53 protein-coding genes and 3 tRNA genes (2 of these 56 running past the window's edge) are annotated in these 57,671 nt (G+C 50.2%); 36 read left to right on the top strand and 20 right to left on the bottom strand.

The window, feature by feature from the left end; translation table 11 throughout:
• From ABD028_RS04515 to ABD028_RS04505, 3 genes are all read left to right on the top strand, one after another.
• On the top strand, window positions 1-252 hold the 3' portion of the coding sequence (locus ABD028_RS04515; RefSeq protein ID WP_102796910.1) for a CBS domain-containing protein. 168 nt of this gene lie to the left of the window's left edge; only the last 252 of its 420 coding nucleotides appear in the window; its start codon lies off the left edge, out of view; the stop codon is at window positions 250-252.
• Window positions 253-330: 78 nt separating this feature from the next.
• Entirely contained in the window at window positions 331-4,191 is a 3,861-nt protein-coding gene (gene hrpA, locus ABD028_RS04510; RefSeq protein WP_425542082.1) for an ATP-dependent RNA helicase HrpA, read from the top strand.
• A gap of 78 nt (window positions 4,192-4,269) precedes the next feature.
• Entirely contained in the window at window positions 4,270-4,569 is a 300-nt protein-coding gene (locus ABD028_RS04505; RefSeq protein WP_102796908.1) for a PilZ domain-containing protein, read from the top strand.
• Between the two features lie 29 nt (window positions 4,570-4,598).
• On the opposite strand, the gene ABD028_RS04500 is transcribed toward ABD028_RS04505, so the two are convergent.
• Window positions 4,599-5,786 (bottom strand): class I SAM-dependent rRNA methyltransferase, encoded by a 1,188-nt coding sequence (locus tag ABD028_RS04500; RefSeq protein WP_343842276.1) that lies wholly within the window; start codon window positions 5,784-5,786, stop codon window positions 4,599-4,601.
• 42 nt (window positions 5,787-5,828) lie between these two features.
• Between ABD028_RS04500 and ABD028_RS04495 the strand changes: the two genes are divergently transcribed.
• Both ABD028_RS04495 and ABD028_RS04490 read left to right on the top strand, forming a co-directional pair.
• A complete protein-coding gene (locus ABD028_RS04495) occupies window positions 5,829-6,131 on the top strand; it encodes an acylphosphatase (RefSeq protein ID WP_343842274.1) in 303 nt (100 codons plus the stop codon).
• Entirely contained in the window at window positions 6,128-7,102 is a 975-nt protein-coding gene (locus ABD028_RS04490; protein WP_343842271.1) for an NAD(P)H-quinone oxidoreductase, read from the top strand. The genes ABD028_RS04495 and ABD028_RS04490 overlap by 4 nt, the downstream gene beginning before the upstream one ends.
• On the opposite strand, the gene rnhA is transcribed toward ABD028_RS04490, so the two are convergent.
• Window positions 7,090-7,554: a ribonuclease HI gene (gene rnhA / locus ABD028_RS04485; protein WP_343842268.1), complete on the bottom strand. Its 465-nt coding sequence runs from the start codon at window positions 7,552-7,554 to the stop codon at window positions 7,090-7,092. The genes ABD028_RS04490 and rnhA overlap by 13 nt on opposite strands.
• Before the next feature lie 113 nt (window positions 7,555-7,667).
• Between rnhA and dnaQ the strand changes: the two genes are divergently transcribed.
• The 5 genes from dnaQ to ABD028_RS04460 all read left to right on the top strand — a co-directional run bounded on the left by dnaQ (window position 7,668) and on the right by ABD028_RS04460 (window position 10,245).
• Entirely contained in the window at window positions 7,668-8,378 is a 711-nt protein-coding gene (dnaQ, locus tag ABD028_RS04480) for a DNA polymerase III subunit epsilon (protein ID WP_102796903.1), read from the top strand.
• A 1-nt stretch (window position 8,379) separates the two neighbouring features.
• Window positions 8,380-9,744: a TIGR03503 family protein gene (locus ABD028_RS04475; protein ID WP_102796902.1), complete on the top strand. Its 1,365-nt coding sequence runs from the start codon at window positions 8,380-8,382 to the stop codon at window positions 9,742-9,744.
• Window positions 9,745-9,935: 191 nt separating this feature from the next.
• Window positions 9,936-10,012 (top strand) — tRNA-Asp (locus tag ABD028_RS04470).
• A 29-nt stretch (window positions 10,013-10,041) separates the two neighbouring features.
• A tRNA-Asp gene (locus tag ABD028_RS04465) sits at window positions 10,042-10,118 on the top strand.
• A gap of 50 nt (window positions 10,119-10,168) precedes the next feature.
• Window positions 10,169-10,245: transfer RNA gene (locus ABD028_RS04460), tRNA-Asp, on the top strand.
• A gap of 249 nt (window positions 10,246-10,494) precedes the next feature.
• Here the strand turns inward: ABD028_RS04460 and fadE are convergent.
• The 4 genes from fadE to purM form a co-directional block, all read right to left on the bottom strand.
• Complete coding sequence (gene fadE, locus ABD028_RS04455) at window positions 10,495-12,957, bottom strand: acyl-CoA dehydrogenase FadE (protein ID WP_343842263.1); 2,463 nt, start codon at window positions 12,955-12,957, stop codon at window positions 10,495-10,497.
• A gap of 211 nt (window positions 12,958-13,168) precedes the next feature.
• The gene (locus ABD028_RS04450) at window positions 13,169-13,879 is read right to left on the bottom strand and encodes a DUF3108 domain-containing protein (RefSeq protein WP_343842261.1); all 711 of its coding nucleotides are present in this window, start codon (window positions 13,877-13,879) and stop codon (window positions 13,169-13,171) included.
• Window positions 13,839-14,477, bottom strand: a complete 639-nt coding sequence (purN, locus tag ABD028_RS04445) for a phosphoribosylglycinamide formyltransferase (RefSeq protein WP_343842259.1) — start codon at window positions 14,475-14,477, stop codon at window positions 13,839-13,841. The genes ABD028_RS04450 and purN overlap by 41 nt, the downstream gene beginning before the upstream one ends.
• A gap of 3 nt (window positions 14,478-14,480) precedes the next feature.
• Window positions 14,481-15,518: a phosphoribosylformylglycinamidine cyclo-ligase gene (gene purM, locus ABD028_RS04440; RefSeq protein ID WP_102796898.1), complete on the bottom strand. Its 1,038-nt coding sequence runs from the start codon at window positions 15,516-15,518 to the stop codon at window positions 14,481-14,483.
• A gap of 174 nt (window positions 15,519-15,692) precedes the next feature.
• On the opposite strand from purM, the gene ABD028_RS04435 reads away from it, so the two are divergent.
• The gene (locus tag ABD028_RS04435) at window positions 15,693-16,796 is read left to right on the top strand and encodes a DUF2066 domain-containing protein (RefSeq protein ID WP_343842256.1); all 1,104 of its coding nucleotides are present in this window, start codon (window positions 15,693-15,695) and stop codon (window positions 16,794-16,796) included.
• The gene (hda, locus tag ABD028_RS04430) at window positions 16,796-17,497 is read left to right on the top strand and encodes a DnaA regulatory inactivator Hda (RefSeq protein ID WP_343842253.1); all 702 of its coding nucleotides are present in this window, start codon (window positions 16,796-16,798) and stop codon (window positions 17,495-17,497) included. Before ABD028_RS04435 ends, hda begins: the two co-directional genes overlap by 1 nt.
• A 14-nt stretch (window positions 17,498-17,511) precedes the next feature.
• Here hda and ABD028_RS04425 read toward each other — a convergent pair whose 3' ends face one another.
• From ABD028_RS04425 to arsC, 4 genes are read right to left on the bottom strand one after another with little or no spacing between them, the layout of a single operon-like run.
• Complete coding sequence (locus tag ABD028_RS04425) at window positions 17,512-19,362, bottom strand: hypothetical protein (RefSeq protein ID WP_343842250.1); 1,851 nt, start codon at window positions 19,360-19,362, stop codon at window positions 17,512-17,514.
• Window positions 19,363-19,364: 2 nt separating this feature from the next.
• Window positions 19,365-19,760: a DUF2069 domain-containing protein gene (locus ABD028_RS04420; protein ID WP_343842245.1), complete on the bottom strand. Its 396-nt coding sequence runs from the start codon at window positions 19,758-19,760 to the stop codon at window positions 19,365-19,367.
• Window positions 19,761-19,762: 2 nt separating this feature from the next.
• On the bottom strand, window positions 19,763-20,359 hold the full coding sequence (gene wrbA / locus ABD028_RS04415) for an NAD(P)H:quinone oxidoreductase (protein ID WP_343842242.1): 597 nt from the start codon (window positions 20,357-20,359) through the stop codon (window positions 19,763-19,765).
• Between the two features lie 4 nt (window positions 20,360-20,363).
• The gene (gene arsC / locus ABD028_RS04410) at window positions 20,364-20,717 is read right to left on the bottom strand and encodes an arsenate reductase (glutaredoxin) (RefSeq protein WP_343842240.1); all 354 of its coding nucleotides are present in this window, start codon (window positions 20,715-20,717) and stop codon (window positions 20,364-20,366) included.
• 66 nt (window positions 20,718-20,783) lie between these two features.
• On the opposite strand from arsC, the gene ABD028_RS04405 reads away from it, so the two are divergent.
• Complete coding sequence (locus tag ABD028_RS04405) at window positions 20,784-21,263, top strand: TlpA family protein disulfide reductase (protein WP_343842235.1); 480 nt, start codon at window positions 20,784-20,786, stop codon at window positions 21,261-21,263.
• Between the two features lie 40 nt (window positions 21,264-21,303).
• Here ABD028_RS04405 and bepA read toward each other — a convergent pair whose 3' ends face one another.
• Window positions 21,304-22,752: a beta-barrel assembly-enhancing protease gene (bepA, locus tag ABD028_RS04400; RefSeq protein WP_343842232.1), complete on the bottom strand. Its 1,449-nt coding sequence runs from the start codon at window positions 22,750-22,752 to the stop codon at window positions 21,304-21,306.
• A 324-nt stretch (window positions 22,753-23,076) separates the two neighbouring features.
• Between bepA and ABD028_RS04395 the strand changes: the two genes are divergently transcribed.
• The gene (locus tag ABD028_RS04395; protein WP_343842229.1) at window positions 23,077-24,156 is read left to right on the top strand and encodes an AI-2E family transporter; all 1,080 of its coding nucleotides are present in this window, start codon (window positions 23,077-23,079) and stop codon (window positions 24,154-24,156) included.
• 82 nt (window positions 24,157-24,238) lie between these two features.
• Here the strand turns inward: ABD028_RS04395 and bcp are convergent, their stop codons facing one another.
• Both bcp and ABD028_RS04385 read right to left on the bottom strand, forming a co-directional pair.
• Window positions 24,239-24,700: a thioredoxin-dependent thiol peroxidase gene (gene bcp / locus ABD028_RS04390; RefSeq protein WP_343842227.1), complete on the bottom strand. Its 462-nt coding sequence runs from the start codon at window positions 24,698-24,700 to the stop codon at window positions 24,239-24,241.
• 7 nt (window positions 24,701-24,707) lie between these two features.
• Window positions 24,708-25,232, bottom strand: coding sequence for a glycine cleavage system transcriptional repressor (locus tag ABD028_RS04385; RefSeq protein ID WP_102796888.1), 525 nt, complete (start codon window positions 25,230-25,232; stop codon window positions 24,708-24,710).
• A gap of 154 nt (window positions 25,233-25,386) precedes the next feature.
• On the opposite strand from ABD028_RS04385, the gene dapA reads away from it, so the two are divergent.
• Genes dapA through purC form a run of 3 tightly spaced genes read left to right on the top strand, consistent with a single transcriptional unit; the run spans window position 25,387 to window position 28,113 of the window.
• On the top strand, window positions 25,387-26,268 hold the full coding sequence (dapA, locus tag ABD028_RS04380) for a 4-hydroxy-tetrahydrodipicolinate synthase (protein WP_343842224.1): 882 nt from the start codon (window positions 25,387-25,389) through the stop codon (window positions 26,266-26,268).
• 9 nt (window positions 26,269-26,277) lie between these two features.
• Complete coding sequence (gene bamC, locus ABD028_RS04375) at window positions 26,278-27,384, top strand: NlpB/DapX family lipoprotein (RefSeq protein ID WP_343842222.1); 1,107 nt, start codon at window positions 26,278-26,280, stop codon at window positions 27,382-27,384.
• Between the two features lie 18 nt (window positions 27,385-27,402).
• Window positions 27,403-28,113, top strand: coding sequence for a phosphoribosylaminoimidazolesuccinocarboxamide synthase (purC, locus tag ABD028_RS04370; protein WP_343842219.1), 711 nt, complete (start codon window positions 27,403-27,405; stop codon window positions 28,111-28,113).
• Between the two features lie 97 nt (window positions 28,114-28,210).
• On the opposite strand, the gene ABD028_RS04365 is transcribed toward purC, so the two are convergent.
• Window positions 28,211-32,005 carry a S8 family serine peptidase gene (locus tag ABD028_RS04365; protein WP_343842217.1) on the bottom strand — a complete coding sequence of 1,265 codons (3,795 nt, stop codon included), beginning with the start codon at window positions 32,003-32,005 and terminating at the stop codon, window positions 28,211-28,213.
• Between the two features lie 368 nt (window positions 32,006-32,373).
• Here ABD028_RS04365 and ABD028_RS04360 point away from each other — a divergent pair, with 368 nt between their 5' ends.
• The 4 genes from ABD028_RS04360 (at window position 32,374) to ABD028_RS04345 (ending at window position 36,741) form a co-directional block, all read left to right on the top strand.
• Complete coding sequence (locus ABD028_RS04360; RefSeq protein WP_343842214.1) at window positions 32,374-33,558, top strand: thiamine pyrophosphate-dependent dehydrogenase E1 component subunit alpha; 1,185 nt, start codon at window positions 32,374-32,376, stop codon at window positions 33,556-33,558.
• A gap of 2 nt (window positions 33,559-33,560) precedes the next feature.
• The gene (locus ABD028_RS04355) at window positions 33,561-34,538 is read left to right on the top strand and encodes an alpha-ketoacid dehydrogenase subunit beta (protein WP_343842212.1); all 978 of its coding nucleotides are present in this window, start codon (window positions 33,561-33,563) and stop codon (window positions 34,536-34,538) included.
• 10 nt (window positions 34,539-34,548) lie between these two features.
• Window positions 34,549-36,144 (top strand): dihydrolipoyllysine-residue acetyltransferase, encoded by a 1,596-nt coding sequence (locus ABD028_RS04350; RefSeq protein ID WP_343842209.1) that lies wholly within the window; start codon window positions 34,549-34,551, stop codon window positions 36,142-36,144.
• Between the two features lie 126 nt (window positions 36,145-36,270).
• Window positions 36,271-36,741 (top strand): hypothetical protein, encoded by a 471-nt coding sequence (locus ABD028_RS04345; protein ID WP_343842206.1) that lies wholly within the window; start codon window positions 36,271-36,273, stop codon window positions 36,739-36,741.
• Between the two features lie 101 nt (window positions 36,742-36,842).
• On the opposite strand, the gene ABD028_RS04340 is transcribed toward ABD028_RS04345, so the two are convergent.
• Window positions 36,843-37,280 (bottom strand): hypothetical protein, encoded by a 438-nt coding sequence (locus ABD028_RS04340; RefSeq protein ID WP_343842205.1) that lies wholly within the window; start codon window positions 37,278-37,280, stop codon window positions 36,843-36,845.
• A gap of 174 nt (window positions 37,281-37,454) precedes the next feature.
• Between ABD028_RS04340 and ABD028_RS04335 the strand changes: the two genes are divergently transcribed.
• From ABD028_RS04335 to ABD028_RS04320, 4 genes are read left to right on the top strand one after another with little or no spacing between them, the layout of a single operon-like run.
• A complete protein-coding gene (locus ABD028_RS04335; RefSeq protein WP_343842202.1) occupies window positions 37,455-38,297 on the top strand; it encodes a 23S rRNA (adenine(2030)-N(6))-methyltransferase RlmJ in 843 nt (280 codons plus the stop codon).
• A 9-nt stretch (window positions 38,298-38,306) separates the two neighbouring features.
• The gene (locus ABD028_RS04330) at window positions 38,307-40,130 is read left to right on the top strand and encodes a serine/threonine protein kinase (protein ID WP_425542081.1); all 1,824 of its coding nucleotides are present in this window, start codon (window positions 38,307-38,309) and stop codon (window positions 40,128-40,130) included.
• Window positions 40,131-40,140: 10 nt separating this feature from the next.
• Entirely contained in the window at window positions 40,141-41,001 is an 861-nt protein-coding gene (gene tesB, locus ABD028_RS04325; RefSeq protein ID WP_343842196.1) for an acyl-CoA thioesterase II, read from the top strand.
• Window position 41,002: 1 nt separating this feature from the next.
• A complete protein-coding gene (locus tag ABD028_RS04320; RefSeq protein WP_102796874.1) occupies window positions 41,003-41,527 on the top strand; it encodes a gamma carbonic anhydrase family protein in 525 nt (174 codons plus the stop codon).
• Between the two features lie 315 nt (window positions 41,528-41,842).
• Here the strand turns inward: ABD028_RS04320 and rsmF are convergent, their stop codons facing one another.
• Window positions 41,843-43,261: a 16S rRNA (cytosine(1407)-C(5))-methyltransferase RsmF gene (gene rsmF / locus ABD028_RS04315; protein ID WP_343842192.1), complete on the bottom strand. Its 1,419-nt coding sequence runs from the start codon at window positions 43,259-43,261 to the stop codon at window positions 41,843-41,845.
• Between the two features lie 174 nt (window positions 43,262-43,435).
• Between rsmF and add the strand changes: the two genes are divergently transcribed.
• Complete coding sequence (add, locus tag ABD028_RS04310; RefSeq protein ID WP_343844017.1) at window positions 43,436-44,434, top strand: adenosine deaminase; 999 nt, start codon at window positions 43,436-43,438, stop codon at window positions 44,432-44,434.
• 7 nt (window positions 44,435-44,441) lie between these two features.
• Here the strand turns inward: add and ABD028_RS04305 are convergent, their stop codons facing one another.
• Window positions 44,442-45,377, bottom strand: a complete 936-nt coding sequence (locus tag ABD028_RS04305; RefSeq protein ID WP_343842189.1) for an alpha/beta hydrolase family protein — start codon at window positions 45,375-45,377, stop codon at window positions 44,442-44,444.
• A 96-nt stretch (window positions 45,378-45,473) separates the two neighbouring features.
• Here ABD028_RS04305 and ABD028_RS04300 point away from each other — a divergent pair, with 96 nt between their 5' ends.
• The 4 genes from ABD028_RS04300 (at window position 45,474) to ABD028_RS04285 (ending at window position 49,254) form a co-directional block, all read left to right on the top strand.
• Window positions 45,474-46,061 carry a TetR/AcrR family transcriptional regulator gene (locus tag ABD028_RS04300; RefSeq protein WP_343842186.1) on the top strand — a complete coding sequence of 196 codons (588 nt, stop codon included), beginning with the start codon at window positions 45,474-45,476 and terminating at the stop codon, window positions 46,059-46,061.
• A gap of 94 nt (window positions 46,062-46,155) precedes the next feature.
• Window positions 46,156-46,644 (top strand): MarR family winged helix-turn-helix transcriptional regulator, encoded by a 489-nt coding sequence (locus ABD028_RS04295; RefSeq protein WP_343842183.1) that lies wholly within the window; start codon window positions 46,156-46,158, stop codon window positions 46,642-46,644.
• Window positions 46,634-47,116, top strand: a complete 483-nt coding sequence (locus tag ABD028_RS04290) for a GNAT family N-acetyltransferase (protein ID WP_343842182.1) — start codon at window positions 46,634-46,636, stop codon at window positions 47,114-47,116. Before ABD028_RS04295 ends, ABD028_RS04290 begins: the two co-directional genes overlap by 11 nt.
• A 527-nt stretch (window positions 47,117-47,643) precedes the next feature.
• Window positions 47,644-49,254 carry a methyl-accepting chemotaxis protein gene (locus ABD028_RS04285; protein WP_343842179.1) on the top strand — a complete coding sequence of 537 codons (1,611 nt, stop codon included), beginning with the start codon at window positions 47,644-47,646 and terminating at the stop codon, window positions 49,252-49,254.
• Between the two features lie 29 nt (window positions 49,255-49,283).
• Here the strand turns inward: ABD028_RS04285 and ABD028_RS04280 are convergent, their stop codons facing one another.
• Window positions 49,284-51,446, bottom strand: a complete 2,163-nt coding sequence (locus ABD028_RS04280) for a S9 family peptidase (RefSeq protein ID WP_343842176.1) — start codon at window positions 51,444-51,446, stop codon at window positions 49,284-49,286.
• A 148-nt stretch (window positions 51,447-51,594) separates the two neighbouring features.
• On the opposite strand from ABD028_RS04280, the gene ABD028_RS04275 reads away from it, so the two are divergent.
• The 3 genes from ABD028_RS04275 to ABD028_RS04265 are packed head-to-tail and all read left to right on the top strand — an operon-like array spanning window position 51,595 to window position 53,566.
• The gene (locus tag ABD028_RS04275) at window positions 51,595-52,167 is read left to right on the top strand and encodes a DUF6151 family protein (RefSeq protein WP_343842173.1); all 573 of its coding nucleotides are present in this window, start codon (window positions 51,595-51,597) and stop codon (window positions 52,165-52,167) included.
• 23 nt (window positions 52,168-52,190) lie between these two features.
• Window positions 52,191-52,667 (top strand): HAD family hydrolase, encoded by a 477-nt coding sequence (locus tag ABD028_RS04270; protein ID WP_343842170.1) that lies wholly within the window; start codon window positions 52,191-52,193, stop codon window positions 52,665-52,667.
• A gap of 32 nt (window positions 52,668-52,699) precedes the next feature.
• Window positions 52,700-53,566, top strand: coding sequence for an alpha/beta hydrolase (locus ABD028_RS04265; RefSeq protein WP_343842168.1), 867 nt, complete (start codon window positions 52,700-52,702; stop codon window positions 53,564-53,566).
• Here the strand turns inward: ABD028_RS04265 and ABD028_RS04260 are convergent.
• Window positions 53,556-54,467 (bottom strand): LysR family transcriptional regulator, encoded by a 912-nt coding sequence (locus ABD028_RS04260; protein ID WP_343842165.1) that lies wholly within the window; start codon window positions 54,465-54,467, stop codon window positions 53,556-53,558. The two genes, ABD028_RS04265 and ABD028_RS04260, sit on opposite strands and share 11 nt — an antisense overlap.
• 100 nt (window positions 54,468-54,567) lie before the next feature.
• Here ABD028_RS04260 and ABD028_RS04255 point away from each other — a divergent pair, with 100 nt between their 5' ends.
• Window positions 54,568-55,203 carry an NAD(P)-dependent oxidoreductase gene (locus tag ABD028_RS04255; protein ID WP_343842162.1) on the top strand — a complete coding sequence of 212 codons (636 nt, stop codon included), beginning with the start codon at window positions 54,568-54,570 and terminating at the stop codon, window positions 55,201-55,203.
• A 44-nt stretch (window positions 55,204-55,247) separates the two neighbouring features.
• Here the strand turns inward: ABD028_RS04255 and ABD028_RS04250 are convergent, their stop codons facing one another.
• Window positions 55,248-56,471, bottom strand: a complete 1,224-nt coding sequence (locus ABD028_RS04250) for an MFS transporter (protein ID WP_343842160.1) — start codon at window positions 56,469-56,471, stop codon at window positions 55,248-55,250.
• 114 nt (window positions 56,472-56,585) lie between these two features.
• On the opposite strand from ABD028_RS04250, the gene ABD028_RS04245 reads away from it, so the two are divergent.
• Entirely contained in the window at window positions 56,586-57,098 is a 513-nt protein-coding gene (locus ABD028_RS04245) for a MarR family winged helix-turn-helix transcriptional regulator (RefSeq protein ID WP_343842157.1), read from the top strand.
• Window positions 57,099-57,197: 99 nt separating this feature from the next.
• On the top strand, window positions 57,198-57,671 hold the 5' portion of the coding sequence (locus ABD028_RS04240) for an RNA polymerase sigma factor (RefSeq protein WP_102796862.1). It continues 78 nt past the right edge of the window; the window shows 474 of its 552 coding nt (coding positions 1-474); the start codon lies at window positions 57,198-57,200; its stop codon lies beyond the right edge, outside the window.

Here is a 57,671-nt window from a genome sequence, read left to right as displayed (position 1 = left end):
CTGGCCAGAATGCTTGAATCGAGTTTTTATCGTGAACAAGTCGCCAGGGTGTCAGACATTATGCGCCAAGAAGTATTGTCTATTAAGCCTTATATGTCGATTATCGAACTTGCACAAAAAATGCTGGGTGAAAAGCCCAAGGTTTACCCGGTGGTGGATGATGACGGGCTTCTGATGGGAGCCATTACCCGCGCCGATGTGTTGCATGCCATAGATATACAACTGCAGGCTGGTTATAAACGGGCGGTGTAGCAGGAATTACACGACTGACCTGCATAAGGTCTGGAAATCTATGCGTCCTTCTTCTAGGATCTGCGCCCACTGTTGCACGTGCGGATCCCTTTACCTTTGTCTATTGCCAATCTAAAAGCGCTAATTAATCAATCCATGCAAGTGGACAGGCATCGATTCTGGCGACGCCTGCAGAAACTGTCTTCTGAACCTCAGGCGTTAGCGGCACTCACCGATGAGGTGTTGCAATCGGTACAACGTAGTCAGTTGCGCAAAGAGGGTGTGCCGAAAATTGATTATCCTGATCTGCCGGTCAGTGAGCACCGGGATGAGATTGCCAAAGCCATTGCCGAACATCAGGTGGTTATTGTGGCTGGTGAAACCGGCTCTGGGAAAACCACTCAATTACCAAAAATTTGTCTGGAACTGGGCCGGGGTGTACGCGGCCTGATCGGACATACCCAGCCCAGACGGCTGGCGGCTCGCAGTGTGGCGAACCGTATTGCAGAGGAACTGCAAAGCCAAATGGGGCAGGCGGTTGGCTATAAAGTGCGGTTTACCGATCAGGTGAGTGAGCAGACCTACGTTAAACTGATGACCGACGGTATTCTGCTGGCCGAGATCCAGCAGGACAGGTTTTTAAATCAGTATGACACCATCATTATTGACGAGGCCCACGAGCGAAGCCTGAATATTGATTTTATTCTGGGCTATCTGAAACAACTGTTGCCGCGGCGCCCCGATCTTAAACTGATTATTACCAGTGCCACTATCGATCCGGAACGTTTTTCCCGTCACTTTAATCATGCCCCGGTAATACAGGTCAGCGGTCGCACCTACCCGGTAGAAGTGCGCTACCGACCGCTGGATGAGGGTGAGGAAGATCGCGATCAAATTCAGGGTATATTGGATGCCGTAAACGAATTGGGCCGGGAAAGCAGCGGCGATATATTGGTATTCTTAAGTGGTGAACGGGAAATTCGTGATACCGCAGACGCATTGCAAAAAGCTCAGTTACGCGCCACTGAAATCTTGCCGTTGTATGCCAGATTGTCGGCGGCTGAGCAGAATCGTATTTTTGCGCCCCATGGCGGCAGACGTATTGTGCTGGCCACCAATGTGGCAGAAACCTCACTGACGGTGCCAGGAATTAAGTATGTCATTGACCCTGGCTTTGCCCGTTTGTCTCGATACAGTGCCCGCAGTAAAGTGCAGCGGCTGCCCATTGAAGCCATATCTCAGGCTTCAGCGAACCAGCGTGCCGGGCGCTGTGGCCGGGTTAGTGAAGGGATTTGCATTCGACTATACAGCGAGCAGGACTATCTGGGCCGTCCTGAATTTACCGATCCTGAGATTCTGCGCACCAACCTGGCTTCAGTAATTCTGCAAATGTTGGCGTTGGGCCTTGGCAATATCGACGCCTTTCCCTTTGTTCAGGCGCCGGATTCACGCAATGTGAATGACGGTTTCAGGCTGTTACAGGAACTGGGAGCCATTCAGGATGCCAAGGGTGAGCAACGGGCCAGACTGACGGAATTGGGGCGACAGATAGCCAGGCTGCCGGTAGATCCCCGTTACGCCCGCATGCTGGTGGAGGCGGCAAGCTTAGGGGCGTTACAGGAAGTGATGGTGATTGCCGCCGCCCTGAGTATTCAGGATCCCAGGGAACGCCCTCAGGATAAACGTCAAGCTGCCGATCAGGCGCACAGCGTGTTTCACAACAAAGAGTCGGATTTTCTTTCCTACTACCAACTGTGGCAGGCATTTCGCCAGCAGCAAAAAGCGCTTACCAACAATCAATTGCGCAAATGGTGTCGCGAACATTTTCTGAATTATCTGCGCATGCGGGAATGGCAGGATATTGTCAGTCAGCTTAAGCAGGCGATTGTCGACCTGGGCTTTCGCCTTAACAGTCAGGCGGCTGAATATGAACCTATCCATCAGGCTATCGCCAGTGGACTGCTTTCGCATATCGGCTTTAAAGATAAGGAGCGGGAATATCTGGGGGCCAGAAGCAGCCGTTTTATGATTTTTCCTGGCTCTGGTGTGGCTAAGGCGGCGCCTAAGTGGGTAATGGCTGCCGAGCTGGTTGAAACGTCACGTTTGTTTGCCCGCGATGTGGCTAAAATTGATCCTGCCTGGCTGGAGTCACTGTCCGGTCATTTGGCCAAATCCCATTATAGTGAACCTTACTGGTCGAAGAAGCAGGGCGCGGTGATGGCGTCATTGCGTATCAGTTTATTTGGCCTGGACATTGTGCGGGACAGGCGGGTGATTTACAGCAAGATTGACCCTGCTGCCTGCCGCGAGCTTTTTATTCGCGAAGCTCTGGTTAATCTGGATACCAAACTGGATTACGCCTTTCTTAAGCATAATCAGGCGCTGGTGGAACAAATCGAAGAATTGGAAGCCAAGTCCCGTCGCCGCGACATATTGGTGGATGAAGAAGATCTAGTCGCTTTTTATCAGCGTTTACTGCCAGCGGCTATCTGCACCGAAGCACAGTTACGTAAATGGTGGGGCAAACAGCAGGATAAAACACTGCTGAATTTTGATATTGAGCAGTTAATGCGCCAGGACGCCAGCCATGTCAGCGAGCTGGATTACCCGGCCAATTGGCATCAGGGTAACCTTAGCCTGGCCCTTGATTACCACTTTGAGCCAAAAGATATTGATGATGGTGTCAGCGTGCTAATCCCTCTGCCGTTATTGAATCAAGTCCAACCAACAGGGTTTGACTGGTTGGTACCTGGTCTTCGTGAAGAGCTGGTGGTGAGCCTGATCAAATCCTTGCCTAAGCGCCTGAGACGCAATTTTGTGCCGGCCCCTGATTATGCCAGGGCTTGTGTGGCCGATTTAAGCCAGAATGAGCAGCCTTTTCTGCAGGCCTTATCAAACAAGCTACGCAAGATGACCGGGGTCGAGGTGGATGAAGAAGAATGGCAACTGCAGGAACTGCCGAATCACCTTCGCATCAATTTTAAGGTACTGGACCCAGATGGAAAGTTGATTGCACAAGGGCGGGATTTGCCGGAATTGCAGGCAAAACTGCAGGGTAAGCTGAGCAAAACATTGCAAAAAGCGGCCACCCCGGAAGTGGAACAGCAGGACCTGACCAACTGGTCCTTTGGCACATTAAGTGAAGTGTTTGTCAATAAGCAAGCCAGTTTTCAGGTTAAGGCTTACCCGGCGCTGGTGGACAATAAACAAAGTGTGGCGATTAAACTCTTTGATCAGCCGCATGTGGCGAATGACGCGCACAGAAGCGGATTAAGGCGGTTGTTGCTATTAAACTTGCCATCGCCGATCAAGTACCTGCAGGATAAGTTACCCAACAAGGCCAAACTGGGTTTGTATTTTAACCCATTCGGGCAGATTAAGGCGCTGATTGACGACTGCATCAGTGCTGCCATTGACCAGTTGATGGGGAATAATCCTGAGCAAATCCGGGAGCCGCAGCAATTTGAGCAGTTGCATGAAATTATACGCGGGGAACTGAACGACACTGTGCTGGCCATTGCCATCAAAGTGGAGAAAGGCCTGACTCTGGCGCATGAAATACATAAGAAGCTCAAGGGCAATGTGCCCCTGAATATGATCAACGCTGTGGGGGATATCAAAGCGAATCTGGATGCATTGGTGTATGCTGGCTTTGTTACCGACATAGGCACTGCCAGGCTGGATGACTGGAACCGCTATTTGCAAGCTATTGCTAAACGTCTGGAGAAATTGCCGGTAGATCCCAGTCGTGACCGACAGCAGCAGCTTATCGTGAGCAGGGTGGAGGAGCAATGGCAGGCTAAGTTGAACAAGCTCCCCAAGGGGCAACCAGCGAGCCAGGGGCTGCTTGAAGTGAAATGGATGATCCAGGAATTGCGGGTATCACTGTTTGCTCAACAATTGGGTACTGCGTATCCAATATCGGAAAAACGCATCCTCAATCATTTGGATCAGCTATAGTTTTGTCAGCCGAGATTGACAAGGCTCAAACGGCACAATATAAAGAATTGAGTTAATTGATAACCTGAGGGGATGGTGATGCTGGGCTACGACGATAAGCGCGATTTCTTTCGTATGATGGTCAATACCGCCTGCGAATTAAAACTGACGGACGATGAGTCCAGTCGTTCTTTATCTGCGATTTGCAAGGATCTCAGTGCAACAGGTATGTCGTTCGAGGTGGAAGAGTCCATTGAGCCCGGCACTATGGTGCAGGCGTTACTGGAATCAAGTAACAGCCAGATCCCCTCCCTGAATGCCAAAGCCAGAGTGGTGCGCTGTACCGCCAGTTCTGACAGCAGCTATATGGTGGGTGTAGAGATTATTGAGATGAGCTGATAAGGGGCGGTTTAAACACCCCTTCGCGGTCAGATAACCCGGCAAACCAGGCCTTTTAGGTAGAATCCTTCGGGATAGGTGCTGGCAACCGGGTGGTCGGCGGCCTGTCCCAGCCTCTCCAGAAATTGTACCTGTCGGCCCGCGTCCAGCGCGGCATCTGCCACCACCTTATGGAACAAGTCCGTAGGCATCAGGCCTGAACAGGAAAATGTGCAAAGGATACCGCCCGGTCGGATAATCTGCATAGCATGCATATTGATGTCCTTGTAGCCACGACAGGCCCGATTCAGGCTGGCTTTGCTGTCAACAAACTTGGGGGGATCCAGAATAATCTGGTCAAACTGCTTTCCCTGTTGTACGTAATCCCGCAGCGCCTGAAATACATCGACCTGAATAAAGTCGCATTTGGCTAGATCCAGGTCGTTGATTTGGACATTGCGCCGGGCCAGGGCCAGGGCCGGTTCAGAGACATCCAGATTGGTGACATGTCTGGCTCCGGCGGCTAGCGCATAGCTGCCGAAAGTTCCGGTATAACTAAAGCAGTTCAGTACGTCCTTATCTTTGGCATAGCGTCCTGCAATGGCGCGGTTGTCACGTTGATCCAGATAAAAACCGGTTTTGTGTCCGGTAAAGGGATTGACCAGAATCTTGACGCCATTTTCTTCAATCACGACTTCCTCTGGTACCTCACCGGACAGCACCTGAACCAGCGGCTCCAGTCCTTCTTTGTTTCTGACCGCCACATCAGAGCGCTCCAATATGGCGTCTTCGGGAAAACACTTTTGTAATGCCCAGACAATCTTGTCCCGATGTTTATCAGCACCTGCGCTAAGGAGTTGGCACACCAGCACATTGTCGTACTTATCTATGGTAACGCCGGGCAGACCGTCTGACTCGGCGGCAATCAGACGAAATCCGCTGAGTCCCTGACGGTTGATCAGTTCCTGACGCCCCTGCAGGGCAGTTTGAATGCGGCGCAGAAAAAATGCGTTATCAATGACTTCATGCTGATCAAAAGTCCAGACCCTGGCCTGGATCTGAGACTGTGGTGACCAGGCTGCGCGCGCCAGCCACTTGCCATCATGGTTGAGCACATCAACGGTATCGCCTGGACGCATGCGACCTCTTTGTGACTTGATAGCACTGGCGAAAATCCAGGGGTGGCGTCTGAGCAGGGATTTGTCCCGCTCCGGATGCAAAATTAAGGTGGATGACATAGCATAATCCATAAATTCAACGGCGGCGGGTTACCGCCAATTTTGCCGGCATTGTACAGAAGGAATCCGCACTTGGCGAAGCTATGCATAAGAATACAAGTTGAGGGCAAAGTTCAGGGGGTATTTTTTCGTAAAAATACCCAGAAGCGGGCGCTTGAACTGGGACTGACGGGTTTTGCTAGGAATCTACCCGACGGTTCTGTGGAAGTGCTGGCTTGTGGCGAACATAAAGCCGTTATGTCTCTATGTGATTTTGTGCAAGGTGGGCCTCCCGGCAGTGAGGTAACCCACACAAATCAAACTGAGGTGGCGTGCCAATCTGTGACAGGATTTGAGGTTCTATGATGCTGCAGATTACGCACGAGACTCCGGAGCACACCTTGTGTATTGAATCGGCGGAGATACCACAGATAGCCCCCCATCAGGTGCTGGTTAAAGTGCATGCCTTTGGCCTTAACCGGGCCGATACCCTGCAGCGACAAGGCAAATATCCACCTCCCAAGGGAGAAAGCCTGGTATTAGGCCTGGAAATCTCAGGCGAGGTGGTTAAATCGGGCAGTGCGACAAGTAGATGGCAACCTGGTGATAAAGTCTTTGGTTTGGTGGCAGGTGGTGGCTATGCCCAATATGTGGCAGTGCATGCCGAACATTTGATGGCTGTGCCAGCGACAATGGATATGTATCAGGCTGCCGGCTGTGCTGAGGTGTTTTTGACTGCCTACCAGGCTCTGTTCACATTAGGCCGATTAAAGGCCGGAGAAAAGGTACTGATTCATGCCGGCGCCAGTGGCGTGGGCAGTGCCGCCATTCAGCTTGCCAGCCATGCTGGCGCCAGGGTGGCTGTCACTGCATCCGATGAAATAAAGCTTAGTTTTTGCCAGGCACTGGGCGCGGAGCTGTTAGTCAATTACCGCACTGAAGTGTTTACTGATACTGTAAAGGCAAGCTGGCAAGGCGTGGATCTGATTGTCGATGTCGTGGCTGGCGATTACCTCAATGCCAATGTTAGGTGTCTTAATATGGATGGGCGTATCGTGCAGCTTGCCCTGCTGGGGGGACGCTACACGGAAAGGTTCGATATGGCGATGATGCTGGCGAAACGAGCGAGCTTGATGGCATCAACGCTGCGTAATCGCAGCGATGCTTATAAGTCAGAGTTAATCCAGAGCTTCTGGAGCACGTTTTCAGATGCTTTGGCAACAGGGCAGCTTAAAGTCTGCGTAGACACTGTGTATGCCGCTCGTGAGCTCAATACTGCCCACCAACGACTGGAGCAGAATCTGAATATGGGAAAACTCATCGGCTACTGGGACTGAAACCCCTTGTCTTCCAGCAGCTTTTTGCCTTGCGCGGCATGACGGGCCAGTTCATCACAGCGTTCATTTTCGGGGTGACCGGCATGGCCTTTAACCCAATGCCATTGGATCTTGTGCTTGCTGGCCTGTTCATCCAGCGCCTGCCACAGGTCGACATTTTTGACCGGTTTCTTGTCAGCGGTACGCCAGCCGTTTTTTTTCCAGTTTTTTATCCATTGCGTGATGCCCTGACGCAGATATTGGCTATCTGTGGTCAGTTCTACCTCACACCGCTCTTTAAGAATGCGCAGGGCAGCAACCGCGGCCAGCATTTCCATTCTGTTGTTGGTCGTGAGCTGGTAACCGGCACTGAGCTCTTTTAAATGGCTGCCATAGCGCATAACCGCGCCATAGCCGCCCGGGCCTGGGTTACCCAGGCATGAACCGTCGGTAAAAATCTGTACTTTCTTCATGTTCGTCCATCCGCCCATGGGAAGATGTCTTCAGCAAGATTTGCCGAGACAGGGCAAAAGGGAGCAGTATAATAAGCCCAATCTGTAATGCATAGTGTTAACGGCCATCGCCCATGAGACAAATAGTACTGGATACGGAAACTACCGGCATCGATCCCAAGCAGGGACATCGAATCATTGAAATTGGCTGTGTAGAAGTGATCAATAGACGCCTGACCGGCAATCACTTCCATGTGTATATCAATCCGCAGCGTGAAGTGGAGCAGGAAGCCATTGAGGTCCACGGCATTACCAATGAAATGCTGGCAGACAAGCCGCTGTACCGGGACATTGCTCAGGAATTTGAAGACTTTATTCGTGGTGCTCAGTTGGTGATTCACAATGCCGCGTTTGACGTAGGCTTTATGGATCACGAATATGCCATGCTGGGCAAACCCGCTGGTTTTACCCACAGCATCTGCTCAGTGCTGGATACGCTGCAACTGGCCAGGCAATTACACCCCGGGCAGAAAAACAACCTGGACGCCCTGTGCCGCCGCTACGGCATAGACAACTCCCATCGAACCCTGCACGGCGCTTTGTTGGATGCGGAGATTCTGGCCGACGTCTATTTGCTTATGACAGGTGGGCAAACAAATTTAAATCTTAGTGGTAATAGCGGCGGCAGTGACAACCAGGGAGAAGTGATGCGCTTGTTAAGTGCAGATAGAAAGCCGCTAAAGGTTCTGCGCGCTTCGGCCGATGAACTGGAAGAACACGAGCGCCGTTTGGATCTGATTGAAGCCAAGGGCGGCGCTTGCTTGTGGCGTCAACCTGCGGACTAATATGCTAAAAAACAGTATTCTGCTGCTCTGTCTGGCCTGTGCACCTGTATGGGCCCAACAATCCCCGGCTATTGAGCCCGCTAAACCTTCCCCGCTGACGATGTTGGGGAATGAGTATCTTAATAGTATCCAGTTGCTGCAAAACCGCTTTCGCATTGACTATCAGGTGGATGAAATCACCATGATCTTCTTCCGCGAATACGGTACTGCACCTATCGTGCTGGTCAGGCCGGATGGCAGCAAAATATTCCAGGGTGATGAACATCCCGACAGTATTGAGTGGTATGACGATGCCACCTATGACATGGTCAGGATCAAGCAGCCGATGCCCGGCCCCTGGCAGGCCGTTGGACAGATGTTGCCAGACAGTCGCGTAATGGTTGTCAGTGATATTCAGCTTCAGGCAGATCCTTTACCCAGCCTGTTGTTTTCCGGCGAAATCATCAAACTCAAAGCGCATCTAACCAATGGCGGTAAGCCCATTGAGTACAAAGAGTTTCGTGATGTGGTGGAATTAACAGTGGAGTTTATTAGTACCAATAACCCCAATTTCACCAACTTTGGTGCCGACGCCCAGTTGGTGGCCCGCTACGAAGATAATGGCATGGGCATGGATGAATACCCTATGGATGGCATATTCACGGGGCAATTTAATCTGAATATTACCGAAGGGCAGTGGAAGCCCATTTATCGGGTCAGCACGCCAATGTTTACCCGCGAAGAGGTCAAAGAGCCACTGGTTTTGCATCCTAATCCTGTCAGGATGGCAGTGGAGAAAGATCAAGGGGATGGGCGACACCGACTGTCAATTGACGTTGACCGGGAATTGGTGGACATCCGCAGTTTGCTGGTGGATGGTAAGATTCGTTATCCAAATGGTGACGTGCAGAGTTTTTCTATTACTGATAGCTCTGAACAGGCCAGAATGCATGAAATTCTGAATATCGAATATGGTGTATTCAGGGTCAAAATTACAGCCTACGGTAATACCACCGATGGGCGCGACTTTATTCTGGATGTACCTGAGTTCAGTTTCTTGTCTGAAGAACCCGAATTAGCTGCCCTGGACACGAGTGTTGTGCCGGGAGAGGGGGCGGCAGAGTTACAACCTGTACCGGCTGACGAACAACCTATTACAAATACACCCATTGATGATCTGGGTGTCGACCAACAAAGTCAAAGTAATATATGGGCAACCATCATCGTGGCTAATGTGCTGTTGCTGATAGTTGGTGGTCTGGCAATTTGGCTGACTCTGGGGCGAAAAAAAGGCGGTTCTAAATCGCCGGTAAAGTTTAAGCTCAGAATGCCGTCGGTAAAGCTTCCAAAACGCAAACCCAAAGCGGAAACGCCACCTAAAGCCTGAAATCTGCACGCTGCTGTTGGCTATTTATGCAGTTTGCTTAAATAAGCTGCAAACGGCATGGGGAAAGGCTTTTTTGTCATAAAAAGTGCGAAAAAGCGGTTGACTCACCCAAGGGGAACCCGTAATATCTGCGCCCAGTTGAGCACGGGAGCAAACGCCAGTGTTTAACTGATTGATTTTAAAAAGGAAGTGGAGCGGTAGTTCAGTTGGTTAGAATACCGGCCTGTCACGCCGGGGGTCGCGGGTTCGAGTCCCGTCCGCTCCGCCAACTCTTTAAAATCGATATCCCAAGTTGCTGGAGCGGTAGTTCAGTTGGTTAGAATACCGGCCTGTCACGCCGGGGGTCGCGGGTTCGAGTCCCGTCCGCTCCGCCAGCAACATCACCTTGCCAAGGGTGAGAGCATCAAGCTCAGATTACTATCGTGGAGCGGTAGTTCAGTTGGTTAGAATACCGGCCTGTCACGCCGGGGGTCGCGGGTTCGAGTCCCGTCCGCTCCGCCACTTTCCTGTTATTCCTCTCAAACTAAATTCTTAAGTACTGGTAGTTATACAGCCGGGTTCGTGGTCATAATCTGATTGCTGCGTCATGCAGATGGCGTGTGTAAACAGACGAGCTGTCGTGAATGGTCTGTACAGCCATTTGACTTATCGCGCTTGTCACAGAATGCAGCGCGCTTTGCATCTTATTCTTATAGCGATTGCAAAAAAAAAGCCCCGCATCAAAGCGGGGCCTGGCAATGCTTGTGCAGTTTACGCTGCTCTGGACGATTTCTTTTTGTCGGTTTGCAGCAGACTTTTATCTGCCATTAGTTCAACACTGTCAAAATCATCTACATTGATAGTGCGCAGACGCTCTGCTTCAGCACGTTTTAACAGCTCAGCTTCCTGCTCGGTCAATACACCCAGTTCCAGACCTCGTTCAGCCACTTTATCCAGCTGCATAAAGGGCAGACGCTCCTTGGCCGCTTTACACACTTTATCGTAAAGCGGTTCAGACGCCAGGATGTCATCCAGGGCTTGCTCCAGCAGGCCCGCAGGGTTACCTTCCTCGCGACTCAGGAACTGGCCTTTGCCTAACCGGTCACGGCTGTCACAGGGGGTTTGCAGGATCTGGGCAATCTGATGATCCAGCTTGTCAGATGGTCTGGCGTATTTTTTACCAAATGGCATCACCACCAGTCGCAGGGCCTTGCCGAGCCATTTAGACGGGAAGTTATCCAGTAATTCATCAATGGCCACTTCGGTCTGATACAGACTGTCCTGCATCGCCCAATGTACCAGTGGCAAATCCGCCTTCTGACGGCCCTCATCGTCGTAACGTTTGAGTACCGCGGTGGCCAGATATAAGTAGCTGAGTATATCGCCTAAGCGCGCTGACAGGCGCTCACGGCGTTTTAACTCACCACCCAAGACTCCCATGGCAACATCTGACAAGAACGCCAGGTTAGTGGCATAACGTTCAATGGATTGGTAGTAACCTTTGGTTTCATCGCTGAAAGGTGCACTGGCCAATCTGGCCCCCGTCAGAGCAAACCAAAAGCTGCGCACTTTGTTGCTGATGGTAAAGCCGATATGACCGAACAGAGCTTCGTCAAACTCTTCCAAAGCCTGTTGTTGGTCATCATTGGCGGCAGCGTACAATTCCTTCAGCACGTAAGGGTGACAGCGCATTGCGCCCTGACCAAAGATCATCATGTTGCGGGTCAGGATATTGGCACCTTCTACCGTAATAGCAATGGGAGCACCCTGATAACCGCGACCAATATAGTTATTGGGGCCAAGAATAATGCCTTTGCCACCATGTACGTCCATTGCGTCGTTCACTACCTGACGCATTTTCTCGGTCAGGTGATACTTACAGATAGCGGAGATAACCGAAGGTTTCTCACCCATATCCAATGCTTTTGTGGTCATGCTGGTGACGGCATCCATCAGATAGGCATTACCACCAATGCGACCAAGCATTTCTTCAACGCCTTCCATTTTACCCACCGGCAGCTTGAACTGGCGGCGAATGCGCGCATAGGCTCCGGTGGCCAGTGCCACAGATTTGGTGCCGCCTGCCGAGTTTGAGGGCAGGGTGATACAACGACCAACCGACAAGCATTCCACCAGCATGCGCCAGCCCTGGCCAGCCATTTTTGGCCCACCGATTATGAAATCCAGTGGCACAAACAAGTCTTTGCCGCGCACCGGTCCGTTCTGAAACGGAATATTCAATGGGAAATGACGACGACCAATATCCAAGCCTTCCAGATCAGAAGGGATCAGCGCACAGGTGATACCCAAATCTTTTTCTTTACCCAGTAAACCTTCAGGGTCCTGCAGTTTGAATGCCAGGCCGACAATAGTCGCAACAGGTGCCAGGGTGATATAGCGCTTATTGAAGGTGAGCTTCATGCCCAGTACTTCTTCACCTTGCCATATACCTTTACAAACGATACCCACATCTGGAATAGCACCTGCGTCAGAGCCGGCTTCCGGGCTGGTCAGGGCAAAACAGGGAATGTCCTCACCTTTGGCCAGGCGAGGCAGATAGTGATCTTTCTGTTCCTGTGTACCATAGTGTTGCAGCAGTTCACCCGGGCCTAAAGAATTAGGCACGCCTACTGTTGAGGCCAATACGATGCCGGAACCAGACAGTTTCTGCAGTACCCTGGACTGGGCATAGGCTGAAAATTGCAGACCACCGTATTCCTTTTTGATGATCATGGCGAAAAACTTATTGTCTTTCAGGAACTGCCAGAGCTCCGGCGGCAGGTCGGCTCGTTTATGGTTAATTTCCCACTCATCGGCCATTCGGCAGGCTTCTTCCACCGGACCATCCAAAAAGGCCTGTTCCTCGGCTGACAATCTGGCGGCCGGAATGGCATGTAGTTTTTGCCAGTCAGGTTTGCCACTGAATATTTCACCATCCCACCATACCGTACCAGCATCAATGGCCTCCTGCTCAGTACGTGACATCTCAGGCATAATCTTACGGTAGATCTTTAAAAATGGGGCGCTGATATATTGCTTACGTACGGTACTGATATTCAACGGCAGGGCGATCAGTAAAAACAGGATCCAGCTAAGCTGACCAACCTGGCCGGCGATACTGCCTGCCGCCAGCACAGCCGCCACCAATAAGGTGGCAATATTGAGTTTTAATCGCCAGTAGCTGGCTGCGCCCAGGGCCGCAATCACCAGCACCAGCCAGAATAGACTTTGCATGATAACTCCAAATGTAAGAGGTCTGACCAGATGTAACGAGAAAATAGGCTCAATAGCGCAAAAAATCAAGTGGGATTAGGCTGATTTTAGAACATGCTGATCTTTTGAGTATGATTTTTCAACAGTTTGTCGGCCCTTTATATAGGGCTGAGGGAAGGTTTGTGCAAAGTCTGAATTGAGCGGGGAAGAGCTGACAAATTTACACCACTGGCTAACGGCTGAATTTCGTTAACTGTATATCAGCTTGTTCATCGCCCTCTTTAAATTGCTGCAGACGTACCATCTGGTAATCGAGACTGGGAGCGAACCAAATAAAGGTTTCCCTGGGACTGTCTTCGCGGACTTTTTCCAGTTTGATACAAGCCAGTTCACCATAGGGTAACGTTAACGTTTCTTTACCAACCACCCGGAATTTCTGTTGACGCAGCTCGCCCCGATCATTGATGGTCTGGTAGGCAAATTCTTGTTCGCCTTTGGCCAGTCCGCTGCGTACATCCAACTGATATAGCTGGTTATCTATTTCACCTTGCCAGGGTAAAGTATCGTCAGCATTGACCTGAATCTGCTGACGACGTGCATCAAATACCAGACTGATGGCTTTATCTTTACCCGTGCCGGAGCGACTGAAATGGTACTTGTACGGCACCAGTTTGCCATCCACCAGGCTAAATAAGCTTTCTTCTGTACGCTTATCACTTAAAAACAGAAAAGAGGCTTCGGAATGATAAGCAAATTTATACTGATTACGTCCCAGATGGGTAAGAGTTTGACTGGCTTTACCCAGGTTCATGCCACTGCGGCTTGCCTGGTAATGCGCCTCAAAAGGGGTTAGCTCAAGCGCCAACAGGGACTGCGGAATCAGCAGTCCCAACAGTAAAACATTAATCCGCAGCGTAGCCTTCGGCAGGTACAGGTTTATCATCGAGCAGAACTTGACCATCATTCATCCTTAATCTGTCCTGACAGAACCACTTTACGACCAGTGGATAGAGCTGGAGTTCCTGTTCCCGCACCCGAAGTGACAGCTCTTCCTCACTATCTGTGGCAAAAACCGGCACCTTGGACTGAATAATCACCGGGCCACCATCCAGTTCAGGCGTCACAAAATGCACTGTGGCACCATGCTCAGCATCGTTGGCTTCAATAGCGCGCCTATGTGTATGTAAGCCTTTGTATTTAGGCAGCAAAGAGGGGTGTATGTTTAGCATGCGGCCCAGATAATGCTGCACAAAGTGTTCACTGAGAATGCGCATAAAGCCAGCTAATACCACCAGATCAGGTTGATACTGGTCAATCTGGGCCATCAGAGCCTGATCATAGCTTTCTCTGTCTGCGTAGTCTTTATGGCTTAACACTAAAGCCGGTACATCAGCCTGACGAGCACGCTCCAGTCCATAAGCGTCTGCCTGGTTGGAAATGACCGCTGTGACGCGGCCGTGAATACGGCCGGCCTCTATGTTGTCCAAAATAGCTTGCAGGTTAGTACCGCTGCCGGAAATCAATACAACAATGGATTTCATGGCTTAGCGGATCTCAACCTGATTGGCATCCTGAGTGTTTTCTACCTTACCCAGTAACCAGGCATTTTCACCCTCTGCATTTAACAGCGAGACCGCTTCTGCGGCTTTGTCAGCAGGTACCGCGATGACCAGACCTACGCCGCAGTTGAAGGTACGGTACATCTCATGCTGGGTGACATTGCCTTGCTCTTGCAGCCAACTAAAAATAACCGGCCATTGCCAGCTGCTGCCGTCAATAACCGCTTTGGTGTTTTCTGGCAATACGCGCGGAATGTTCTCCCAGAAACCACCACCAGTGATATGTGAAATAGCATGCACAGGAAGTGCGTCAATCAGTTTCAGCACAGGCTTGACATAAATGCGGGTTGGCTCAAGCAAATGATCGATAATGGCTTTGCCTTGCAGATCATCTGCAGGATTAGCCTGGCTGACTTCCAGGATTTTCCGTACCAGGGAGAACCCATTGGAATGCGGGCCAGATGATGCGACGGCAATCAGGGCATCGCCTGCCTGCACTTTGCTGCCATCAATCAGGTTTTCTTCCTCAACCACGCCAACACAGAATCCGGCGATATCATAGTCATCGCCATGGTACATACCCGGCATTTCTGCGGTTTCACCACCAATCAGCGCACAACCAGACAGCTCGCAGCCCTTACCAATGCCCGTGACCACGTCTGCGGCGGTATCGACATTGAGTTTGCCTGTTGCATAGTAGTCAAGGAAAAACAGGGGTTCAGCACCTTGTACTATCAGGTCGTTGACGCACATGGCGACCAGGTCAATTCCCACTCCGTCATGACGGTTATGGTCCATGGCCAGACGCAGCTTAGTGCCGACACCGTCAGTACCTGATACCAGCAGGGGCTTTTTGTATTTTTGCGGAATTGCGCAAAGTGCGCCGAATCCACCTAGTCCACCGCGCACTTCAGGACGCTGGGTTTTCTTGGTAACGCTTTTGATGCGTTCTACCAATTGGTTACCAGCATCAATATCTACACCAGCGTCTTTATAACTCAGGGAGGGTTTGGACTCGCTCACAATGGACCTCAAAATAGTTGGCGGGAAAAATTTGCAGCGGATTTTAGCAGTTTAGCAACGCTTTGGGTATCGGCTTTGTGGTATGAACAGCCAGCACAGCTATGGCAAAGAAAAGATGAAATTTGTTGCTTTTTCAATGACAATAGCGCCTTTATGGAATGGAGACATCAAGGCATGAAGAAGGTTTGGTTGCTTTGCATTGGTTGTTTGTACTGGGTGGCGTTGACGCTCCAGGCGGCCATGGTGCCAAATCTGTATGATGCCAGGGTGCCAATAGCTCAACAATCCCCCAAAGCTCAGCAACAGGCCAGTCGTGATGCGATGCGGCAGGTGCTGGTTAAAGTGCGCGGCAATCGCGATATTCTTGACAGTCAAATCATCCGCAACAAAGTGGATGATGCGCAGAGTTTTATCCGTCAATATCGTTTTGATAACCGTGAAGGGCAAAGTTACTTCGTGGCAACCTTTGATAACGAACGTATAGATGAACTCGTGCGTTCTGCAGGATTTCCGGTATGGGGAAGTCGCCGCCCCTCCAGTTTGCTGTGGCTGGCGGTGGAAAATCCTCAGAATGGGGAGCGCAGTTTGTTGTCTGAACAATCCAGCTCTGACCATCGTAAGCAAATACTTGATACAGTGCAGATGCGTGGCATTGCGGTTCACTTACCTATTCTTGACCTTGACGATCTATCAAAGATTGGTGTGTACGATGTCTGGGGGCGATTTATAGACTCTGTGGTAGATGCCAGCAGCAGATATCAGGTTGAAGCTGTTTTGTTGGCCCGTTTGTATGTCAACAGGGGCAATCCTGAGGCCGAGAATGCGCAAGTGGACTCTGCAGCGAATAGCGGACAGACAATGACCTGGCAACTGGATTGGAATTTTGCGCTTGGTCAGGACAGGGATGCAGGGAGCTTAACCGCTGATAACACGGAGCAGCTGTTGACCGCGTTAATGGACTTGCATGCAGATAAGCTTGCTTTGCGTTATGCCATTAACAACGAGGGAGCCGTGCAAGGCAATGTCGTCCATCTGCAGTTTAACAACATTAACGATCTGAGCTTGTACGTTGAGGTCAGCAAATTGTTATCCAGTTTATCTGTGGTATCGCAGGTTAATCTGGTTAAGCAGCAAGATGCTATCAGCACATTTGCCGTGCGGTTACTTGGCAGTGAACAGGATTTACTTAACGCCATTAGTCTGGAACGGCACTTCCAGCGGCAAACCGACCAATTCGGTCAACCCGTTGATACTCTGCAGTATAACTGGGTTCCCTGATGAACAAGCAGCTGTTTCTGCCATTGCAGTTACCCGATGATGAAACCTTGGATAGTTTTATTGCCGGTGATAATCAACAGGTGGTGAGTCACCTGCAACAATGGTTAGAGCAACCGCAGCCCACTCCTTTTATCACTTATATCAGCGGTGACTCAGGTACAGGTAAAAGCCACCTGCATTACAGTGTTTGCAGTATTGCCGCAAGTAACAACCTGTCTTGTGCCTACATTGGTTTTAAAAATCTGGCTGAGCTGCACCCGGATTTACTGGCGGATTTGGAAAATGTGGCGCTGATTTGTCTGGATGATATTCACCTGCTCAACGCACAATCCGCCTGGCAAGCGGCGGTATTTGACCTGATCAATAGGGTACGGGAGCGGGGCGAGGGGCGCATTCTGGTAAGTGGCCTGCAAGGGCCCACCCACTTGCCTCTGGCACTGGCTGATTTGCGTTCTCGTTTAAGTTGGGGACTGAGTTTTCATTTGCGCCCGCTTGATGATGAATCACGAATGGAGGCACTGCGCAGCCGGGCGCATCGTCGTGGCATGACGATGCCCAAAGAGGTGGCACGATTTCTGTTAACGCATTGTCATCGTGATATGCCGGCATTGTTAGCAGTATTGGACAAGTTAGATGCCACCAGCCTGCAGGAAAAACACAGACTGACCATCCCTTTTGTAAAAAAAGTACTGGGACTGTAACGCTCCCAGATCACCTAATGTTGATAAGGGACGGGGCGGTCGGCTGGTGTCCTGACAGTTTTCTTGATATGCCCATCTAGCGCAGATATGTTCTCGGCGCTGCCATCCAGATCAACCGTCTCTCTCCAGGCTACGCCCTCTGGCAGCAGTCTTGCCGCTGGCATATTTTGTCGTGCCTGGGCGATATTCAGCTGTGGCAGAATGTTTTGTACGGCAAAATCGACTCTGGGCTGAATGGCGGGAAGATTCTGACGATTACGCTGACCCCAGCTAACCAGATCCTGTGGATTATCCCTTGTACCTACCACCCCGGTATCTGCTTGTACACCCAAGCGATAAGACATCATAAACATCTCAAATGCATTGGCGAAATCTTCTCGTTCTGTGGAGTAGCTGTAGTAGGCAACCGCCCGATCCGGGGCGAAGAAACTGACCACATCGTCTGGTAAATAAGCCCTTTGGGTGGCATTGGCTGTCTGCCCAGCAAAACTGACTTGTGCCAATCCTTTCATTTGTGCCGACAGCAGTGGATAGCGTTGGCTGAAGGTTGCGGAGGAGGGGCCGTGTTCATTGCTATAGGCAAGAGGACTATCACCCGCTGCCAGGGCACTCCAGCTATGATAAGGGAAAAAATCATTGGCATGGGCCAATTCATGGTAAAGCAACCAGGTGAGGCTGGCCTGCATATCGGCAAAGCGCCGATGCTGGCGTGGTGATTTGGCATAACTGCTCAGATAATACTGATTGTCCTTAACGTAGCGCCACGGCATATAGAAGCGCAGATCATTGCCAAAATCACTGCGATAATCAGGCTGATCGTTGAGGCTGTCGCGTTGTTCTGGGCTAAGCCATAAATTGGCTGCATCCAGATAAATTGCCCCCGTTGCCGTCCAATAGAAGGAGGGGCGGATATCATAACCTATGACCACGGCGGTGGTGGCGCGCAGCAGTTTAAGCATATCTGCTGTGACTTCAGGATCCGACTCTTCCAGGTAGCGCTTAAAGTTATCCCCCATCCAGTCATGGGTGACCACAAGACGTTCAAGTACCTGCTGAATGGCTGGATCCTGATGTTCTGTGCCCAGCATGGGCAGGCGTGAAAATTGGCATGAACTGGCAATCTGGTTGTTATAAGTACAATCCACCAAATGGTCTGCGTAGGGCGAATCAGGCAGGTAGGCATGGGCTTCGCTACTGACGGTATTTCTGTAGTTTGGGAAGAACCCCTGGGAATTGGCGTTAACGTTTTTAACCATTACCCAGGCATCATCCGTATCAGTGCTACCATCGACTAATGTGACGGTAGCCTGCCAGTGCATCAGTGTATCCTGGTTAACTTGTGGCGCAGAATAGAACAGGTACTGACCATTCGTACTCAGCTCTGTTGTTACATTGGGACCGGACAACAGCTGCCAGGTAACCGATTTTACCTCCTGACTGGCGTCAGCATGCAGAGATACATTGGCGCCTTCTGCGGCCAGATGATCCAATCTTACATTGGTTGTAGGCTCATCAGAGGGGGCGGCACTGAATTGCCAGTCAAGAGAGCGGCGGCCCTGATTGGTATCAAAACTGACCGTGAATGCATAATCGCCCGCTTCCGGCACGTCAAAAGCCAGCACCTGACTCTGACCTGAGACAAGGGACACATCCGGACCGGCCGTTTGCTGCCAACTAACTCGGCCCGGCATCCCCTCGGCTAACAACAGAAGGGCCACCGACTCACCCGCGCGGGCGCTTTGTGGTCCATTAATACTGGCGCTGTTATTATCAACTGGCGGCGGAGCAGGCGGTGCCGAGTTATTACTGCCACCACCGCAAGCCGTCAATATCCCTATGCAAGACAAACACAGCCAGTATTTCATCCTCATTCCTTACTGTTGTTTTCCTTTAGCTTTTTCAAGCCAAGGCCAAGCTCCCGCCCTCGTAATCTGGCAAAGAAACTACAGCCAATAAAAGCCAGTGATGCCAATAAGACTTCGATGGCGGCATACCAATACTCCTGCTGCAAAGCATATATGCCCGTCAGGCCATGCAGAAGATAAAACATCAAAATAAAGTTAGCCCAGGCATGAGTATAAGGTTTGCCTTGCAAAATACCACGCAGTGGCAAAAGCAAGGGAAGTACCCACATTAAAAACAAAAATAGCAGGGAATATTGTCCTTCAGTGGTAAGAACAAAATGCCACAATATGCAAAATAGCAATAAACTTAAGTAGGAACTCAGGGCAAGAATACGGAAAAAGCGGGTTTTCGGGTTCAATCTTAATCTCTCAATTTCAGTGCCAGTGCAGCCAGACGATTACCCTGGGCTACGCAAATAGCCTGTTCTTGGGGCGTTAAATCAATGCTGTTATTTAAACCTGCATAATGACTGGGTCCGTAAGGTGTTCCGCCACTTTGGGTGCTGTTTAATTCTGACACGGAGTAGGGCGTGCCCATTATAAACATACCGTGATGCAGCAGTGGTAACATCATTGTCAGTAAGGTGGACTCCTGTCCGCCATGCAGGCTGCCACTGGAGGTAAATACACAGGCAGGTTTACCAGCCAGCTCAGCACTCAGCCATAAGCTGGATGTGCTGTCCCAAAAATACTTCATGGCGCTGGCCATATTACCAAACCGGGTGGGGCTACCTAGCGCCAAAGCGCTGCATTGGCGTAAATCCTCAAGACTGACATAGGGGTCGCCGCTGCTGGGTACGCTGTCTCTTTTTTCCAGACCGTTACTAACCGGGGCCACCGTGCGAAGCCGTGCCTCCAGTCCCATCTGTTCTATGCCCTGGGCAATTTTATACGCCAGATTTCTGGTACTGCCGCCAACACTATAATAAAGCACTAACGCGTAATGATCGTCGACCATTGGCTTATATTAATTCCAGTACGAGTTCAGGTGGACGACCAATACGCGCCTGATTACCCAAAATGGCGATAGGGCGCTCCAGTAATATTGGATGCTCAGCGATAGCGGCGTGCAATTGCTCATTGGTCATGGCTGAATCGTTTAAACCCAATTCCTTATATATATCTTCTTTGCTGCGCATCATGTCCCTGACATCCTGCAGCCCAAGTTTTTTTTGTAATTCGGCAAGTTGTGCTGGGGACAGAGGAGCCTTCAGGTATTCAACGACGTCGACCTGCAGATTGTTTTCCTGGATTAGTTGCAGTGCCTGGCGGCTTTTAGAGCATCTTGGATTATGTAATAGTGTAATTTTTGACATCTGGCTTGACGGATTAGCAATGAATATCGGACATTCTACCCAGACAACTTCGAGGAGGACAGCCGTTTGCCGCAAAAAGCCCTGATCCTGGTCCTGGCAGTGCTTGCCATGCTGACAGGCTTCTCCAGCTATATCTGGTTAAAGCCGGATTTTTACACTCTGGATGGTGAGGCACATCAATGGCGGGAGCTTCGTGGACAATATGTTGTAATCAACTATTTTGCCGAATGGTGCGCACCTTGCTTAAGAGAACTGCCTGAGCTGAACCGCTTCAATGAGTTGGTCAACAACCAGCAAATCCAGTTGTTTGGGGTAAGTTTTGATCAATTAGAGCATAGTGAGCTTGCCAGCCTTAAGGACAAATACGCCATTGCTTTCCCTCTGATACAAACAGAGCCGCCTCCCTCACTGCCACTTCAGCGCCCACAAAGTTTGCCTGCTACTTATATTATCGGGCCTGACGGCAAACTGATAAAGCAGTTAATGGGGGAGCAACATGCAGATACCCTATTGGCGTTAATCCAGGCTTTGCAATCCCGCAGCTAATATCCACTGTGCAACTGGGGGTAAGCCGGTTGATATGTGATTACAAATTGCGCAGCCGGGTGTCGGCATCGCGCATCTGCTCAATTCTGGCTCGGATGCGCTGCTTCTCCAGCGTTGAGTCCGCGGTAAAGTTGTACGCAGTTTGCAACTCGTCAATGGCCCTGGGGTAGGCCGCAATTAATGCGTAGACCTCGGCTTTGGCCTGATGCATCTCCAGCATCTGACGGTTTTCACCATAGGCCTCACTGAGGAGCTGATAGGAAAGCAGATGTTCAGGGTTAACCAGTAGATAATCTTTGATGATTCTTACCGCTTCTTTGTTCTGTCCGCTTTTGATCATGGCATTGGCCAGATTCAAAGCCAGTACGCGGTTTCTGGGTTGTTTGCGGCTATGCTCTGACAGCAGCGTGACAGCGTCTTGTGGGCGCTTTTGTGCCAGGGCAATGTCGGTATAAGTGTCCAAATAAAACAGATTTTCGGGGTCATCTTTGAGCAGGTCTGAAATAATCGGCTCTGCTTTGTCTGCTTCATCGTTGTCCAGCAAGGTCAGGGCCAAACCGTAGCGAGCTGCTTTTTTCAGTACAGGGTGGTTGGTGTTATCCAGCATGGCCCGAAAGTAACTGGCGTCATAAGTGCGGATGCCGGTATATCTTGCCTGGATCCTGGCTTTAATCAGATGAAAGTGCAGGCTGGGTGGCAAATTGATATCAGGGTAGGCAGCTTGTCTGGCTCTGGCATCTGCAATACGGCTTTCGGGTAATGGGTGAGTAAGTAAAAATGCCGGAGGCTTGGATTGATGACGGTATTTGGCGGCCAGCTTGCCGAAAAAAGCGGCGGCGGCCCCGGCATCATAACCGGCGCGGGAAAGCACCTCGATGCCCACCCTGTCTGCTTCTTTTTCGTTACTACGGGTGTAGTTAATCGAGGCTTGCGCCCCTGCAGCCTGGCTGGCGCTAATGGCGGCAATCCCCGCTTCGGGATCGGCCATCGCTAAAAGCACGCCTCCCAGCATCGACACTAACTGCAAAGGCGAGGTTTTCTGTCTGGCTTCGATGCTGCGGGCCAAATGACGTTGTGTCACGTGTGCAATCTCGTGGGCCATTACAGAGGCGAGTTCACTTTCACTGTCTGCTTCGACAATCAGCCCGGTATGAATACCAATGTGCCCGCCATAAAAGGCAAAGGCGTTAATGTCATTGTTACCAATAGGGAAAAACTTAAACGGGAATTTTGCATTGTCTGCCTGGGCCACCAGACGGTTACCCAGATCTTGCACGTATTCTTCTAGTAAAGGATCATTGATGATGGGCGCACGGCCACGTAGCTGACGCATCAATGCCTCACCCACCAACAGCTCTTTGTCGATACTGATGGCGTTGGAGGCTACCACACCTATTTCGGGCAACTCATTCTTGTCGTTGTTGAGTCGGACCTGGGCAGACAACAAAACAGGTAACAGACTCAGACACAGAACGATACTTCTTCGCATAGTTTCCAATACTCTCAGGAACCGGGATGGATTCGATTAGGGATACCTTACTTTAGTTCCCCACCTCGGGCGTCATTGCCCAATACCTAACTATAACCGTATTCTTAAGTATCTGACCATGGATATCGGTTGATGTTACATAAACAAGGGATAAAGATTGGTCCATGGTCGTATGGCCGCCAACGTGATAACAGGTTAGCATCAAACGCTGATTAACAGATAAATACCAGGTTAGCCCATTGATCCTTTCACCCTATGCAGAGGATAATCAGTTGGGTATACACCAATCTCATTTCCAGCGTCATTTCCCTGCAAGGATTTTGCATGTTAGAGCAGTTAAACCTCTGGTATAAAAGAAAATTTTCTGACCCGGCCAGCGCCACGTTGTTGGTGATGGTTGTGCTGGCCTTTGCTGTACTGATTTTTTGGGGGGCTATGCTGGCCCCGGTACTGGTTGCCGTGGTGGTTGCCTATTTGCTTGAGTGGCCGGTAAACAAGCTGGATAAACTAGGCATGGGCAGAACCTGGGCGGTAAGTTTGGTACTGACATTGTTCATCAGCCTGAGCGTGCTGTTCATGGTGGCTCTGGTGCCAGTAATTTGGCAACAGGGGGTAAATTTATTAACGGAAATGCCATTGTTCTGGTCTAAAACCCAGACATGGTTGCTGACACTGCCCGATGCCTACCCTGGCTTGTTGTCCAAGCAGGATATAGATATGGCCCTGGTAGGGGTGAATGAGAGGGTGGTGAGCCTGGGCAAGGATATTCTTTCTGCTTCTTTAAGCTCTATTGTCAGTCTGGTGGCACTGATGATCTACTTTATTCTGGTGCCTTTGATGGTGTTTTTTATCCTTAAAGATCGGGGTGAGCTACTGGGCAATCTTGCCGGTATTATGCCCAAAGACAGACGTTTGCTTAAGCAAGTGGGGCGGGAGATGAATACGCAGATCGTCAACTATATTCGTGGCAAAGTCATCGAAATTCTGATTGTGGGCACAGTGTCGGCCATCACTTTTGCCCTGATGGACTTGCGTTACTCCCTGCTGCTTGGTGTGTTGGTCGGTTTTTCAGTGCTGATTCCCTATATTGGCGCAGCGGTGGTCACTTTTCCGGTGGCCATTGTAGCCTTGTTCCAATGGGGATTAACCGCCGATTTTTGGTATCTGATGATCGCATACGGAATTATTCAGGCGTTGGATGGCAACCTGTTGGTGCCGTTGCTGTTCTCTGAAGCAGTCAGCCTGCACCCGGTTTATATTATTATCGCTGTCCTGTTTTTTGGTGGGTTATGGGGATTCTGGGGTGTGTTCTTCGCCATCCCCTTAGCTACCTTAGTCAAAGCCGTGTTTAACGCCTGGTCGGAAAACAGTTTACCGCGACAATCTGAAAGGCAGGTCACTTAGCTCAGATTTAATAAGTCTATATTCAAGCGATAAACAGCACAGATAGCAAAGGCCGCTTCAGCGGCCTTTGTTAGGTTTCAGTTCAGGCAAGATAATCCATTACCACCTGATGGTGGTCTTTGGTTTTAAACTTATCGAAAACTTTCTCAATTTTGCCTTGTTCATCAATCAGAAAGCTGATTCTGTGAATACCATCAAACTCTCGGCCCATAAACTTTTTCGGGCCCCATACCCCAAAGGCGTCTGCAACCGCATGATCTTCATCAGACAACAAGGTGAAATTCAGCCCTTCTTTTTCAATAAATTTAGGTAAACGTTTAACCGGATCCGGGCTGATGCCTAGTACCACAACATTGTGTTTATCCAACTCAGCTTTGCTGTCCCGCAGACATTGTGCCTGAACGGTGCAACCTGGGGTCATGGCTTTAGGGTAGAAATACACCAGCACTTTACGGCCACTAAAATCAGCCAGATTGACCAATTCGTTGTTTTGATCAGGTAAAGTGAATAGGGGCGCGCTCTGGCCTTCGGTCATCCTGTTCATAAGCTCCTCAGTGTTTTTTGATGGTTCCCTGCAGATTTAACTCATCCAGTTTAGTGTTAAACGCTGCTTGCACGTCATCCAGTTTGGTTTCATTGGGCATGCTTACCACCATCTTACATTGCACCATTTCCACACCACTTTCTGCATCTGTATAGGTATGCTGACGAAAGGCGGTAACGGTAATATCAAAGTTGGCAAAGAATGCGGTGATTTCGCGAATCACGCCAAGAAAGTCCACACCAGACACCTCTACATCGGCCAGATACGCCAGATCCTGCCGATTGTGCTGCTTAGTACGTTTCATCATGGACAGTAGATCATGCTGCTGACAAACCTGGGGAATTTGCAGCTCCGCCTTTATTATCGCGCTCTGTACACCTTCGAGGATCATGGTAAGGGAAAAGTCTTGACCATAAACCGCCTGGCGGCTGTCCAGAATGTTACAGTTGCAGGCGCCCACAGTGGCAGCCAGAGTACTCAGTATGCCTATCTTGTCCGTTCCCAGAATGGTCACGATAAGTTGCTGTTTCATATGAGTCGTTACAGGGTTTAAAGGCCCGGAAGTCTACCACAAACCCCTAAGGATTAAATATCCAATCTGACAGGGCTTGAATGGTATGAAATGGCGCTTGTGTTTGCCTGGCTACCTCTTTACCATTAGGCGCTTAATTTTCCGGGGAGCAAGAATGTTCACAGGCAGTATTGTAGCGCTGGTCACGCCGATGACCGAGACGGGCGAAATCCATTATCCCTCCTTACAGCAACTGGTCGAATTCCATATCAAAGCTGGCACTGCCGGCATCGTTGCTGTGGGCACCACGGGAGAATCAGCCACACTGCCAATAGATGAACATATTCATGTGGTTAAGAAAATAGTGGAGTACGCTGCGGGTCGCATTCCGGTTATTTCAGGTAGCGGAGCCAACTCCACAGACGAAGCCATCGAGTTAAGTCAGGCTTCTGCCGAAGTGGGTGCCGATGGGCTATTAAGCGTTGTCCCTTATTATAATAAACCGCAACAGCGCGGACTTATTGCCCACTTTGAAAAGGTCGCAGACGCCTGTGAACTGCCGTTGCTGCTGTATAATGTGCCAGGACGCACCGTTACCGATATGCAAGCGGAGACTGTAGCTGTATTGGCTAAGCATCCACGTATTGTCGGTCTTAAAGATGCGACCGGCGACCTGAATCGGTTGCGTGAAATGCAGGCTTTACTGCCAACTGATTTCGTATTGCTTAGCGGCGATGATGCCACCGGCTGTGAATTTATGCTGGCGGGTGGCCATGGCGTGATTTCTGTTACCGCCAACCTTGTCCCTGAGGCGATGGCCAGACTTTGTGCTGCTGCCACAAGCGGCAAAGCCGAGTTGGCAAGAGAGATTGATGCGGGGCTCGCTGCACTGCATGAAGGGCTGTTTATAGAGCCCAATCCTGTTATTCCTAAATGGGCCCTGTACCGCATGGGGTTGATTCCAAGCCCGGCCTTGAGATTACCTATGGTGGAAGCGGAACTCATCCATCAAAAAGCTATCGAACAAGTCATGCACAATGCTGGCCTGTTATCCTAAGGAGTGCCGATGATTCGATATTCTCTGCTGACGATTGTTCTTGCAGCAAGTTTGGGCGGTTGTACCTCGTCCCAGGAAAGGCGTGTCGCCAATGGTAATTTTGACTATCTGCAGGAACAGCAGAGAGTGGATCTTAAGATTCCCGAAGGGTTGAACCAACCCAATCGCGGCAGAGATTATGAGATCCCAAAATTGGGTGAGCAGGCGCCACGTAACCTGGTTGGCAATAAGCTGGACGTATTATCCCCGTCATTGGTGCTACCACTGGTAACCGGGTCGCACGTTGAGGAAGGGCAGCGCAATGCCACTGTCTATTTTGATCAGATAGATGACTCTGAAGCACTGGACACCTCTATTTGGAACAGTCTGATAAGCTTCCTTGAAGAACAGGGAATCGCCGTCGACTATTTCAATAAAGAAGAGGGACGCCTTGATACTGACTGGATGTTGATGAGCGAGGAAATGGACACCGGTTGGTTTGACTGGACCAGCACTGAGCGTAGCGTGGGTCGTCGATTTGAATTTACATTGGATGTAAAACCCCATGGCCGTACGGCTGCGCTGAATGTCGCTTTGAAAGACTACATGGAGACAATTGGTGACAATGTTCGCTCTGCAGCGGATTTAGATGCTGAGGCGAAGCGTCGTAATGAAGTGGATGTGCTGAACCGGGTTATCAATCACTACGAAACGCAATTGAAAGTGGCCGATGTCAGACGTATTCGTCAGATCCGTCAGGGCATGGAAATGGAGCTTGGCTTTAATGCCGATGGTGAGCCGGCCTTTGTGGTGGATGGCGACTATGATATGACATGGACCCGTCTGCAACTGGTGCTGCGTAAACTCGGCTTTGACGTTAAGGATTTGGACAAGTCCAATGGCTTGTTATTTGTGTCTTACCAGGGGCCTGAAGAAGGTTGGTGGGACAGGCTGTGGAGCAGTGACGATGGGTTGCCTCTGGATCGTGAGGACTATCGTTTCAAGGTGGCGCAAATGGGTGGTAAAACCTCCATTACCCTGATGGATGATCAAAGCAAAGCACTAAGCGCCGATTTGCTTACAAATATCTATGCCTCTTTCTCACAAACCATGTCTGCCAGTAATCTGGATATTTAACTTAAGAGATTTAAAACGATGGAAAAGCGCGCTGAACTATATCGCGGTAAAGCCAAAACAGTATATGCCACTGACGATGCAGATCGTTTGGTTCTGCATTTTCGTAACGACACTTCGGCATTCGATGGTGAGAAGATTGAACAACTTGATCGCAAAGGCATGATCAATAACAAGTTCAACCATTTTATTATGTCTAAGCTGGAAGCGGCTGGTGTGCCTACTCAGGTTGAAGCGTTGCTGTCTGATACCGAGTCTCTGGTTAAGAAACTGGATATGGTGCCAGTGGAATGCGTAGTACGTAACCTGGCCGCCGGCTCGCTGTGCCGCCGTCTGGGGATTGAAGAAGGTAAGGAGTTAAATCCGCCTACTTTTGAATTCTTCCTGAAAAATGATTCATTGCATGATCCCATGGTTAATGAATCCCATATCCGCACCTTTGGTTGGGCTGACGATGCCACCGTAGCGCGCATGAAAGAGCTGACCTTCAAAGTAAACGATGTGCTCAAAGCCTTGTTCGATGAAGCAGGTCTGCTGTTGGTGGATTACAAATTGGAATTTGGTTTGTTCAATGGCGACGTGGTACTGGGGGACGAAATTACCCCGGATGGCTGCCGTTTGTGGGATAAAGAAACCCGTAAAAAACTGGATAAAGACCGCTTCCGTCAGGGATTGGGCGGGGTTGTGGAAGCCTATGAAGAAGTTGCCCAGCGTTTGGGTATGCAGCTTTAAGCAATGCAACAAAGAAAAACCTGCCAGCTGGCAGGTTTTTTTATGGAATGTTTTTAATCAATCTATTGAATATCCGTTGGCGACGTAGCCTTACTTGTCAGCGCAGGGGGGCACGCCTACGGACTCCCAATGCCAACAATAACAGCCACCACCAGGACAAGCTGCCGCCACCGCCACCGCCACCGCCGCCACCATTATTCACCGGCGTACTGGTCGTTTGATTCAAAACGGTTACGGTTACCGTGGCACTATCGCTGAGGTCGGCGGGGTCGGTGGCGGTTAGTCGGAATGACAACTCAGTATCTGCGGTGACTGAGGGCAGAGTAACGCTGGGTCTGGCGCTTTTTGTATCACTGAGACTGACGGTGGGGCCTGCGGTTTGTTGCCACACCAATTGCAAGTTGTCGTTATTTGGATCACTGACTTCGCCGGGCAAGGTTAATCGACTGCCCTCGGTGCCTGATAAGGTGGCTTGCTTGCTACCATTTATAAGGACCTCTGGTGCGCCTTCTACCTGTAAGTCAGTTTGCAACTGCGATACTTCTTCCCCGGTAAACGGATTATTGGTAATACTGGACGAAAGCGTCACCTGCACAGGCCCGGCTGTTAAACTCTCATCTGCCACAGCACTGAGGGTAAATTGTGCGTTGCTGCTGTTGTTGGCACGTTGTAACAGGCTCCACTTAATTTGTTGTCCATCGACAATCGCACCTGGGCTGGCACTATCTGCCACCAGTGATAATCCCTGCGGCAGGGTGACAACCAATTCATATTGCCTGTTCTGATGGCTGTTGTTTGCATCGACATTAACGAAAAAGCGAGCTTGCTCGCCGGCCGCTATCCGACCGGTTTTGTCACTACTTAGCCTGACATCATTTTCAACCCGGACTAAATCTACTTTAATCTGACCGAAACGGCTTTGATTGTCTGTCAGTTCAAGCACGGCATAGCGTACGTCTCCAAAACTCAGGGCCTGATCCCAATGCATCAACACATCAAATGGTTGGTGGTGGCTGACCTGACTTGGGCCTTGTGCAGCCATGTTTTGGCTGCGACTGTTTACTAAGGTTCTGGCCAGGGTGTAGCTGTCTGAACCACTGTTGCCTGCCTGCCAGTTTTGAACCAGCAGCCAGTAGCTGCCAGCTTGCGGTGCCAACAGGTCTATTTTCTCAAACGCAGTGGATTCGGCGCTACTGGCCAATAACTCATTTTCCTGGGCTATGCCATCACCATTACTGTCACGGCCCAGCCAGATATCCAGATCGGTGGAAGTGGTCTCGGTTATCTCGGCAATAAGTCGTTTGCTGCCGGCTGGTACAGTGAATAAATGGGTAGCGACGCCATCGTTCAGATCGTCAAATACATCGTCGCCATTACTGTCTTCGGCCAGTTCACCTGTTTCGTTTATCGACGCACCTAAGCCAAACACCTCAAGTTCAAGGTTGTTGGTAGATAGGGTCTGCAAACCTTTAATCTGGTAACTGTCTGCGTTACGCTTGGCCTCAATAACAACTTGTTGTGGCAGTTTGCCGCCAGTTGGAATAACGGCCACAGGCATATTCAATGTTTGTGAGGCACCGCTAAGGCGTATATTGGCAAAATGCCATTGATCCGGCGTTGCATTATTGGTATCCAGACTGATGGTGACAGTTTGTTGCTGGCCGACAGACAGATTAAAGCTACTGGGGCTGATATTGAAATCCAGCCCTGAGTCATTTTGAGCACTAAGTTGCCAGTTGCCGCTTTGAGTGGCCTTGAAGGTGCGGGTCCAACTGCAAGTCCCAAAACACTGACTTTGCGCAATAGAAGGCATATTCAGTGCACTGGGGTCGCCACCCGTGGCGGGGTTGGCGGCGCGATACTGTGCCATACTGATGTTCATCACCAGGCCACTTTGCACCGCCTTACCCACGTCCACCATTCCTGATCCCATGTCAAAGTAGTCGGATGCAGTACTGCCATCTTCCTTAAAAGTTTGTTGATTGGCAGTGAGCATCAGGGCTGATTGTATCTCTGCTATTGTCCAGTTTGGTCTGGCCTGTTTTAGCAGCGCTGCCGCACCAGCGACATGGGGAGATGCCATGGATGTACCGTCCAAAAAGGCAAAGTCGGCCGGGTCAGACACTTTCTTAAAGCCCTCTGGCTGGTCATCGGCGTAGGCTGCCCAAATCTCCACACCTGGTGCGGCGATACTTGGGGAAATAACATCCAGTAAATCAAAGTTAGGGCCGCGGGAACTGAAACCCGCCGCAATATTGGCCAGCTCAGGATTGGACTGGACCTGACTGGCGCTGATCGTGGCGCGGTGGTCGCTGCCGCTGGCAAGCCAGCTCTTAAGGGCATTTCCATCCTGGGCACTGATTTGAATGGCGGGCAATACATGGTTGTCAGCCACCAGATTACTGTCACCGCCGGATATATTGGCCAGCACAAAACCACCGGCGCCGCCGGCTTTAACATGTCGACCTTTGTCTACTCTGGCAATCTCGCCACGGTCACACACCACAATCTGACCATTGAAGGTACCGGCCGGAAAAGGTTGCATACACTGGCCGCTGTCTCCTCCTGGGTCATTGGGGTTGGCAAAATCTCCGGCGTAAACGATATCCGCTGTAATGGCGCCGGTTTTTGACTCGCCGGTGATGGTCTGAGGTGGATTCACACCGCCGCTGAAGCTACCAATTGTTTTACTGCTGTAACTGCGATCATGGCTGTAAGCGGCCACCGTCATTACCCAGGGCGCAGCCGCATTGGAGGACAAGGTGCCCGCATCCGGACCATCATTACCAGCAGAATTGGCAACCATAATGCCAGCCTCCCTTGCGCTTAAAAATGCCACCCCCTTAGCGCCTGTCCAGGGCGATTCACTGCCGGCACCGATGCTGTGATTAATCACATCCACCTGGTCCTGAATAGCCTGGTCAATGGCACGGATGACCAGGTCTGTGGGGCAACCGGAAAAGCCTACTGCATCATCCTCACCCGGGTAGCACACCTGATAACTGATGATATTGGCATGCGGGGCCACCCCTGACATGTGGGGGAAAACAAAGCCCGGAGTTGGATCACCTTCTACATCCAGAAGTGGGGTGTTGTTCAATACATTGCCCGCAGCCGTTGCTGCCACATGAGAACCGTGCCCGTTATGGTCTTCGCCATCGCGCGGTGTACCGGGGGCATAGTCGTCATATTGTCCGGTAATAGCCGGGTAACTATAGACGCCAACTAGTTTGTCATTACAAAGGCCTGGCTTGGTGCGACAGTCGCCTTTATAAACACCACTGCCATATGGATTGATATGGTTGTAACCGTCTGCGCCTATATCGGCAAAGGATGGATGATCAGTGTTAATCCCGGTATCCAAAATACCTATGACTATGCCTTCACCTTGATAGGGGGATTCTCCCAACGGCCCATTCCAGAGTGTTTCGGCACCTATCCATCTGGGGCCTGAGTCGGTGTGCAGAGGGTCCAGTGTGACCTGTTCAATTGACTTAACACCGGGCTCTTTGACCAAGGCGGCAAGCTGTTTGGTATTTAATGTCAGCACCAGGGCGTTGATAGCATGCTGGAACTCTGCATGTGGTTCGTCGACACCTAAAGAGGCTGCTTTTTGCTGAATCTGTGCCTGGCGCTGCTTCAAATAGCCCTGGTATTTCTTTACTGCCTCATTGCCCATATCCTGCCGCTTGAGTGCCTTGGCGGAAGTGGCTGGAAAACCGGACAGTCCCCCCTGATACAAGGCAACCGGCGCATCTTGTAATTGTACTATATAGCGATTCAGGCCTTTTTTATGAGCGGTGTTATGCTTTGGGGTTTGTGCAGCCATGAGTGACGTACTGGCCAGCAGGGCGGTAAGCAGTGTGGCTATTTGGGTCATTTTAAAAGGCATATGACGCTCCAATCTTCCATTGATGTGACATGACATAAAAGCCTGACTATCGGCGTAAGCGTTAAATCATGCAACTGCAATTTTAATATTATGCGAGTTGATACGTGGAATGGTTGAAAATCGTTCAATAGTATTTGTGGTGATAGAGCAAGTTTTGTATTCAGCATGTACCATATGTGTAGATGCTTTGTAAAAATTAGATAGTTTATCCTCCTCTATCTGGTAGGTTTGGGATGTTTGTTCCGGTCTTTCGTTTAGCGCTTAGTGAAAAAGCAACGCCTTGCTGCTGATCCTCTACTAGTATATTGCCAACTTTATAATAAAACCGGGTACTTACCCCGGCTAACGACAGAACCCTAAGGCAGATTATGAAAGACAGAAATCATCTTTCTGATGTCGGTTTCACCCATCAGGTCCGTATTATTGATAAGGGCTTGGTAGACATCCCCATGCTGCAGATTTTGCAGCCTGATGGTACTCCTCACAAAGACGCAGAACTTCCTGAACTGGATAAAGACGCGGTAGTTAAAATTTACCGGACTATGCGTTTTACCCGCGTTTTAGACGAGCGTATGGTGGCCGCGCAGCGTCAAGGCCGTATCAGCTTTTACCTGGCCAGTACAGGTGAGGAAGCAGCCAGTGTGGCCAGTGCGGCGGCCTTAGAGCCGCAAGACATGATTATGTCCCAGTATCGCGAGCAGGGCGCATTGGCCTATCGTGGCTATAGCACAGAAGCCTTTATGAACCAAATGTTCAGCAATGAAAAAGAGCCAAACAAAGGCCGCCAGATGCCGATTCATTATGGGGCCAAAGAGCTGAACTTTATGACCATTTCTTCGCCGCTGGGCACTCAAATCCCACAGGCATCAGGTTATGCCTATGGTCAGAAAATGGCCGGTGAGCCGGCCGTGACTATCTGTTACTTTGGTGAAGGTGCGGCATCAGAAGGGGACTTCCACGCAGGTTTGAATATGGCGGCGGTGCTGCATTGTCCGGCTATCTTTTTCTGTCGCAATAATGGCTATGCCATTTCTACCCCGGCAGAAGAACAGTTCGCTGGTGACGGTATCGCCTCCCGAGGGCTGGGCTACGGTATTAAAACCATACGTGTAGATGGTAACGATGCCTTTGCTGTTTATGCTGCCACCAAGCAAGCGCGGGAAATCGCCCTGGCAGAGAACTGCCCGATATTGATTGAAGCCATGTCTTATCGCCTGGCCGCTCATTCCACCTCGGATGATCCTACCGGCTATCGGTCCAAGGATGAAGAGGCCCGCTGGCAGGCTAAGGATCCGATTGTGCGTCTTGGCAATTGGTTGAAAGCTAAAGGTTGGCTGGATGAGGAACAAGACAACAAAGATGTGGAAAAAATGCGTCAGGAAGTGCTGGAAGAATTAAAGCGGGTGGAAAAAGTGCCCATTTGCCGCATCGATGAAATTATTGAGGATGTTTACGATACGCCCCCCTGGCATTTGCAAGAGCAGCTTGAAGCGCTAAAACAACATATCAGTAAATACCCGGATGCCTATCCGAAGACGTCAGGGAGGCTATAAGCATGGCTAAGATGAATTTATTGCAAGCTATCAATAATGCCCTGATCCTGGCTATGACCGAAAACGAAAAAGTCATGGTTTTCGGTGAAGATGTCGGCCATTTCGGCGGCGTTTTTCGCGCGACCAGCAATTTGCAGGAAAAATTCGGCAAGGCCCGCTGTTTCAATACGCCATTGACCGAACAGGGAATCATTGGTTTTGCCAATGGCCTGGCTTCGCAAGGGTCGGTACCGGTGGCGGAAATTCAGTTCGGAGATTACATCTTCCCGGCCTTTGACCAGATCGTCAATGAAACCGCCAAGTGGCGTTATCGTTCCGGTGGGCAATTCAGCTGCGGCACGCTGACAATTCGTACCCCTTATGGCGGTGGCATTGCTGGCGGTCATTATCATTCCCAATCACCTGAAGCCTATTTTGCTCATACTCCAGGGCTTAAAATCGTTATGCCACGTAACCCCTACCAGGCGAAAGGCCTGCTGTTGGCATCCATTCGGGACGATAATCCGGTGTTATTTATGGAGCCTAAGCGTTTATACAGAGCGTCGGTAGGCGAAGTTCCTGAAGAAGATTACGAACTGCCGCTTGGTAAGGCTGACCTGGTTCGCGAAGGCAATGACATCAGTTTGCTGGCCTGGGGGGCCCAGATTGAAGTGATGGAAAAAGCGGCAGATATGGCAGAAAAGGACGGCATCAGTTGTGAAATTATCGATCTTCGCAGTATTTTGCCTTGGGATGTGGATGCGGTGTGCCAGTCAGTGGTTAAAACCGGGCGACTATTAATTTCCCATGAAGCACCGCTGACCGGCGGGTTTGCCAGTGAGGTGGCGGCGACAATTCAGGAGCGTTGTTTCCTTAATCTGGAATCCCCTATTGCCAGGGTATGCGGTCTGGATACGCCTTATCCTCTGGCCCATGAAAAAGAATATATGCCGGATCACCTTAAGGTGTACGAAGCCATTAAACGCACAGTGAACTACTAAGGGGTAGCGTATGAAAGATTTTATTCTGCCCGATATTGGTGAGGGCATTGTTGAATGTGAATTGGTGGAATGGCTGGTGGCAGAAGGGGATCGTATTGAAGAAGACCAGGCAGTGGCCGATGTGATGACAGACAAAGCCCTGGTGCAGATCCCTGCTATGCACAGTGGCGTGGTGAAAAAGCTGTATTATCAAAAAGGCGAAATCGCCAAGGTACATTCGCCGCTCTTTGCGATGGAAGTGGATGGCGAAGCGTCACAAACTGCGCAAGCTGAAGCGCAACAACCAGCGGCCACAAGCCAGCAACTTGAAATCGCCACTGGCGGCGCAGTTGAAGACTTTATTCTGCCGGATATTGGTGAAGGCATTGTGGAATGTGAACTGGTGGAATGGCTGGTATCGGAAGGTGATGATATCAGTGAAGACCAGCCGGTTGCGGATGTGATGACAGACAAGGCGTTAGTACAGATCCCCTCTAAGTTCAGCGGCAAAGTGGTGAAGCTGTATTACCAAAAAGGTGATATTGCTAAGGTACATACGCCACTTTTTGCCATTCAGCTGGCAGGAGGCGAAGCCAGTGCACCGGCAGTATCAGGTTCTGCGCCCGCCAAGGCGCAGGTGATGCAACCTAAGGTGGCACAAACCACCGTAGCCGCGAATACCAGTGGCAAATTTAGTGGCGGCGAATTCGAGCCACAATGGGTGAATCCGGCCAAGGCGCTGGCCAGCCCGGCGGTAAGGCGGCTAGCCCGTGAAATGGAGATTAATCTCAATCAGGTTCAGGGCAGCGGCAAAAAGGGCAGGGTGATGAAGCAGGATGTGTTGTCAATGGGGCAAACTGCTTCTCAGGCAGTCAGCCAGTCTGATATGACAGGTAAAAAGGCCGCCCAGTCTGTTGGCGGCGGCACCCGTACTGAGCCTATCCGCGGTATCAAGGCGGCGATGGCCAAACAGATGAGTGCATCGGTATTCAGTATTCCGCACTTCTCTGTGAGTGACGAGATTGAGATGGATGCCCTGATGGCTGCCAGATCCGCATTAAAGCCTGAGTTCGAAAAACAGGGCGTCAAACTGAGCTTTATGCCTTTTATCATCAAGGCGATGTCGCTGGCCCTTAAGCAGTTCCCTATTATAAACAGTCAAGTCAATGACGAATGCACGGAGCTGACCTATTTTGATGACCACAATATCGGTATGGCAGTGGACTCGAAAATTGGCCTGCTGGTACCGAATATTAAAGGCGTGCAGAACCTGTCGCTGTTTGAGGTGGCAAAAGAAGCAAACCGTCTGGTTGAGCTGGCTCGCGAAGGTAAGTTGGGTAGCAGCGACCTTAAGGGTGGCACTATCAGCATCTCTAATGTTGGCGTGATTGGTGGCACCACCGCAACGCCGGTCATTAATAAACCCGAGTCTGCCATTGTGGCACTGGGTAAAATTCAGCGTTTGCCACGCTTTGATGAACAGGACAATGTCAAAGCCGTAAATATTATGCATATCAGTTGGTCCGGCGATCACCGGATTATTGATGGTGCAACAATGGTGCGCTTCTCTAATTTGTGGAAGTCCTACCTGGAAAACCCGCTGAGTATGTTGTCTGAGATGAAATAGCGTTAAGCCCGCCTGCAGGCGGGTTTTCTTTTTAATTGGTTAACAAACGCCAGTAGGGGAATTTGCAAGGAAATGACTTAACGCCTATATGTTGTTGGGCTTGAAAGAGAATTTAAGGGAACCAGTATGTTTAAGCGGAGCAGAGTTTTTCAGTTAATCCTACCCATTTTGGCCTGTCAGCTTGGCAGCTCTGTGCAGGCTGCTGAGGCAAAACATCAACCTGGGATCTTTATTGGTGTCCTGAATGCAGCCGGAGAAACAGACTTATCCTTAGGCCTGGAGTATGAATTTCGGTTTAGCAAACAATGGGGAGCGGGTCTGGTTTATGAGAAGGCCAGCGATGCCCATCATGGTGATGGGGTCTCTGCAACTATTGCTGCGCTTTACTACCATCCCTATGCGGGCTGGCGTGTGGGGGCGGGAGTCGGCAGGGAAAAAATACATGGTCATCATGGGCACAGTGAAGACCTGTATCGCTTAAATCTGGCTTACGACTTTCATTTTGGCGGTTTTGGCGTGGCACCGACGTTCAGCATCGACAGGGTCGATGGACATCATAGCCGGGTTTACGGGATAAGTATCACGAAGGCCTTTTAAGTAAAAAGTGAGCATCGAACTTAGCCGTGACAGGTGCACTTGTCAGAGACACAAGCACATCTTCCTGTCCGTTCTGCTGCAAAAACCGTGCTGACATGGTTTTAAGGTTTTCTGCTGTTTGCTAACGCCTGCAATACATCAATGGCGCCTTGATAATGTTTTTGCGCCTCGGCTGGCATGCCATTGCTAAAGCGGCTCAGGCTTTGTTGCATTTTACCAAGAAAATTATGCCGTGAATTCGCATCAGCGTTCATCGACCTTGGCGCCCCAAGTACCAAAAGTTCACCCCGGCCAATGAAACCGCCCTGATACAGCGCGTCAGACAGGGCGTGCATTTCACGTTGCGAAATATTGGTAACGTCATAGTTGTCGGCAAGAGATTGCCAGTTTTCCTGCAACTGCTTGCCCTGTTGACTCAGACTAACCTTATCATCGCTAGCAGAGGCATTAGTCTGCACTGAGGCATAGTGTGTGTGTTTTCCAGCAGTTGCATGCGTTGCGGTAATGTAGTGGGAATACCCAGTCTGACTAACCTGCATACCCATCTCCTTATCTTTGTCTGCGTGGCACTAAGAAGTGCACATGGTTTGCGTTCATCGCATTTCTGTTCACTTGCAGAACCTTATGTAAGCAAGTGGCTTGCCAGATTACTTTGCCGCTTGCCCCTCAAATCCCTTACACTTATGTCAGTATGTTTTTTCAGGAAAATTCCGTTGTTCAGTTACCGCCACGGCTATCACGCCGGAAATCATGCCGATGTGCTCAAACACCTTTGTCAGATGTTGCTGTTAAATAAACTGGCCGAGAAGGACAAGGCCTTTGTTTATATCGACACCCATAGCGGGGCAGGAATCTATGATTTAACCAGTGCTCAGGCGCAAAAAACCGGCGAATACAAGGATGGCATTGACCGCTTGCTGGATGCGGACTGCCAGGATCCGAATATCCGAACCTATCTGAAGCTGGTGGACGACTATCGCAAATTCAACCGTTATCCCGGTTCGCCTGAACTAGCCAGAACACTGACCCGCAGTCAGGACAGCCTGCAACTGATGGAATGGCACAATAATGAAGTGCAAAACCTGCGTGGTAATTTCAAAGGTGTCAGCAACGCACACATCCACCATCGTAATGGTTTTGAAGGATTGGTGGCTATGAGCCCGCCTAAGCCGGCGAGGGGACTGGTATTAATCGACCCGTCTTATGAAGTAGAGTCCGACTATCAGGATGTAGTGACATCGGTTACCCAAGCGCATAAGCGTTGGAAAACCGGTGTTTTTGCCATTTGGTACCCGTTATTGGCTAAACGTCGCGATCGCAGCGAGCGGATGTTGAAGGCGCTGAGCAGTATCAGCGGGACAGACGTGGTGGATATTCAGCTTAAGCTGCTTCCACAGGACCAGGAAGTGGGGATGTATGGTTCCGGTATGGTGGTGATTAATCCGCCCTGGCAGTTTGACCAACAGCTTAATGCGTTACTGCCAGAACTGGTCACCGCCCTTAAAGACTGGCCCGACGCCAGTCACAGCCTGACCTGGCTGGCAAGAAGCGAGTAAGCCGTGTCATTGCTGGACTCGAAGCTTAAACATTTCTATATCCCGGATGAACAGTCTATTTATTTACTGTCCCATCAGGATGCGCAAAAGCTGAAGGACTGGATAGCGCTGTGCACAGAACAACTTGAGCTGTTGGGTTACCGGCATATTGAGCTAATCGGCAAAGGTGCCTTTGGCTTTGCGTTTGCTGGTGTGAATGAACAACACCAGCAACTGGTGTTTAAATTCTCCCGTATTAACTTACCCCAACATGTGCAGGATCGTCTCGAAGAAGAAGCTTTTATGCTCAGCCAGGTGGAACATCCCAGCGTGCCGCAACTGGAAGAGTTCCAGCGCATTAAAAAACAGGCCATTTTGGTTATGGAAAGGGCGAAGGGGTTGGATCTGGAACAGGTGTCACTTAAACAGGGACCGTTATCTCCCCGCCTGATAACGCGTATTGCGGCGCAACTCGCCGAGATCCTGCTGGCGCTGCGCAATCATGGTAATCCGCAGCAGCCCAGACCTATAGTGCATGGTGATATCAAGCCGTCCAACCTGGTGTTTGATGCTGATTCAGAGAACGTGGCGCTGATTGACTGGGGATCGTCGGTTTTTGCTCAGTTGGATGCAACAGGCAACTTTGTTGGCAACAATGTGATGGATCTGATGTCCAGCGACTTACAGCAAACTAATGCCAGATTGGGGGATGTGTATTTTATTGGCGATGAACAACTGGACGGCGCCCTGTCCAGCCCCAGATTCGATGAACAAGGGGTGGCCAGCACACTGTATGCCTTGGCGTCTGGCCAATCCAGTCGCTTTGGCCGTAAGGTTATTTCACCCAATTCACTGGGGTTACCGCGCGAGCTGGCGCAGACACTGACCGCGATGATGAGTGATGATGCAACTGAGAGACGCCGAGGCGGCGACTATTTTTTAAAGAATATGCGTCATATGCGTCATCTGGTGTTCAGTGCAGACGACGACATGGAATATCAGCCGGTCATTCCCTGCTGGACGCATAAGCGCAGTAAAGCGATTGATACGGTGGTGTACAGTTCAAGAAAATCTTTTCTGCGCGCTGAGTCGATTGAGGATGAGCTGCGATACCTCAACGATGAGCAATTTGAACGTTATTATAAAAACTATATGCAGGGAATGGGGGAAACGGAAAAAGCCTTTATTGCCGCAGTCAGCCGTTTGGGGCGCTATCCCGTCGTGGGCGGGCTGGCGGTGCGCTGGCATCCGGAAGGGATTTACATTGATTCAAGTCTGAATCTGTATGACCCGTCGATGAAACGTTCCTTTGAAATATCTGTGAATAATGTGGTTACCCTGGCGCGGGCTATCCACCGGGTGGGGGTATTTAAAAGCTGTATGTTTAATGCCAGGGACACCCTGCACCTTGAGCGTACCTGCGAAAATGAGCCGTTTCAGCCCATCGCGGGCATGCAGATACCTTTTGAAACCAGCAAAATTTCAGTGACCGAAGCACAAAGTCGTATGCATTCTTATTTTGAGGATGGCGAAGACCCGGATGAGCTGCTTAAACTACCGGCCAGTATCCGTGCCATTATTGAAAAACTTAACGACATCCATCATACCGGTTGTATTATTTTTGAAGCGCTGCCCACACATCTGAAGATTCACAGTTACTACACCTTGCTGGACCATGATAAAGAAGCGGAATTTAAGGAATTGCTGGCCAGGCTATTGGTGCATATTCCCGAGATAGAAGGACTGGGTATCTCAGGGTTTATGAAGCTACCCTATAAAGATACGCGATTTTTTGATCATATTGTCGCGGCGCCAGATAAGTTTTACCCTCGTAACCCCTTGCTGAAGAATTGAAGTAACAGGCATGAATGATATTAAACTGACGGAATTACTGACCCTGGAAAAGCTAGAAGAAGGCCTGTATCGGGGGGTAAGTTGGGATCTGGGCTTTCGCGCATTATTTGGTGGTCAGGTGATGGGCCAGGCGCTGGCTGCAGCGCAGCAGACTGTTGAGCCAGAGCGAGTGGCGCATTCTTATCATTGCTATTTTTTGCTGCCTGGCGATGCCCATAAGCCAGTGGTCTATGACGTGGAAAATATGCGCGACGGGCGCAGTTTCTGTACCCGCAGGGTCAAGGCGATTCAGGGCGGGAGAACCATCTTTTTTATGACGGTGTCGTTCCAGTCACCGGAGGATGGTCTGACCCATCAGTATGGCGATATGCCTGATGTGCCAGCGCCGGAGAGCTTGCAGCCGGACATTCGCTATTATGAAAATGTGCTGGATAAACTACCGGCGGTGATGGTGGAAAAGCTCGCTTATCACCGGCCGATAGATATGCGCACGGTACAGGCGATTAATCCGATGGCCCCCAAGGTGATGGAGCCAATGCGCTATGTTTGGATGAAAACCAGCAGTGTACTGGCCGATGATTTAAACCAGCACCAAACCACGCTGGCGTATGCGTCTGACTATTATTTTCTGGTGACCGCATTGCAGCCCCATGGTATGTCGATTATGAATCGGAGCGTTCGAATGGCCACTATTGATCACGCCATGTGGTTCCACAGACCATTTCGTTTTGACGATTGGCTGCTTTACTGTATGGAGAGTCCGTTTTCAGGCAATGCCAGAGGGCTGGTTAGGGGACAAATATTCAACCGGGCAGGCCAATTGGTGGCATCCACCATGCAGGAAGGCCTGATGCGAAAGATCGGGGATTGATATGAGATATAGAATTGGCGGTAAAGCACCCAGGATCGGGCGCGATGTGTTTATTGCGCCAGACGCGCAAATTATTGGTGATGTCGCGCTCGAAGAGCAGGCATCGGTTTGGTTTAACGTGGTGATGCGGGGCGATAATGAACTGATTCAGGTCGGGGCCGATACCAATGTTCAGGATGGCAGTGTTTTGCACACCGATATAGGTTATCCCTTGACTCTGGGTAAAGGCGTGACAGTGGGCCATAAAGTGACGCTACATGGCTGTGATGTCGGTGATTACAGCCTGATTGGCATTAATGCTGTGGTACTAAATGGCGCTAAAATTGGCCGCTACTGCCTGATAGGGGCTAACACCTTAATTACCGAAAATATGCAGATACCGGATCGCAGTCTGGTGCTGGGCAGTCCTGGCAAAGTGGTACGCAGCCTGACCGATGAACAATGTAACATGCTGGAAGCATCAGCCGCTCACTACGTGCAAAACGGCAAACGCTATTTGATGGAACTGGCAGCGCTGGAAGAATAATAAAAAAGACCCAGAGACCCGGGGAGGGCTCTGGGCTTAGGGGAATGGCTCTATTCAGAGCCGTGCGCTAACTCAAAGCTTGGAAAATGGAGAAGTGTCATACAAAATTTTTCAAGCCGGACGATAATTGTAGAACAGCCTTGCTGAATTTATAAACAATTTTTTCCATCATTTATTTTGTCTATTTAAATCAAAATTTTAGATAATATTTATGGCAACGTTGTCATCAGCTTGATAACAGGTTGTGCAGGGCTTATCCACAGCATTTTCAGCGTGCTATGACGGCACTTTTTTTGACTTTGAATAGCATGCTTTTTACAAGCTGAGCCCGTCTCTGACCAGTTCGCGGGGCAGCGAATTTTTCAGCTTTTGACCAATACCTTTTCCTAAACCAACCACAAAGCCGTCCAGGCAAACCAGTAGTTCTCCCTGTGGTATTTGTTCGAGGAAAAGATCTCTGCCCTGATAAAACTCAGACAGTTGCGCCAGGTTCAGATTTACCCTGGGGCTGTTATCTGTGAGAGTCAGGGCCAAAGCCGCTTCATGGCTCAGGCGAAACCCCTGTTTATGGGCTGTCGCCAGTTTTACGCCGATGCGATCAAAACGAAAACGGCCAATAAGCTCTGTAAAGGCGTCAGGGAACAGCCAATAGTCCTTGTCCCTGACATACAGGCGGAAACCATCTGGTAGAGTGATGGCAAATTGATGGTACAGATAGTCGCAAAGTAACGTTTGTTGTTTGGCCGATGCTGGCTGGTATGGAAAATTTCCGGCTTTCTTGTGGTTTATGCTTTCGCCTGCAGAGTAGTTTTTTCTCAGCCGCGCGACAAAAAAACCTTCGCTGTCAAAACGTTGCGGCCAGACGTGCAGGTAACCCTCAGCGGTCACTACTTGTTCTGCGCCAGCAAACAAATCAGCCAGCGATTCTACACTGACGGCATCGCCGTATTGTTCCAGTAGCCACTGTACCACCTGCTGATTTTCCTCAGGACTCAGAGTACAAGTGGAATACACCAGGGTGCCACCGGGTTTGAGCGCTTGGAATGCACTGTCAATCAGTCGCTTTTGTATGGCTGAGATGTCCTGCAATGCTTGCTCTGACCAATTTTGCATGGCCTGCGGATCTTTACGTACCGTACCTTCACCGCCACACGGTGCATCCAACAAAATGGCATCAAAGGTGTCAGGCAGCCACTGACCAAATACTTCACCATCAAAATGACTCATGGCGATATTGGCCGCACCCAGTCGCTGGATCGTGGCTGACAGTACTTTCAGGCGACTGGAGGACAGCTCATTGGCCACCAGTATGCCTTGATTATTCATCAACGCGCTGATTTGTGTGGTTTTGGAACCTGGCGCAGCGGCCATATCCAAAACCCTTTCGGGAGCATCCAACTGAGCAAACAGGGCCACCGGCGGCAACATTGAACTGGCTTCCTGTATATAAAATAGTCCGGCCAGATGCTCGGCCGTATTGCCAAGCGGTGTGTTTTCCTGTTCGGGTGGGCGACTCAGCCAAAAGCCTGCTTCACACCAGGGAATGGGGGTGAGTTGCCAGCCTTGCGCCTGCATTCTGTCGCAAAAGGCGCTGACGCTGATCTTAAGCTGATTGACCCGAATACTCTTACGCAGACTCTGATGGCAAATGCTGACAAACGCATGCAATTCTTGTTCAGATGGCAGCAGTTTGGCCACTTTGTCTATAAAAGCTTGAGGAAGCAATGTGTTCATGGTTAACGCCAGCAGGGTTCGAAGGCGGCATTATACGGATTTATGCGGTCGCTGCGCAGTCTAAGTATTGAGCGTTTAGTTAAAGTGTATTCGGTTATCCTGCTCATTGGCGTTTATACTCAACAGGTCAACACGCTCTAGTGCCACAGTAAATGCTAAAGGGAAGCAAAGATGATAATAAACCCCCACCTGCCTCTGGTTGATTTACACCGCCATCTGGATGGTAATATCCGTCCCCGTACTATCTGGGAACTGGCCCAGCAACATCAGATAAAGTTGCCGGTCAACAGCTTTGACGCTTTGCTACCCCTGACCCAAGTCCAGGATCAAACCAGTGATTTGCTCGCCTTTCTGGAAAAACTGGATTACGGCGTATCGGTTTTAGCCAACTTAGATGCTTGCTACCGGGTCGCCATGGAAAACATGGAAGACGCCCATGAGTCAGGGCTGGACTATGTTGAGTTGCGATTTTCCCCTTACTATATGGCGATGAATCACAATCTGCCTATGCCTGACGTAGTGGAAGCAGTCATCGATGGGGTCAGGGCTGGCAGCGAAAAATTCGGCATTAAAGCCAATCTAATCGGTATCTTAAGTCGCACATTCGGTGCGCAAACCTGTATGGGCGAGCTGCAGGCACTTCTGGCCCATAAAGACAAAATTTGTGCCTTGGATTTAGCCGGTGACGAGTTGGGTTTTCCTGCCAGCTTGTTCCTGGAGCATTTTCACCTGGGACGCGATGCCGGCTGGCAGATCACCGTGCATGCAGGAGAAGCAGACGGGCCACAAAGTATCTGGAATGCCATAGAACAGTTAGGCGCAACTCGCATTGGTCATGGTGTGGCGGCAACACAGGATGAGCGTTTGATGGATTATATGGCTGAAAACGCTATTGCGGTGGAATCGTGTCCCACCTCCAACTATCAAACGGCCACCATTAAGGCGATTAAAGACTCGCCCATTCCGGTGTTTTTAGATAAAGGCATTTGCGTCACCCTCAACACTGACGATCCGGCTGTGTCGAACATCAACCTGGAAAATGAATATCGGGTCGCCAGTGACATTATCGGCCTTAACCGCGAACAGTTAGAGCAAGTGCAACGTAATGGTGTACAAGCAGCGTTTTTATCTGCCGAAGATAAGCGCGCATTGTTTGCCAGCAAAGCAGGCTGATCTGAGCCTACAACGCCAGATTGGGCAGCAATAACTGCGCTTTATTGAATTCTCCCGGCGCATATTGCTGTAAGCGTGATGCACCAATTGACGCCGGGCTGCCTTGTTTAAGCCACTGCACTATGGGTTGCCATAAATCTTGATGCTGGGCGCGAAAATAGCCCATATGACCTATGGGGGTGCCTTGCGATTCGATATCCAGAGTATGGATAGGGGCGTTGGCGTAGGCGCGGATAAAGGCATCCCTTGAAGCTGGCATAGCCCAGAGGTCATCGGTGGCATTAATAAATAGGCTGGGGGTGCGCACTTTATAGTAGCAGTCCAGCAAGTCCTGAGTATCCGGGTTGTCGAAGAAGTAGTGTGGATACTGGCACCATGCCCGCCACTGATAAAATACGTCCTGGGGTAAGTCTTCGCCGATACCTAGTTTGGACCAGGGCGAATAACCTTTTATTCGAGTCAGCACAGGCAGAATCAGGTGCCACATCATTCGCACTTTCAAGCTTTCCCGCCATGGCATCCAGCCGTGCCATCCGGCGCCCGTGCCGCATACGGCAAATCGGCTGACATGATGATGATTGGGTAGTAAGCCAAAGGCGTGCCCGCCAAATGAGTGTCCCAATACATACAGAGGTAAGTCTTGTTTGGCCAACAACGCAACCGCGGCAGCCAAATCCAGCCTGGCCCAATCAAGATAATGCATCTTAAAGTCTTTAAGCCTGGCAGGGCGGGAAAGCCCTATGCCGCGGTAGTCCAGCGTCATCACATTTAATCCCTGACTGGCGGCATACAAAGCAATTCGCTGATAAAAACGTTGCGGTACTCCGGTGGCACCAGCTATAAGCAGATTCCCTTGGGCTTCACCCTCGGCACTATAGTGGGTACTAGAGAGGGAAAATCCATCTAAGGCACTGATCTGACGTGATTCTGGTTTGGAGTGCATGTTAGGCTCCGTATAATGTCCCTGGTCGATATTATATCGACTGTTATAATGCCTTAAAGATAGTCTATAACGATTGTAATAGAAAGAGGTTTATTTATGGTTAAAACGGCTAACGATACTCGCCAACGTTTAGTCGCGGCGACTGCCGATATGATTCGTCGTCGAGGCTTAAACGCCACTAGCGTGCGAGAGCTGGCCAAGTTTGCCAATACCCCATTAGGCTCTACTTATCATTACTTTCCAGGTGGCAAAACCCAAATGGTGCAGGAGGCGATTGAATGGACGCAGCAGTCCATTAGTGGTTTTCTGCAAAAAGTCTTCGCTGAGGATCCCGTACAAGGGCTGGATGACTTTCTGGCCAGATGGCGTGTCCGTCTGCTGCAGGATGAATTTAATGCAGGCTGTCCGCTACTGGCGGTGGTGATGGAAGAGCCGGCCAATGATGACGCCAAAGCCGGTATACAGGCAGCAAGTGAAGCATTTAGACACTGGCAGGCCACATTGGCAGCCATGTTAATGAGACATGGCTTGGTAGAGCAGGAGGCCAGAAGTCTGGCGATTTTGAGTATATCGGCTTTGGAAGGCAGCATTATTTTGTGTCGGGCGGAGAAAAGCCTGGCCCCGCTGGATACAGTCGCTCTGGAATTGCGCGCATTATTTATACAAAAGTTCCCCAAACCATAGCATTGGCTGGTTAATCCTATTTTTGTTGTGAATTTTTTCTTGCCAATAAACATAAGCAGTTATATAAATGTTTATGTTGTTTGGGGGAAAGTCAATGCAACTGGATTTTTTAGATGATCTGGCCGAGCTGGCCTTGGGTAGCCGACTAAAGCGCTTAAGTGAACGCATGCTGGCCGATGCGGCGGCTGTGTATAAAGCCTATGGAGTAGAAGCCCAGCCCCGTTGGTTTACCTTGCTGGCGCTGATTTACCGCCAGGGGCCGAGCAGTGTGGTGGATGCGGCCAATGCCCTTGGACTAAGCCAACCCGCTATTAGTCAGTTTTGCCGACAGCTTACCGCACAAGGTTATATTGCACTGACCAGTTGTGAGCAGGATTCCAGACGTAAGGTCATCGGTCTCACCGAGGAGGGACTGGCGCAGGTTGAGTATATGCAGCCCATGTGGCGAGATGTGGACGCCGCGGCGAAATCTCTTTGTACCGATTTTGAGAATAATTTTTATCAGGCGCTGCAAACGCTGGAACAGGCCATGCAGAAACAATCCTTGTATCAACGGGTAATGGAGCGAAAAGATGCCAACTGAAATCGAATTTCTGCCTTATAGCGATGAATTGGCTAAGTATTTTCTGAGTATTAACCAGCAATGGATTGAGGGGATGTTTAGTATGGAAGCAGCGGATACCGCTATGCTCAGTGACCCATATCATTATGTGATTGAGCCCGGTGGGGAAATCTGGTTTGCCCGTCATCCTGAACTGGGCATAGTGGGTACCTGTGCTTTACTTAACAAGGGTGACGGCATATTTGAGCTAACCAAGATGGGGGTGATTGCCAAAGCGCGCGGCATAAAAGTAGGGGAACCCTTGCTGCAATATGTTATCGGCCAGGCACAGCTAATGCCTGTTTCCTGTTTGTTTTTGCTGACCAATAAAAAGTGCGAGGCAGCCATCCACTTGTATGAGAAGAACGGCTTTGTGCATAGCGATGAAATCATGCAGCGTTTTGGTGCAGCTTATGCGCGCTGTGATGTGGCCATGCAATATAAGGGAGTTTGACGTTTACGGTGTGCCAAGTGCGAGCCAAAATCAGACCGTGGCGGGTCTGTTGTTATGCTTTCTTTTTTACATTGAAACAGGCTCGCAGCATATTTGCTCTGTCAGCCTGTATCATATTTTCTGTATAGACCATAACCCGGCTTCAGAGTGGTAAGAACGAATAGCTTTTGCTCTGACCTTTGAGTCAGGTAAAAGTAAAAGGTTGTCCTCAACATTGCTAAGTCCACCCAGGGTTTTAATGGTGGATGACAGTCCATCGAACTCAATTCAATTTGTGCCGCCATTTAATATATCCCTTGGGCAGCGTCTGACCTGCCAGTCACCAGCCATAAAGTCAAAGTCTCTAGGGGCAGTAGGTTCTGAATCTAATAGCATTTTTAGTTCCTGTTTTTTAATCAGATTTAAATCAAACTAACATAGATGCTGTGTGTATATACAGTTTTCGTGTTGATAAATGCTATCGCTGGTTTACTAACTTAGATGCTGAGGGCTAGGATAGTTTGATTACGGATAAATGGAGTTGGGTAATGACCTTAAAAAAACAGTTGTTGAGTGCGTTCACTATTATTCTGGTGTTGATGGTAACGTCCAGTCTGGTGCTATGGGGAGCTGTAAACAGGCAAACTCAGATTGCCGAAGAAGTGGCTGGAGATGATGTGCCTGGCGCCATGTTGTACTTAACCATGATAGATGAAATGCGCGATATGCATGCTGCTGCATTAACATTTCTGCACGGTGAGAGCGGACAAAAGGACATCTTCAACAGCAACTATCGACAATTTATGGATGCACACCAGCAACTTGTGCCTCTTGAGTCGCGTTCAAGTCAGGATCGAGAGAAAATGTCCCGTTTGGCGGATTGGATGAAAGCCTATCACCAGGGGGTCAATAGCCAGATTTTCGCCGTTTTTGATACCAATCGGCACCGTGAATTTTTGCAATTGCACAGGAAATTTGAAGATCAATATCTGGAACCATTGGAAGACATTTTGGAGACCTCCGCCAGCGAAGAAGAATCTGACGCAAGAGCTGCATTAAATACTTTGGTTGCTGACCTGAAAATGAGCCTGACCATTCTGCTGGTTTGTACGTTGATTGCTATTGTGATTGGCGTGTTTGTGGCGTTGTATTTGTCTAACCGGATTACCAGTAAAGTGCAAAAAGTGCTGAGTGCCGCCGAGAAAATTGCCCAGGGCGATCTCAGCCAGGGCCGTGTGCCGCATAACGGACAAGATGAGCTGGACAGCTTGGCGGCTGCCAGTAATCAGATGTCAGATGCGCTCACCAGTCTGCTGCGGCACATTCGTGAGCTGTCACATAGTGTGCAAGATGGTTCTTCGCAGATCGACGCTATTAGCGGCAGCATAGCAACGCAGTCCAAAGCGAGTTCCTCGCAGTCTGCACAGGTGGCGACCGCCATTGAGGAGATGAGTGCAACCATAGGGGAAGTTGCCCAGCAAAGTCAGATCGCAGCATCCAGCTCCGATGAAGCGAAGAATATGGCGCTGACCGGTGGAAAGGTGGTCAGTGAAACCGTCTCGCAAATTAAATCGGCCTCAACAATGGTACAAACCTCTGCCGAAGATGTGGCTGAGCTGGGCAGGCTAAGTACTCAGATTGAGAACATTATCGGTGTGATAGGCTCCATTGCTGAACAAACTAACTTGCTCGCCCTAAATGCGGCGATTGAGTCAGCCCGCGCAGGTGAACAGGGGCGCGGTTTTGCCGTCGTTGCAGACGAAGTCAGAACCCTGGCTGCCAGAACCACACAGGCAACCGAAGAAGTGGCGCAAAGTATTCGTGCCATTCAGGGCCGAACGCAACAGGCTGTGGGTTCAATGAATCAGTGTGTACAGCAGGTCAATCGCAGTGTAGAGCTGGCCGAAGAGGCTGGTCGCTCGCTGGAAGGCATTGTTCATGGTGCGGAACAAATTGCTGCCATGGTTCAGTCCATTGCCACTGCAACCGAAGAGCAATCTGCGGTGGCCCAGGAAATGGCCAGGGACATTGCAAAGATTGATGATTACAGTAAACAGTCTTTGCAGGATACCCAAGGGGCAGCGCAATCTGCCAAAGATCTGATGGGTAAGAGTCAAAATCTGACAGAGTCCATTGCCAGATTTAAGCTACCAGCATAAAAAAGCGGCCTGAGCCGCTTTTTTCATTGTTATTTACTCAACCTGTCCAGGAAGAAGGCGTACTCCAGCGCTGTGTCGTGCAGGCGCTTAAAGCGTCCTGACGCACCGCCGTGGCCAGCTTCCATATCGGTTTTAAACACCAGCATATTGCTATCGGTTTTCATTTCGCGCAGCTTGGCCACCCATTTGGCGGGTTCAAAGTACTGCACCTGTGAGTCGTGCAAGCCAGTGGTAACCAGCAGGTGAGGATAGGCCTGGGCCTTGACCTGGTCGTAGGGGGAGTAGGACAGCATGTAATCGTAGTAGGTCTTGTCGTTGGGGTTACCCCATTCATCATACTCATTGGTGGTGAGTGGAATACTTTCGTCCAACATGGTGGTGACCACATCCACAAAGGGCACATGAGCCGCGACCGCTAAGTAATGCTCAGGCGCCTGATTGATCACCGCACCCATTAATAAACCGCCAGCACTGCCGCCAGCAGCCACCACTTTATCTTTATGGCCGTAGCCTTGCGCTACCAGGGCTTTGGTCACGTCGATAAAATCGTTAAAGGTGTTTTTCTTGGTCAGCTTTTTGCCGTCTTCGTACCAGGGGCGGCCAAGCATCTCAGAGCCACGGATATGGGCAATGGCGTAGACGATGCCGCGATCCAACAGACTCAGTCGGTTGCTGGAAAAACCTGGATCCATGGTGGCACCATAAGAACCATAGCCATATTGGTAAAGTGGGTTAGTGCCGTCTTTTTTGAATTTGTCTTTGCGGTAAACCAGGGTAACAGGTACCTTCGCGCCGTCACGGGCCTCGACAAATAATCGCTCAGAGGCGTAATTGGCGCTGTCAAAATCGCCAAGTACAGGTTGTTGTTTTAGCTGATTTAAGGCGAAACTATTCAGATCCACATCATAATGGGTACCAGGAGTGGTCATACTGGTGTAGTAAACCCGTAGTGCCGGATTATCCAGTTCATTATTGCCATACAAGTGCACCATATAGGCATTGTCGTTGAAGCTTAGCTTGTGTGCCGGGCCCCCAGACAACTTTTGTACAAACAGCTCTGACTGACCGTTATGTCGCTGTTGATACACCAGGTGCTGGTTAAATAGTTCGAAGCCCTGTAGTTGCACATCCGGGCGGTGGGCAATGACTTCCTGCCAGTGACTTTTATCCCCTAATTTATCCGCCGCGACTTTCATCAGGCGAAAGTTTTGTGCATCCAGGTTGGTCAGCACATAAAAGGTGTCGCCAAGCTTGGCCACTTCGTATTCCAGACCGGCTTCACGGGGGACAAAGGCCTGCGGCGGAGCATTGGGATTATTGGCATCGATCAGTGACACACCTGAGGTTTCGGTGGACGAGTGGTGTATATAGATAAGGCTGTCATCTTTGCTTTTACTGATACCGGTGTAGAAGGTATTGTCGGATTCTTCATACACTAATTCATCCTGTTCCTGAGGGGTTCCCAGGGTATGGCGGAACACCTGATAACCCAGCAAGGTTTGTGGGTCTTTTTTAATGTAATACACCGTTTTATTGTCATTAGCCCATAGGGTCGTGCCGGAGGTACCCTGCAGCTCATCGCCGAGTAATTCGCCACTTAGCAGATCTTTAAACTTTATGCTGTAAATGCGACGACTTAGTGTGTCTTCAGCGTATGCCAGCAGCTTATCGTCGGGGCTGGCGCTTAGACCACCGAGGTTATAGTACTCATGCCCTTCTGCCAGTTTATTGGCATCCAGCAACGCCTGTTTGTCGGTACCGGCAAAATCGCTGCTGCGCACATATACCGGGTACTCATTGTCTCCGCGCATTTCCGAAGAGTAGTAAAAACTGCCGGAACGGGTGGGAACGGAGTCATCATCTTTTTTTATGCGGCTCTTCATTTCTTCAAAAAGCTCGGTCTGCAGGGGTTTTGTACCAGCCAGCATGGCATCTGCGTAGTGGTTCTCCGCTTCCAGGTGGGCCAAAACTTTTGGGTCTTCACGTTTGTCGTCACGCATCCAATAATAGCTATCAATCCGAGTGTCGCCGTGCATCACCATTTCATAGGGGATTTTCTCAGCCACCGGGGCACTGGCCACAACGCTGACAGCTTCATTGTTGTTAGCTTGTTTTGTGGGTGTAGCCGGACTACAGGCAACCAATAAAGTGGCAGCGACTATTGAAAGACAGAAGGGCAGGTTTTTTTTCATTTTCGTTCCCTGACGCAGGTAAAAGGTTGGTTAATATACCTTTGTGATTGTATTAATGCGATATTGTTATGACGGATTGTCCAATAAGCTATTCTGCGCTGTGGACTTGTCCGAACACTTGAGTGAAAGCCCTGATAAGGAGAACAGCATGCATATTTTAGGATTAAGTTGTGATTGCGGTCAGCTACAAGGCCGGGCACTGAACGTTGGGGCCAGGACGGGGACCCGTTTGGTCTGCTATTGCGACGATTGTCAGGCGTTTGCCCGGGAATTGGGGCGCGCCGATGTGCTGGATAGTTTTGGTGGTACGGAAATCTATCAGTTGTCGCCGGCGCAATTGCAATTCAGTCAGGGCCAGGAACATTTGCGCTGTCTGAAGCTCAGTGAAAAAGGCCTGTTACGCTGGTATGCGGGTTGCTGTAATACCCCTATTGGAAATACCGTGTCGGCGTCTATGCCGCTGGTCGGTTTAATTCATAGCGTTTTTCAGGAGGGGCAGGACAAAGAAGCGTTACTGGGGCCGGTGCAAGGCTATGTGCATGGCAAATTTGCCACAGCCAAGCCACCGGCAGAAAAAAACAGTAAAGGTACACCCTGGCGCTTGCTCTTGCGCATAGTGAGCCGTTTGCTGGCAGATAAACTCTCAGGGCGAGGCAAGCCTCATCCTTTATTTGATGTGGCAGGAAAGCCCGTCAGCGAACCCAGAGTACTGGTTAAATAATGGTGTCTTCAGGGTATCGACATTTGTTGTTCGACTGGGGCGACACGCTGATGCGGGATATACCCGGCCAAAGCGGGCCGATGATGAATTGGCCTGTTGTACAGGCCATGCCTGGGGCCGCAGCGGCGCTGCAACTTTTGTCCCAACGTTTTACTTGTCACCTTGCGACCAACGCCAGAGACTCCGATGAAGCTGAAATACGACAGGCACTGGTGAGGGGGAGATTGGATCAATATCTGACGCGTATCTTTTGCTTTAAACAATTAAAAGTAGAAAAACCCGCAAAGGCCTATTATCAACAAATTTGTGTGCAGTTAGACTGCCCCGGAACGCAGATCCTAATGATAGGAGATAACCTGCATAACGATGTGCTGGGCGCACTGGATGCTGGTTTAACTGCCTGTTGGCTAAATCTACATCACGGAGAAAATACCCATGGAGTTCAGCAAGTTGAGAACTTCGACATGCTGACTTCCTGGTTGTTATCTGGTCTAGAATAAACACAAAAGATAAGAATAGGGAATGGGCGTTAATGAACAACAATAAAACCCCGGTATGGTTGATGGCCGTTTTAACCCTGTTAACCTGCTTTCGGTTGTACGGTGGGGAATACCGAATCGCCAACACTGAGGTACAGACCCTTGATGATAGGGGACGCTATTACGATATCGTCGTCAAGCTTCCAGCCAGCTACTATCAGCCAAAACAGTTTACTCACCGCTACCCGGTTATTTATATGATGGACGCTGCCTATAGCTTTCCATTGATAGCCGGCGCAACACAGTTTCCGATGAATAGTAAGGCGATGGAAGAAGCCATTTTAGTAGGTATTGACTGGCAACAAGGCCTGTCAGGAAATACCAGTCGGGTTCGGGATTTCACCCCCAGCAAAGCAGACGACTGGCGGTTGGAAACCGGCGGTGCCCAGCGCCACCTGCACTTTCTGGCTGAGCGGGTTATACCATTTATCGAGTCAAGATACAGAACAACACCAGCGCAGCGCACATTTGTGGGAAATTCTCTGGGTGGTTTGTTTGGTTTGTATGCACTGCTCAACAGACCCACTTTATTTGAACACTATGTGCTCGGCAGCCCGTCACTGTGGTACGACAATAAAGCGTTGTTGAGTCAGGTGTCAGCCTGGGCTGATGGCCAAGTTGCCCCCAAAGGTAAAGTTTTCATTGGTGTCGGTGAGCTGGAAACGCCACTTGGTAGCAACATATCCCATGATTTGGTCGGCGATGCCATCAGTTTAAAAAGTCAACTTGCCCCCTGGCGCTTCGAGGATTTTGACGTGCAACTTTATCTGGTCCCAGATGCCCGGCATGAAACGGCTTTTCCTACTGTGGCCATACGCGGATTAAGCTGGTTGTTTGGCTCTTCGCAAACTACTCCTTAGCGGTACCTATATCAGGGGGCAATGCTGCCGCCTTGATATCGGTGCGCCAATGCGCCACCAGAAAATCAATAAAGGCACGAACAAGTGGTGATTGGTGTAGTCTGGATAAGTATACCGCCCAAAGGGCCAATGAAGGGCCGGGGAAATGGCTTAATAGGGCAAGTAACTGGCCATTTTCCAGGTAAGTATTGGCCAAATCGCAAGGTAAACGCACAATGCCGCGATGACGCAAGGCGGCTTTGAGTAAAACGCCTAGATCATTGGCCTGCAGGTTACCTTTGACATCCACTAACTCTTCACCAAACTGCCAACTATGTTGTTCAAGATGCACCAGGCAATTGTGGTGGGGGAGATCCTGCGGCGTGACAGGCATGCCTGCCTGCTGCACATAGATTGGACTGGCGCAAAGCACAGTATCAATGTTGAATATTGACCTGGCTATCCATTGTTCATCCGGTTGATGGCTGAACCTTAAGGCAATATCGACTCGCTCGTCCACCAGATGAGCATAGCTGTCGGAAACCAACAAATGAATGCGGGTCTGAGGGTGCGTTGCAAGAAACGCATCCACCAGTTCGAATAACAGATTCTGGGCCAGACCAATGGGGCTTGCCACCCGGATACTGCCCCGCAATTCGGTACGCTGTTGCTGAGCCAGGGATGTCATCTGCTGCGTTTCTTCAATAATACGGCGGCAATGCTGTAATGCATGCTGACCATTATCGGTCAGGCTGACTTTACGTGTAGTGCGGTGTAAAAGCCGCTGGCCCAGCCAGTCTTCTATCTCGCGCACATGTCTCGATACCTGCAGGCGGCTCAGGTTTAGCCGCTCAGCGGCTAGGGTAAAACTGCCACAGGATGCCACCTCGACAAAACTTCGTATGGCGGTGAGCTTATCCATTAGTAACCTCTACTGACACAATCATGTTCATAATGCGATGTTTATTCAAAATATATGCACCAGTAGACTGCACGCCGTCAACCACAAATTGGAGTAAAACATGAAAGTAGCGCTTTTAGGTGCGAGCGGCTGGATCGGCAGTCAGTTAGCGATTGAAGCAAAAGCTCGCGGGCATCAAGTACGTGCCCTGGTACGTAACCCACAGCGTCTCAAAGCTGAAGTCGATGAGGTACAGCAATTTGATCTGGAAAATCCGCAAAACCTGGCACAGGCAATAGGGGATGCTGAAGTGTTGCTGGTGTCGGTCGGAGGCAGAGCGGCAGGTAAGCACCAAATGGTACCGGCAACCGCCAGATTGTTACTGGAACAGTTGCCTGGCACCAATATAAAACGTCTGTTATGGGTTGGTGGAGCGGGTAGTCTGGAAGTTGCTCCGGGGGTATCTTTGCTCTCCACGGAAGGCTTTCCTGTTGCATACCAGGACGAGGCGCAGGCACAAGGCGAGGCTCTGGCGATATTTCGCAGCAAGCCTCAGGCGCTGGAGTGGACCTATATCAGTCCGGCAGCAGACATTTTCCCAGGGGAGCGCCTTGGCGAATATCGAGTTGGCAAGGATAATCTGCTAACTGATGAACAGGGTAACAGCAGAATTTCGGTGCAAGATTATGCTAAGGCAATGCTTGATGAAGTTGAGCAAAAACGCTTCGCAAATCAGCGCATTGGTGTGGCTTATTAAGCCACTTAGTTTGCGGGGAGAGCTGTTCTCCCCGTCCACACTACTCAAACGGATTCACAAGGCTGTAAGGCTGAGGGAAAAGCGCGGGCATAGCTGCCAGGTGTCAGACTCAGTGACAGCAATAACAATACAAAGGCCCCTAGGGCCAGCATCAACCAGGCCATATCAAAACTGGCTAACTGGTCACGAATAATACCGGCTACCCAGGGCGCGATACTGGCGACAAGATAACCAATACCTTGAACGAAGGCAGCCAGTTTGCCGGCCATCACCGGGTCATCCTGATGATCCATAGTGACAATCATCACCATAGGAAACATGCCACCTACCCCTAAGCCTAGCAAGGTGGCCCAGAGCCATAAGCTGATATGGGGCGCCAACATCAGACCCAAAAAACCTGTTGCTTGCAATAAACACAGCGTTATCAGCACCATACGACGGTCATTTTGACGATTGGCCCAAGCCGGAAAAAACAGACCCGCCACGACTTCCATCAGGGTCAGATAGCCCATCAGCAAACCTGCCTGTTGGGCACTCATGCCGTTTTCCATCGCATAGGGCGCAAGCCAGGCCAGCACACACACAAACGCGGCGGTTCCCAGACCAAACATCATGGCAAGTTGCCAGGCCCGGCTATGTTGCCAGAAACGGGTCTTGCTGGCGGTAGCAGCGGGTTGGCTGGGTAAATACCAGCGATGACTGCATAATAACCACAGTGCTAAGGCAACAATAGCCAACCACACCCAGTTACCTAAGCCTCCACGCCAGGCACTGAAACTGGCAAACCAGGGGGATACCGCCGAGCCCAGACTGGCACCCGCCATAATTGCAGTAATATAAAAACCCATCATGGCGGCTATCTTGCCAGGATAGTTGGCCTTAATAATGGCAGGTACCAGACATTGGATCAGAGCAATACCCAAACCTGCAGCCAGTGCAGAAAGGATCAGACTAAACGCTGAGTCGACAAAAAAACGCAACCCTGTGGCCAGGGCCAGAACAGCCAAAGAAAAACTGATGGTACGCCCCATACCCAAGCGTGAGGCGATGGTAAAGCCAAAGAAGCATGCAGCTCCCATGGCGGCAACAGGTAAGGTGGTCAGCATCGATGCAGTGGCATAGCTGATGCTCAGATCCTGCTGCATGGCATCCAGTAAAGGGCCGATAGAGGCTAGTACCGGGCGCAGATTCAGCGCGATCAACACTATGGTGATAAACAGCAAGACCGGCGGTGCAGGGCGTGACGCTGTTGCTTGGTTGGTATGCATGGTAAATATATCTCTAACTGAAGTATCTTTATGTGAAGATAAGAGGAGTTTACTGAGTTAGTCGGTCTGGGTAAAGTATCTTTATATAAAGATAAATACAGATGAGTGCCTTCCATGCCTATCACAGTCAAACAAGCAGATGACGACGACCTTGATGTATTTGCCCACCAGTGGCGAACTGAAGGAATTGAAGGTGATCTGCTGCCGATGAAGGTGATTGGTCGTATGTTTCGTCTGATGAAAACCATTGAAGCGGAAGTAGGGAAATGTCATGAGGCATTTGATCTGAAATACGGCGAATTTGATGTGCTGGCTACCCTGAGACGAACGGGGGCCCCGCATTGCCTTACGCCTTCGCAGTTACATCAGTCAATGCTGCTTAGCTCGGGTGCTATGACTAACCGCTTGGACAAACTTGAGCAAAAAGGCCTGATTGCCCGCACACATAGTCAGGAAGACCGGCGCAGCGTGAAAGTACAACTTACCGATAAAGGGATGCAAACCATAGAGGCTGTGTTCCCGTGCCATCTGAAAACTCTACGTCAATTGCTTGGTAATCTGGACGATGCCAGTAGAGAGCGACTGGTAGGATCGCTAAAACAATGGCTTGCGGCTATTCAGGACTAACTCGGCGCTAAAATCCTGTTGTTGAGCTAACTGTAACAAAACTGTCATTGCCAGCCCCTATGATGCCAGTCCCAGGTCGGGATGTAGCGATCATTCGGGATGAAACAGGCATTTTTAACTAAATTTTATCGAAGTTATTGGCAGGAGCTGTGTGGTTTGCTCCGGGCTAAATTCGGTAATGGCCCGCCGGATCCTGAAGATATCGCCCAACAAGCCTTTATGCGATATGCCGAAACGCAGCTTACTCAACCGCCGGATAATCCCAAAGCCTTTGTTTACACTATCGCCCGTAACCTGATTATTGATGCACACCGTCTGCAAACCCGTCAGGAGCAGCTAATTGACGAAATTTTTGTCGAAGTAGGCTTGGCGCCGCTGAATGAAAGTTGTGTTGAATCCAGTTTTTTACAGGGCGAGAAGATGCTGGTGATTGAACGGGCCGTTGCCAGTTTACCGGCTAAGCAACGGGACCTTATTGTGGCAAGCCGTTTGCGCGGTGAAACCTATCAGCAGATTGCCGCTCGTACGGGCTATTCCATGGCGGATATCAGCCGCAATATCGAACGCGCGCAC

Origin of the sequence: Bowmanella denitrificans, assembly GCF_039522935.1 — a bacterium.
GTDB lineage: Bacteria > Pseudomonadota > Gammaproteobacteria > Enterobacterales > Alteromonadaceae > Bowmanella > Bowmanella denitrificans.
The sequence above is the reverse complement of the archived record's forward strand: the minus strand, read 5'-3'. Positions and strand labels throughout refer to the sequence as shown.

Bases quoted from the DNA above. Each gene is read 5' to 3' on its own strand.
- purC (WP_343842219.1), top strand. From the start codon at position 27,403: ATGGAAAAGCGCGCTGAACTATATCGCGGTAAAGCCAAAACAGTATAT.
- ABD028_RS04320 (WP_102796874.1), top strand. From the start codon at position 41,003: ATGAGATATAGAATTGGCGGTAAAGCACCCAGGATCGGGCGCGATGTG.
- ABD028_RS04355 (WP_343842212.1), top strand. From the start codon at position 33,561: ATGGCTAAGATGAATTTATTGCAAGCTATCAATAATGCCCTGATCCTG.
- ABD028_RS04360 (WP_343842214.1), top strand. From the start codon at position 32,374: ATGAAAGACAGAAATCATCTTTCTGATGTCGGTTTCACCCATCAGGTC.
- dnaQ (WP_102796903.1), top strand. From the start codon at position 7,668: ATGAGACAAATAGTACTGGATACGGAAACTACCGGCATCGATCCCAAG.
- ABD028_RS04475 (WP_102796902.1), top strand. From the start codon at position 8,380: ATGCTAAAAAACAGTATTCTGCTGCTCTGTCTGGCCTGTGCACCTGTA.
- ABD028_RS04280 (WP_343842176.1), bottom strand. From the start codon at position 51,446: ATGAAAAAAAACCTGCCCTTCTGTCTTTCAATAGTCGCTGCCACTTTA.
- ABD028_RS04350 (WP_343842209.1), top strand. From the start codon at position 34,549: ATGAAAGATTTTATTCTGCCCGATATTGGTGAGGGCATTGTTGAATGT.
- ABD028_RS04255 (WP_343842162.1), top strand. From the start codon at position 54,568: ATGAAAGTAGCGCTTTTAGGTGCGAGCGGCTGGATCGGCAGTCAGTTA.
- ABD028_RS04250 (WP_343842160.1), bottom strand. From the start codon at position 56,471: ATGCATACCAACCAAGCAACAGCGTCACGCCCTGCACCGCCGGTCTTG.
- dapA (WP_343842224.1), top strand. From the start codon at position 25,387: ATGTTCACAGGCAGTATTGTAGCGCTGGTCACGCCGATGACCGAGACG.
- ABD028_RS04285 (WP_343842179.1), top strand. From the start codon at position 47,644: ATGACCTTAAAAAAACAGTTGTTGAGTGCGTTCACTATTATTCTGGTG.
- bcp (WP_343842227.1), bottom strand. From the start codon at position 24,700: ATGAACAGGATGACCGAAGGCCAGAGCGCGCCCCTATTCACTTTACCT.
- ABD028_RS04345 (WP_343842206.1), top strand. From the start codon at position 36,271: ATGTTTAAGCGGAGCAGAGTTTTTCAGTTAATCCTACCCATTTTGGCC.
- ABD028_RS04305 (WP_343842189.1), bottom strand. From the start codon at position 45,377: ATGCACTCCAAACCAGAATCACGTCAGATCAGTGCCTTAGATGGATTT.
- bepA (WP_343842232.1), bottom strand. From the start codon at position 22,752: ATGCGAAGAAGTATCGTTCTGTGTCTGAGTCTGTTACCTGTTTTGTTG.
- hda (WP_343842253.1), top strand. From the start codon at position 16,796: ATGAACAAGCAGCTGTTTCTGCCATTGCAGTTACCCGATGATGAAACC.
- rsmF (WP_343842192.1), bottom strand. From the start codon at position 43,261: ATGAACACATTGCTTCCTCAAGCTTTTATAGACAAAGTGGCCAAACTG.
- tesB (WP_343842196.1), top strand. From the start codon at position 40,141: ATGAATGATATTAAACTGACGGAATTACTGACCCTGGAAAAGCTAGAA.
- bamC (WP_343842222.1), top strand. From the start codon at position 26,278: ATGATTCGATATTCTCTGCTGACGATTGTTCTTGCAGCAAGTTTGGGC.
- ABD028_RS04275 (WP_343842173.1), top strand. From the start codon at position 51,595: ATGCATATTTTAGGATTAAGTTGTGATTGCGGTCAGCTACAAGGCCGG.
- ABD028_RS04300 (WP_343842186.1), top strand. From the start codon at position 45,474: ATGGTTAAAACGGCTAACGATACTCGCCAACGTTTAGTCGCGGCGACT.
- ABD028_RS04395 (WP_343842229.1), top strand. From the start codon at position 23,077: ATGTTAGAGCAGTTAAACCTCTGGTATAAAAGAAAATTTTCTGACCCG.
- ABD028_RS04340 (WP_343842205.1), bottom strand. From the start codon at position 37,280: ATGCAGGTTAGTCAGACTGGGTATTCCCACTACATTACCGCAACGCAT.
- rnhA (WP_343842268.1), bottom strand. From the start codon at position 7,554: ATGAAGAAAGTACAGATTTTTACCGACGGTTCATGCCTGGGTAACCCA.
- wrbA (WP_343842242.1), bottom strand. From the start codon at position 20,359: ATGGTCGACGATCATTACGCGTTAGTGCTTTATTATAGTGTTGGCGGC.
- fadE (WP_343842263.1), bottom strand. From the start codon at position 12,957: ATGCAAAGTCTATTCTGGCTGGTGCTGGTGATTGCGGCCCTGGGCGCA.
- ABD028_RS04245 (WP_343842157.1), top strand. From the start codon at position 56,586: ATGCCTATCACAGTCAAACAAGCAGATGACGACGACCTTGATGTATTT.
- arsC (WP_343842240.1), bottom strand. From the start codon at position 20,717: ATGTCAAAAATTACACTATTACATAATCCAAGATGCTCTAAAAGCCGC.
- ABD028_RS04450 (WP_343842261.1), bottom strand. From the start codon at position 13,879: ATGATAAACCTGTACCTGCCGAAGGCTACGCTGCGGATTAATGTTTTA.
- ABD028_RS04260 (WP_343842165.1), bottom strand. From the start codon at position 54,467: ATGGATAAGCTCACCGCCATACGAAGTTTTGTCGAGGTGGCATCCTGT.
- ABD028_RS04385 (WP_102796888.1), bottom strand. From the start codon at position 25,232: ATGAAACAGCAACTTATCGTGACCATTCTGGGAACGGACAAGATAGGC.
- ABD028_RS04265 (WP_343842168.1), top strand. From the start codon at position 52,700: ATGAACAACAATAAAACCCCGGTATGGTTGATGGCCGTTTTAACCCTG.
- ABD028_RS04290 (WP_343842182.1), top strand. From the start codon at position 46,634: ATGCCAACTGAAATCGAATTTCTGCCTTATAGCGATGAATTGGCTAAG.
- ABD028_RS04295 (WP_343842183.1), top strand. From the start codon at position 46,156: ATGCAACTGGATTTTTTAGATGATCTGGCCGAGCTGGCCTTGGGTAGC.
- ABD028_RS04505 (WP_102796908.1), top strand. From the start codon at position 4,270: ATGCTGGGCTACGACGATAAGCGCGATTTCTTTCGTATGATGGTCAAT.
- purN (WP_343842259.1), bottom strand. From the start codon at position 14,477: ATGAAATCCATTGTTGTATTGATTTCCGGCAGCGGTACTAACCTGCAA.
- ABD028_RS04500 (WP_343842276.1), bottom strand. From the start codon at position 5,786: ATGTCATCCACCTTAATTTTGCATCCGGAGCGGGACAAATCCCTGCTC.
- ABD028_RS04425 (WP_343842250.1), bottom strand. From the start codon at position 19,362: ATGAAATACTGGCTGTGTTTGTCTTGCATAGGGATATTGACGGCTTGC.
- ABD028_RS04365 (WP_343842217.1), bottom strand. From the start codon at position 32,005: ATGCCTTTTAAAATGACCCAAATAGCCACACTGCTTACCGCCCTGCTG.
- ABD028_RS04490 (WP_343842271.1), top strand. From the start codon at position 6,128: ATGATGCTGCAGATTACGCACGAGACTCCGGAGCACACCTTGTGTATT.
- ABD028_RS04435 (WP_343842256.1), top strand. From the start codon at position 15,693: ATGAAGAAGGTTTGGTTGCTTTGCATTGGTTGTTTGTACTGGGTGGCG.